At 66.7% G+C, this 54,562-nt stretch carries 53 protein-coding genes (2 of these 53 running past the window's edge); 26 read left to right on the forward strand and 27 right to left on the reverse strand.

The window, feature by feature from the left end:
* The 4 genes from G4D77_RS28685 to G4D77_RS28700 form a co-directional block, all read right to left on the reverse strand.
* Positions 1–470 carry the 5' portion of an ABC transporter ATP-binding protein gene (locus G4D77_RS28685; RefSeq protein ID WP_016446316.1) on the reverse strand. The gene continues 325 nt to the left of window position 1, outside the view, so 470 of the gene's 795 nt are visible here — the first part of the coding sequence; its start codon is at positions 468–470; its stop codon lies off the left edge, out of view.
* A gap of 169 nt (positions 471–639) precedes the next feature.
* A complete protein-coding gene (locus tag G4D77_RS28690) occupies positions 640–1,524 on the reverse strand; it encodes an ABC transporter permease (RefSeq protein WP_016446315.1) in 885 nt (294 codons plus the stop codon).
* Positions 1,525–1,648: 124 nt separating this feature from the next.
* On the reverse strand, positions 1,649–2,620 hold the full coding sequence (locus G4D77_RS28695) for an ABC transporter substrate-binding protein (RefSeq protein WP_016446314.1): 972 nt from the start codon (positions 2,618–2,620) through the stop codon (positions 1,649–1,651).
* Positions 2,621–3,024: 404 nt separating this feature from the next.
* Positions 3,025–4,725, reverse strand: a complete 1,701-nt coding sequence (locus G4D77_RS28700; protein WP_034394846.1) for an electron transfer flavoprotein-ubiquinone oxidoreductase — start codon at positions 4,723–4,725, stop codon at positions 3,025–3,027.
* Between the two features lie 217 nt (positions 4,726–4,942).
* On the opposite strand from G4D77_RS28700, the gene G4D77_RS28705 reads away from it, so the two are divergent.
* A complete protein-coding gene (locus G4D77_RS28705; RefSeq protein WP_016446312.1) occupies positions 4,943–5,380 on the forward strand; it encodes an acyl-CoA thioesterase in 438 nt (145 codons plus the stop codon).
* Positions 5,381–5,548: 168 nt separating this feature from the next.
* Here G4D77_RS28705 and G4D77_RS28710 read toward each other — a convergent pair whose 3' ends face one another.
* The 3 genes from G4D77_RS28710 to G4D77_RS28720 all read right to left on the reverse strand — a co-directional run bounded on the left by G4D77_RS28710 (position 5,549) and on the right by G4D77_RS28720 (position 8,887).
* Entirely contained in the window at positions 5,549–6,574 is a 1,026-nt protein-coding gene (locus G4D77_RS28710; RefSeq protein WP_016446311.1) for a methionine synthase, read from the reverse strand.
* A 104-nt stretch (positions 6,575–6,678) separates the two neighbouring features.
* Positions 6,679–7,662, reverse strand: a complete 984-nt coding sequence (locus tag G4D77_RS28715; RefSeq protein ID WP_034366714.1) for a DUF1852 domain-containing protein — start codon at positions 7,660–7,662, stop codon at positions 6,679–6,681.
* A 208-nt stretch (positions 7,663–7,870) separates the two neighbouring features.
* Positions 7,871–8,887: a LacI family DNA-binding transcriptional regulator gene (locus tag G4D77_RS28720; protein ID WP_016446309.1), complete on the reverse strand. Its 1,017-nt coding sequence runs from the start codon at positions 8,885–8,887 to the stop codon at positions 7,871–7,873.
* 110 nt (positions 8,888–8,997) lie between these two features.
* Between G4D77_RS28720 and G4D77_RS28725 the strand changes: the two genes are divergently transcribed.
* The 12 genes from G4D77_RS28725 (at position 8,998) to G4D77_RS28780 (ending at position 23,323) form a co-directional block, all read left to right on the forward strand.
* On the forward strand, positions 8,998–10,029 hold the full coding sequence (locus tag G4D77_RS28725) for a Gfo/Idh/MocA family protein (RefSeq protein ID WP_154834110.1): 1,032 nt from the start codon (positions 8,998–9,000) through the stop codon (positions 10,027–10,029).
* Entirely contained in the window at positions 10,026–11,621 is a 1,596-nt protein-coding gene (locus G4D77_RS28730) for an acyl CoA:acetate/3-ketoacid CoA transferase (protein ID WP_154834112.1), read from the forward strand. The genes G4D77_RS28725 and G4D77_RS28730 overlap by 4 nt, the downstream gene beginning before the upstream one ends.
* The gene (locus G4D77_RS28735) at positions 11,614–12,393 is read left to right on the forward strand and encodes an enoyl-CoA hydratase/isomerase family protein (protein ID WP_154834113.1); all 780 of its coding nucleotides are present in this window, start codon (positions 11,614–11,616) and stop codon (positions 12,391–12,393) included. The genes G4D77_RS28730 and G4D77_RS28735 overlap by 8 nt, the downstream gene beginning before the upstream one ends.
* A gap of 83 nt (positions 12,394–12,476) precedes the next feature.
* A complete protein-coding gene (locus G4D77_RS28740) occupies positions 12,477–14,036 on the forward strand; it encodes an aldehyde dehydrogenase family protein (RefSeq protein ID WP_154834115.1) in 1,560 nt (519 codons plus the stop codon).
* Entirely contained in the window at positions 14,033–15,280 is a 1,248-nt protein-coding gene (locus tag G4D77_RS28745; protein ID WP_154834117.1) for an ABC transporter substrate-binding protein, read from the forward strand. The genes G4D77_RS28740 and G4D77_RS28745 overlap by 4 nt, the downstream gene beginning before the upstream one ends.
* A 14-nt stretch (positions 15,281–15,294) precedes the next feature.
* The gene (locus G4D77_RS28750; protein ID WP_082001472.1) at positions 15,295–16,167 is read left to right on the forward strand and encodes a carbohydrate ABC transporter permease; all 873 of its coding nucleotides are present in this window, start codon (positions 15,295–15,297) and stop codon (positions 16,165–16,167) included.
* A complete protein-coding gene (locus tag G4D77_RS28755; RefSeq protein WP_047216922.1) occupies positions 16,160–17,044 on the forward strand; it encodes a carbohydrate ABC transporter permease in 885 nt (294 codons plus the stop codon). Before G4D77_RS28750 ends, G4D77_RS28755 begins: the two co-directional genes overlap by 8 nt.
* A 28-nt stretch (positions 17,045–17,072) precedes the next feature.
* The gene (locus G4D77_RS28760) at positions 17,073–18,188 is read left to right on the forward strand and encodes an ABC transporter ATP-binding protein (RefSeq protein ID WP_154834119.1); all 1,116 of its coding nucleotides are present in this window, start codon (positions 17,073–17,075) and stop codon (positions 18,186–18,188) included.
* Complete coding sequence (locus G4D77_RS28765) at positions 18,185–19,720, forward strand: GMC family oxidoreductase (RefSeq protein ID WP_154834121.1); 1,536 nt, start codon at positions 18,185–18,187, stop codon at positions 19,718–19,720. The genes G4D77_RS28760 and G4D77_RS28765 overlap by 4 nt, the downstream gene beginning before the upstream one ends.
* Positions 19,717–20,502 carry a 3-ketoacyl-ACP reductase gene (locus tag G4D77_RS28770; protein ID WP_154834123.1) on the forward strand — a complete coding sequence of 262 codons (786 nt, stop codon included), beginning with the start codon at positions 19,717–19,719 and terminating at the stop codon, positions 20,500–20,502. The genes G4D77_RS28765 and G4D77_RS28770 overlap by 4 nt, the downstream gene beginning before the upstream one ends.
* Before the next feature lie 11 nt (positions 20,503–20,513).
* The gene (locus G4D77_RS28775; RefSeq protein WP_154834125.1) at positions 20,514–22,127 is read left to right on the forward strand and encodes a GMC family oxidoreductase; all 1,614 of its coding nucleotides are present in this window, start codon (positions 20,514–20,516) and stop codon (positions 22,125–22,127) included.
* A 14-nt stretch (positions 22,128–22,141) separates the two neighbouring features.
* Positions 22,142–23,323, forward strand: a complete 1,182-nt coding sequence (locus tag G4D77_RS28780) for a dihydrodipicolinate synthase family protein (RefSeq protein ID WP_154834126.1) — start codon at positions 22,142–22,144, stop codon at positions 23,321–23,323.
* A 78-nt stretch (positions 23,324–23,401) separates the two neighbouring features.
* Here the strand turns inward: G4D77_RS28780 and argC are convergent, their stop codons facing one another.
* Positions 23,402–24,370, reverse strand: a complete 969-nt coding sequence (gene argC, locus G4D77_RS28785) for an N-acetyl-gamma-glutamyl-phosphate reductase (RefSeq protein WP_154834127.1) — start codon at positions 24,368–24,370, stop codon at positions 23,402–23,404.
* A 119-nt stretch (positions 24,371–24,489) separates the two neighbouring features.
* Between argC and G4D77_RS28790 the strand changes: the two genes are divergently transcribed.
* On the forward strand, positions 24,490–25,374 hold the full coding sequence (locus G4D77_RS28790) for a LysR family transcriptional regulator (RefSeq protein ID WP_016451532.1): 885 nt from the start codon (positions 24,490–24,492) through the stop codon (positions 25,372–25,374).
* A gap of 129 nt (positions 25,375–25,503) precedes the next feature.
* On the opposite strand, the gene G4D77_RS28795 is transcribed toward G4D77_RS28790, so the two are convergent.
* Positions 25,504–25,920: a jacalin-like lectin gene (locus G4D77_RS28795; RefSeq protein WP_074922946.1), complete on the reverse strand. Its 417-nt coding sequence runs from the start codon at positions 25,918–25,920 to the stop codon at positions 25,504–25,506.
* Positions 25,921–26,769: 849 nt separating this feature from the next.
* Here G4D77_RS28795 and G4D77_RS28800 point away from each other — a divergent pair.
* Both G4D77_RS28800 and G4D77_RS28805 read left to right on the forward strand, forming a co-directional pair.
* Positions 26,770–27,696, forward strand: coding sequence for an NAD-dependent epimerase/dehydratase family protein (locus tag G4D77_RS28800; protein ID WP_154834128.1), 927 nt, complete (start codon positions 26,770–26,772; stop codon positions 27,694–27,696).
* A complete protein-coding gene (locus tag G4D77_RS28805) occupies positions 27,693–28,388 on the forward strand; it encodes a type 1 glutamine amidotransferase domain-containing protein (protein WP_213757818.1) in 696 nt (231 codons plus the stop codon). Before G4D77_RS28800 ends, G4D77_RS28805 begins: the two co-directional genes overlap by 4 nt.
* 25 nt (positions 28,389–28,413) lie before the next feature.
* Here G4D77_RS28805 and G4D77_RS28810 read toward each other — a convergent pair whose 3' ends face one another.
* The 4 genes from G4D77_RS28810 to G4D77_RS28825 all read right to left on the reverse strand — a co-directional run bounded on the left by G4D77_RS28810 (position 28,414) and on the right by G4D77_RS28825 (position 30,195).
* Complete coding sequence (locus tag G4D77_RS28810) at positions 28,414–28,908, reverse strand: MerR family transcriptional regulator (protein WP_016451534.1); 495 nt, start codon at positions 28,906–28,908, stop codon at positions 28,414–28,416.
* A gap of 149 nt (positions 28,909–29,057) precedes the next feature.
* Positions 29,058–29,288 carry a hypothetical protein gene (locus tag G4D77_RS28815; RefSeq protein WP_154834131.1) on the reverse strand — a complete coding sequence of 77 codons (231 nt, stop codon included), beginning with the start codon at positions 29,286–29,288 and terminating at the stop codon, positions 29,058–29,060.
* 11 nt (positions 29,289–29,299) lie between these two features.
* Positions 29,300–29,707, reverse strand: coding sequence for a VOC family protein (locus tag G4D77_RS28820; protein ID WP_013801980.1), 408 nt, complete (start codon positions 29,705–29,707; stop codon positions 29,300–29,302).
* Complete coding sequence (locus tag G4D77_RS28825; protein WP_043821580.1) at positions 29,704–30,195, reverse strand: helix-turn-helix domain-containing protein; 492 nt, start codon at positions 30,193–30,195, stop codon at positions 29,704–29,706. The genes G4D77_RS28820 and G4D77_RS28825 overlap by 4 nt, the downstream gene beginning before the upstream one ends.
* A 136-nt stretch (positions 30,196–30,331) precedes the next feature.
* On the opposite strand from G4D77_RS28825, the gene G4D77_RS28830 reads away from it, so the two are divergent.
* On the forward strand, positions 30,332–30,823 hold the full coding sequence (locus G4D77_RS28830) for a hypothetical protein (RefSeq protein WP_016446290.1): 492 nt from the start codon (positions 30,332–30,334) through the stop codon (positions 30,821–30,823).
* An 87-nt stretch (positions 30,824–30,910) separates the two neighbouring features.
* Here G4D77_RS28830 and G4D77_RS28835 read toward each other — a convergent pair whose 3' ends face one another.
* From G4D77_RS28835 to G4D77_RS28855, 5 genes are all read right to left on the reverse strand, one after another.
* Positions 30,911–31,519 (reverse strand): DUF4337 domain-containing protein, encoded by a 609-nt coding sequence (locus G4D77_RS28835; protein WP_034366698.1) that lies wholly within the window; start codon positions 31,517–31,519, stop codon positions 30,911–30,913.
* Between the two features lie 100 nt (positions 31,520–31,619).
* Positions 31,620–31,799, reverse strand: a complete 180-nt coding sequence (locus G4D77_RS28840) for a DUF2256 domain-containing protein (RefSeq protein WP_013801983.1) — start codon at positions 31,797–31,799, stop codon at positions 31,620–31,622.
* 20 nt (positions 31,800–31,819) lie between these two features.
* Entirely contained in the window at positions 31,820–32,869 is a 1,050-nt protein-coding gene (locus G4D77_RS28845) for an NAD(P)/FAD-dependent oxidoreductase (RefSeq protein WP_154834133.1), read from the reverse strand.
* Complete coding sequence (locus G4D77_RS28850; RefSeq protein WP_154834135.1) at positions 32,866–33,498, reverse strand: lipocalin family protein; 633 nt, start codon at positions 33,496–33,498, stop codon at positions 32,866–32,868. The genes G4D77_RS28845 and G4D77_RS28850 overlap by 4 nt, the downstream gene beginning before the upstream one ends.
* Positions 33,459–34,442, reverse strand: a complete 984-nt coding sequence (locus G4D77_RS28855; RefSeq protein ID WP_154834137.1) for a MerR family transcriptional regulator — start codon at positions 34,440–34,442, stop codon at positions 33,459–33,461. Before G4D77_RS28855 ends, G4D77_RS28850 begins: the two co-directional genes overlap by 40 nt.
* A gap of 259 nt (positions 34,443–34,701) precedes the next feature.
* Between G4D77_RS28855 and G4D77_RS28860 the strand changes: the two genes are divergently transcribed.
* The 4 genes from G4D77_RS28860 (at position 34,702) to G4D77_RS28875 (ending at position 41,301) form a co-directional block, all read left to right on the forward strand.
* The gene (locus tag G4D77_RS28860; protein WP_154834139.1) at positions 34,702–36,276 is read left to right on the forward strand and encodes a methyl-accepting chemotaxis protein; all 1,575 of its coding nucleotides are present in this window, start codon (positions 34,702–34,704) and stop codon (positions 36,274–36,276) included.
* Between the two features lie 447 nt (positions 36,277–36,723).
* Complete coding sequence (locus G4D77_RS28865; protein ID WP_154834141.1) at positions 36,724–38,031, forward strand: dicarboxylate/amino acid:cation symporter; 1,308 nt, start codon at positions 36,724–36,726, stop codon at positions 38,029–38,031.
* 46 nt (positions 38,032–38,077) lie between these two features.
* Entirely contained in the window at positions 38,078–39,958 is a 1,881-nt protein-coding gene (locus G4D77_RS28870; protein WP_154834142.1) for a sensor histidine kinase, read from the forward strand.
* On the forward strand, positions 39,955–41,301 hold the full coding sequence (locus tag G4D77_RS28875) for a sigma-54-dependent transcriptional regulator (protein ID WP_047327455.1): 1,347 nt from the start codon (positions 39,955–39,957) through the stop codon (positions 41,299–41,301). Before G4D77_RS28870 ends, G4D77_RS28875 begins: the two co-directional genes overlap by 4 nt.
* A 47-nt stretch (positions 41,302–41,348) precedes the next feature.
* On the opposite strand, the gene G4D77_RS28880 is transcribed toward G4D77_RS28875, so the two are convergent.
* From G4D77_RS28880 to G4D77_RS28895, 4 genes are all read right to left on the reverse strand, one after another.
* Complete coding sequence (locus tag G4D77_RS28880) at positions 41,349–41,765, reverse strand: hypothetical protein (protein ID WP_016451541.1); 417 nt, start codon at positions 41,763–41,765, stop codon at positions 41,349–41,351.
* The gene (locus G4D77_RS28885; protein ID WP_080518216.1) at positions 41,765–42,223 is read right to left on the reverse strand and encodes a T6SS effector amidase Tae4 family protein; all 459 of its coding nucleotides are present in this window, start codon (positions 42,221–42,223) and stop codon (positions 41,765–41,767) included. Before G4D77_RS28885 ends, G4D77_RS28880 begins: the two co-directional genes overlap by 1 nt.
* A gap of 416 nt (positions 42,224–42,639) precedes the next feature.
* Positions 42,640–43,797, reverse strand: coding sequence for an L-talarate/galactarate dehydratase (locus G4D77_RS28890; RefSeq protein WP_154834143.1), 1,158 nt, complete (start codon positions 43,795–43,797; stop codon positions 42,640–42,642).
* Positions 43,798–43,840: 43 nt separating this feature from the next.
* Positions 43,841–44,809 carry a Bug family tripartite tricarboxylate transporter substrate binding protein gene (locus G4D77_RS28895; RefSeq protein WP_213757819.1) on the reverse strand — a complete coding sequence of 323 codons (969 nt, stop codon included), beginning with the start codon at positions 44,807–44,809 and terminating at the stop codon, positions 43,841–43,843.
* A gap of 229 nt (positions 44,810–45,038) precedes the next feature.
* Between G4D77_RS28895 and G4D77_RS28900 the strand changes: the two genes are divergently transcribed.
* Complete coding sequence (locus G4D77_RS28900; protein WP_046239660.1) at positions 45,039–46,043, forward strand: LacI family DNA-binding transcriptional regulator; 1,005 nt, start codon at positions 45,039–45,041, stop codon at positions 46,041–46,043.
* 4 nt (positions 46,044–46,047) lie between these two features.
* Here G4D77_RS28900 and G4D77_RS28905 read toward each other — a convergent pair whose 3' ends face one another.
* On the reverse strand, positions 46,048–46,842 hold the full coding sequence (locus G4D77_RS28905) for an arylamine N-acetyltransferase family protein (protein WP_154834145.1): 795 nt from the start codon (positions 46,840–46,842) through the stop codon (positions 46,048–46,050).
* Positions 46,843–46,938: 96 nt separating this feature from the next.
* On the opposite strand from G4D77_RS28905, the gene G4D77_RS28910 reads away from it, so the two are divergent.
* Positions 46,939–48,432: an aminotransferase-like domain-containing protein gene (locus tag G4D77_RS28910; protein ID WP_154834146.1), complete on the forward strand. Its 1,494-nt coding sequence runs from the start codon at positions 46,939–46,941 to the stop codon at positions 48,430–48,432.
* Here G4D77_RS28910 and G4D77_RS28915 read toward each other — a convergent pair.
* Entirely contained in the window at positions 48,401–48,982 is a 582-nt protein-coding gene (locus G4D77_RS28915; protein ID WP_154836356.1) for a peroxidase-related enzyme, read from the reverse strand. The genes G4D77_RS28910 and G4D77_RS28915 overlap by 32 nt on opposite strands.
* Positions 48,983–49,102: 120 nt before the next feature.
* The gene (locus G4D77_RS28920; RefSeq protein ID WP_154834147.1) at positions 49,103–50,029 is read right to left on the reverse strand and encodes a LysR family transcriptional regulator; all 927 of its coding nucleotides are present in this window, start codon (positions 50,027–50,029) and stop codon (positions 49,103–49,105) included.
* Between the two features lie 133 nt (positions 50,030–50,162).
* Between G4D77_RS28920 and G4D77_RS28925 the strand changes: the two genes are divergently transcribed.
* Positions 50,163–51,065, forward strand: a complete 903-nt coding sequence (locus tag G4D77_RS28925; RefSeq protein WP_016451547.1) for an alpha/beta fold hydrolase — start codon at positions 50,163–50,165, stop codon at positions 51,063–51,065.
* Positions 51,066–51,096: 31 nt separating this feature from the next.
* Here the strand turns inward: G4D77_RS28925 and G4D77_RS28930 are convergent, their stop codons facing one another.
* Positions 51,097–51,438 (reverse strand): hypothetical protein, encoded by a 342-nt coding sequence (locus G4D77_RS28930; RefSeq protein WP_126311504.1) that lies wholly within the window; start codon positions 51,436–51,438, stop codon positions 51,097–51,099.
* Between the two features lie 15 nt (positions 51,439–51,453).
* Here G4D77_RS28930 and G4D77_RS28935 point away from each other — a divergent pair, with 15 nt between their 5' ends.
* Positions 51,454–52,962 (forward strand): YdgA family protein, encoded by a 1,509-nt coding sequence (locus G4D77_RS28935; RefSeq protein ID WP_154834148.1) that lies wholly within the window; start codon positions 51,454–51,456, stop codon positions 52,960–52,962.
* Positions 52,963–53,002: 40 nt separating this feature from the next.
* On the opposite strand, the gene G4D77_RS28940 is transcribed toward G4D77_RS28935, so the two are convergent.
* Positions 53,003–53,791, reverse strand: coding sequence for an IclR family transcriptional regulator (locus tag G4D77_RS28940; RefSeq protein WP_154834149.1), 789 nt, complete (start codon positions 53,789–53,791; stop codon positions 53,003–53,005).
* A 127-nt stretch (positions 53,792–53,918) separates the two neighbouring features.
* On the opposite strand from G4D77_RS28940, the gene G4D77_RS28945 reads away from it, so the two are divergent.
* Positions 53,919–54,562, forward strand: partial view of a Bug family tripartite tricarboxylate transporter substrate binding protein gene (locus G4D77_RS28945; RefSeq protein WP_154834150.1) — the 5' portion only. It continues 358 nt past the right edge of the window; 644 of the gene's 1,002 nt are visible here — the first part of the coding sequence; it begins with the start codon at positions 53,919–53,921; its stop codon lies beyond the right edge, outside the window.

Here is a 54,562-nt window from a genome sequence, read left to right on the forward strand (position 1 = left end):
ACGGCCTGGCGCTGACCGCCAGAGAGCAGGCCGATGCGGTCGGTCAGGCGGTTTTCCAGGCCCAGGCCCAGGATGGACAGGCGTTCGCGGAAGTTGTCGCGCATCTCGGCCTTGACGGCGCGGCTCAGGCGGCGGAAGGTGCCGCGGCGCTGGGCCAGGGCCATGTTTTCCTCGATGGTCAGGTCCTCGCAGGTGCCCGCCATGGGGTCCTGGAAGACGCGGGCCACGCGTTCGGAACGTGCCCACACGGGCAGGCGCGTCATGTCCTGGCCGGCGATCTCGATGCGGCCCTTGTCCACGGACAGGTCGCCCGAGACGGCGTTCAGGAAGGTGGACTTGCCGGCGCCGTTGGAGCCGATGACGGTGACGAACTGGCCGTCGGGAATGTCCAGCGACATGCCGCGCAGCGCCCGCGTTTCGATGGGCGTGCCGGGGTTGAAGGTGATTTCGAGTTGTTGTGCGCTCAGCATGAGTGCAATCTCCGGTATTTCTTCGTTCAGTCGCTCAAGGCGTGGTGCTTGAACTGACGCGGTCCAAACTCAGGGACGCCGAGCAAGGGCCGCCCCGCAGCGATGGCGTCGTTCCCCTCCCTCGCGCAGCGAGTAGAGAGGGGGAAGCGGCATAGCCGCTCAGGGGGTGTCATTTCCTTTGCGCAAATTTGCGCTTCAGTTGGGGGATCACCAGGGCGACGGTCACCAGCAGCGCGGTGACAAGGTTCAGATCCTGGGCCTTGAGGCCGATGAAATCGCTGTTGAGGGCCGCTGCAATGAAGAAGCGGTACACGATGGCGCCCACCACCACGGCCAGCGTGGCCCAGACGATGCGGCGCGAAGGCAGGATGGACTCGCCCACGATCACGGCAGCCAGGCCGATGACGATGGTGCCGATGCCCATGGAAATGTCCGAGCCGCCCTGGGTCTGCACGAACAGCGCGCCGGCCAGGCCGACCAGGCCGTTGGAGATCGCCATGCCCAGCAGGATCATGGCGCCGGTGTTCACGCCCTGCGAGCGTGCCATGCGGGCGTTGGAGCCCGTGGCGCGGATGGCCAGGCCCCGCTCGGTGGCGAAGAACCAGTCCAGGCCCAGCTTGGCCAGCACGACGATGACGAACAGGATCAGCGGGCGCATCACATAGTCGGCCACGCTGTCGGGCTGCAGCAGGGTGAACAGCGTGGTCTCGTTGATCAGCGGCACGTTGGGGCCGCCCATGATGCGCAGGTTGACTGAGTACAGCCCGATCATCATCAGGATGGAGGCCAGCAGGTCCATGATCTTCAGGCGCACATTGAGCCAGCCCGTGATCAGGCCCGCGACGGCGCCAGCGGCCGTGCCGGCCAGCGTGGCCAGCCAGGGATTGGTGCCCGTGGAAATCAGGATGGCGCAGACGGCGCCGCCCAGCGGAAAGCTGCCGTCCACCGTGAGGTCGGGAAAGCGCAGCAGTCTGAACGAGATGAAGACGCCCAGCGCCACCAGGCTGAAGATCAGGCCGATCTCGACGGCACCGAGCAATGAAAAGAGGGACATAGGAAGAGCGACAGGCGCGTGGGAACGGAAAACGACTTAAAAAAAGGGCAGGGCCATGTTGCCATGGCGCCTGCCACCGTGGGTGCACTGCCCGGGTTGGTCCCGGGCAGGCAAACCCCGGGTATTACTTGATCACCTGGGCGGCCGACTTGACCAGTGCGTCGGACAGCTTGACGCCCTGCTTCTCGGCGGCGCCCGGATTCACGAACAGCTCCATCTTGGTGCTGACTTCGGTCTTGAGGTCGCCGGGCTTCTCGCCCTTGAGGATGCGCACCACCATGCGGCCGGTCTGCTCGCCCAGATCGCGGTAGTTGATGCCCAGGGCAGCCACGGCGCCGCGCTTGACGGAGTCGGTGTCCGAGGCCACCAGCGGGATCTTGGCGTCCTGGCCGACCTTGACCAGCGACTCGTAGGCCGAGACCACGTTGTTGTCGGTGTTGGTATAGATCACATCGACCTTGCCGACCAGGCTGCGCGCAGCGCTGCTGACGTCCACGGAGCGGGGAGCGGCGGCTTCCACCAGGGTCATGCCCAGCTTGGGCAGCAGGGTCTTGAGTTCCTTGACGACCACGGCGGAGTTGGCCTCGCCGGGGTTGTAGACCATGCCCACGCGCTTGGCGTTGGGCACGACCTGCTTGACCAGCTCCATCTGCTTGTCCAGGGCCAGCAGGTCGGACACGCCGGTCACGTTGTTCTTGGAAGGCTCCCAGCTGGGCACCAGCTTGGCGGCCACGGGGTCGGTCACGGCGGAGAACACCACGGGCACGGTCTTGGTGGCGGCGACCACGGCCTGGGCCGAGGGCGTGGCGATGGCGACGATGGCATCAGGCTTGTCGCCCACGAACTTTCGAGCGATCTGCGCGGCCGTGCCGGTGTTGCCCTGGGCACTCTGGTACTGCCACTTGAGGTTCTTGCCGGCTTCGTAGCCTGCTTCCTTGAGCGCGGCCTGCACGCCGTCGCGCACGGCGTCGAGTGCAGGATGCTCGACGATGGCGGTCACTGCGACCGACTTCTCGTCAGCGGCGTGGGCGCCGCCCGCAATGGCGGAAATTGCCAGGGCCAGCGCGCCCAGGGGCGCCCAAGACAAGTGCTTCATACGTGTATCTCCAACGTGCTTGTGGTTGTTCCTGTTTGCTCAGCAGAAGGCCGCACAGGACGGTCGCGGCGCTTCGCGGCAAAGTCTACTGCAGCCGCCCTGTACGCCTTGGCGTTTGGACGACCCGGTTTTCACCTATAGGTTTGTATCTAAAAATTGGCATGAAATCTGCGGGGAATGCCCTAGGTGCAACTTTTTCATGCGTCTTGGACAGGTTTGGCGATGCAGGTTTGCGTCTTCAAGGGCCTGTTTTTGGCTTTGCCGTGCATTTTTATTGCGTGCGATGGCATTTCGGATGGCCTTCTATGCTTTCTGCACCGATGTTGCTTTGACGAGGCTCAAAGAAAAAGCCTGCACAAGCAGGCTTGGGCAGGCTTCAGAGAAGGGCCGGTGTGGCGCGCGGATCACATGCCCGCGTAGTTCGGCCCTCCGCCGCCTTCGGGCGTGACCCAGACGATGTTCTGCGTGGGGTCCTTGATGTCGCAGGTCTTGCAGTGCACGCAGTTCTGGGCGTTGATCTGCAGGCGCTTGCCGCCCTGGGCCGTGTCGTCCACGAACTCGTAGACGCCGGCTGGGCAGTAGCGCTGCTCGGGGCCTGCGTACTTGGCCAGGTTGATGGCCACGGGCACCGAGGCGTCCTTGAGCGTCAGGTGGGCGGGCTGGTCTTCGGCGTGGTTGGTGTTGCTGATGAAGACGCTGGACAGGCGGTCGAAGGTCAGCTTGCCATCGGGCTTGGGGTAGTCGATGGGCTTGCACTCGGCCGCCGGCTTCAGGTAGGCGTGGTCGGGCTTGTCGCGGTGCAGCGTCCAGGGGATGTTGCCCTTGAGCACGAACTGCTCGATGCCGTTCATCAGCGTGGCCGTGGTCAGGCCCTTCTTGAACCAGGCCTTGAAGTTGCGCGACTTGTTCAGCTCTTCGTACAGCCAGCTGTTCTCGAAGGCCTCTACATAGGCGCCCAGCTCGTCGCCCTGGCGGCCCGCGACGATGGCGTCATAGGCGGCCTCGGCGGCCAGCATGCCGGTCTTGATGGCGGCATGGCTGCCCTTGATGCGGCTGACGTTCAGGAAACCTGCGTCGCAGCCCACGAGCGCGCCGCCCGGGAACACGAACTTGGGCAGGGACAGCAGGCCGCCGGCCGTGATGGCGCGCGCGCCGTAGCCCAGGCGCTTGGCCGGCTTGATGCCCTTGGACTCGTCGCCTTCCAGGTAGTAGCGGATGTTGGGATGGGTCTTCCAGCGCTGGAATTCCTCGAAGGGGCTCAGGTAGGGGTTGGCATAGTCCAGGCCCGTGATGAAGCCCAGCGTGACCTTGTTGTCGTCCAGGTGGTAGAGGAAGGCGCCGCCGTAGGTCTTGCTGTCCATGGGCCAGCCGGCCGTGTGCATCACGAAGCCGGGCTTGTGGCGTGCCGGGTCGATTTCCCACAGCTCCTTGATGCCCAGGCCGTAGCTTTGCGGGTCCTTGCCGGCGTCCAGCTGGTACTTGGCGATGATCTGCTTGCCCAGATGGCCGCGTGAGCCTTCGGCAAAGATCGTGTACTTGGCGTGCAGCTCCATGCCCAGCTGGAACTCGCCCGTGGGCTCGCCGTCCTTGCCGATGCCCATGTTGCCGGTGGCCACGCCCTTGACCGAACCGTCCTCGTTGTAGAGCACCTCGGCGGCAGCAAAGCCCGGGAAGATTTCAACGCCCAGTGCCTCGGCCTGCTCGCCCAGCCACTTGACCACGTAGCCCAGGCGAACGATGTAGTTGCCATGGTTCTGGAAACAGGCCGGCAGCAGGAAGTTGGGCGTGCGCAGGGCGGATTTCTCGCCCAGGAAGACCATGGCGTCATCGGTGACGGGCTGGGTCAGGGGCGCGCCCTTTTCCTTCCAGTCAGGGATCAGCTCGGTCAGCGCACGCGGGTCCATGATGGCGCCCGACAGGATGTGGGCACCGGGTTCCGACCCCTTTTCCAGCACGACGACGGAGACATCCTGGCCTTTTTCGGCCGCCAGCTGCTTGAGGCGGATGGCCGTGGCCAGCCCGCCGGGGCCGCCGCCGACCACCACCACGTCGTATTCCATGGCTTCGCGCGGCCCGTACTGGGCCAGGATTTCTTCGTTCGTCATCGGGGTGTCTCGCTTGGATATTGAAAAACAGGATGGTCGGCAGACCGAACGTTTGTTCGGTTGCAGCGCAAAAGCCGCAATGCGGTGGATTCTATGACGTGCTTGGACCCTGCCGTTGCTGATAGGTGACAGCGCGGGAATCCGCCCTGCTGCACAGTGACCGGGGGCTGCGGGGCATGGTGCCTTGCGGTGGCGCTACAACAAGGAGACTGCAGGCATGCGCATAGAGATTCCAGAATATAAAAAATGGGTTCACGAGATGCGATTCAAAGTGCGCTGGGGCGACATGGACGCCATGGGCCATGTCAACAACGCCATGTACTTCCGCTATCTGGAGACTGCACGCATCGACTGGATGGTTGAAGCGGGCATGGCGCCTACGCCGGGCGGGCAGGGGCCGGTCATCGTCAATGCTTTTTGCAACTTCCACCAGCAACTGGCCTATCCCGACGAAGTACTGCTCAAGATGTACGTCAGCGACCCCGGCCGCACCACCTTCGAGACCTGGGGAACCATGGAACGCGTCTCCGAACCCGGCGTGATCTGCGCGGCCGGTGGCGGCACCGTCATCTGGGTGGACTTTCCCAGGCAGAAGGCCGTCGAGCTGCCGGGCTGGGTGCGGGAGATGGTGGGCGGCACGGCTGGCCCAGGTTGACTCAGGCTCGCCCGCTGTACCAGCCGACGTGTAGCCAGCAATGGCTGGCGGGGCTGGCCCGGTCCGGACGAACAAGCCCTTTGATGCAGGGTGCGCTGGGGTTTTTGTTCTGCCGCATTGCAGATCCATCGCAGCCCTGGGTAGCCCGGCGTGGCGGCCGGGCGCGACTTACGCAGCGGCCAACCGCTCCTTTGCCAGCCGCGTGCCTGCTGCCAGCGCTTGCAGCTTGCGCCACGCCACGTCGCGGCCCATGGGTGCGAGGCCGCAGTTCGTGCAGGGGAACAGCCGCTCCTTCGGCACGAACTCCAGCGCCCGGCCGATGGTGTCGGCCACCTCTTCGGGGGTCTCGACCACGTCGCTGGCCACGTCGATCACGCCGACCATCACGTCCTTGCCGGCCAGCAGCCTCATCAGGTCGGGCGGCACGTGGGAGTGGATGCACTCCAGGCTCACCTGGTCGATGCGGCTCTTGGCCAGCGCGGGGAACACCGTCTCGTACTGGCGCCATTCATCGCCCAGGGTGCTTTTCCAGTCCGTATTGGCCTTGATCCCGTAGCCGTAGCAGATATGCACGGCCGTCGTGCAGGTCAGGCCCTGCGCCGCACGTTCCAGCGCCTGCACGCCCCAGTCGGCGGCGTCCTTCATGTAGACGTTGAAGGCGGGCTCGTCGAACTGGATGATGTCCACGCCGTCGGCCTGCAGCGCCAGGGCCTCCTGGTTGAGCAGCTCGGCGAAGGCGAAGGCCATCTTCACCCTGTCGCCATAGAAGCGGTCCGCCACGGTGTCGACGATGGTCATGGGGCCGGGCAGCGTGAACTTCAGCTTCTTCCTGGTGTGCGCGCGTGCCAGTTGCGCCTCGAAGGCATGCACGCGTCCCTTCAGGCGCAGGGCCGACACCACCTGCGGCACCATCGCGTCGTAGCGGTTGTCGCGTATGCCCATCTTCACCTTGTTCTCGAAGTCGATGCCCTCGACCTGCTCCAGGAAGCCGTGCACGAAGTGCTGGCGCGACTGCTCGCCGTCGCACACGATGTCCAGGCCTGCGTCTTCCTGGGCCTTGATCCACAGCAGGGTTGCATCGGCCTTGGCCTGGCGAAGCGCATCGCCTTCGGCCTTCCACTGGGGCCAGAGCTTGTTGGTTTCAGCCAGCCAGGCGGGCTTGGGCAGGCTGCCGGCGATCGAGGTTTCGAACATCTGGGAATTCCTTCAAATCAAACAGGGGTATGGCGGGCGTGCTCCGGGACGGTTTTCCCGGCCCGCCACGGATTGGGTGCCATGGCAGGCATGGCGGCGGGTGGCTACAGGGCGAAATCGGCAGCCCATTGCTCAAGCACATTCTTGTACGGCTTGATGAAGTGCTGCTCTGCAAACTTGCCCTGCTTGACAGCCAACTGGCTGCGCTCTTCCCGGTCATAGACAATCTGCGTCGACGAGTAATCGTGATTCTTCAGGCTGGGTTGATAGAGCATCCCGGCTGCAGAATTCGCGTTGTAGATTTCGGGGCGATAAATCTTCTGGAAGGTCTCCATGGTGCTGATCGTGCCGATCAGCTCGATATTCGTATAGTCGTTCAGCAGGTCGCCGTGAAAGTAGAAGGCCAGTGGCGCAACGCCATTTGGAGGCATGAAGAAGCGAACCTGCATTCCCATCTTCTCGAAATACCGGTCGGTCGAGGAGAACTCGCTCTGCCGATACTCGATGCCCAGTATGGGGTGCCGGTTTCCGGTGCGCTGGTAGGTCTTGCTGGTGGACACGCTGATACAGATGACGGGCGGCTTGTCGAAGTGCTGCCTGTAGGTGCCTGAACTGGAAAATTGCCTGAACAGCTTTCCATGCAAGTCGCCAAAATCATCGGGGGTGCCGAATTCGGAGCGGTTGGCGTTGTACTGCGCAAGCACAACGCTGAAATCGTAGTCGCGCACGTAGGAGGAGAAATTGTTCCCTGCGATGCCGTCTATGCGCTTGTGGTTCTTCTTGTCGAGGATGCTGGTCTTCAATATCTCGATCAACGGAAACGCACCAAGGCCGTTTCTGGCGCCAATTCCCATTTCGACCGAGATGATCTCGAGCTCCACCGAGTAGCGATCTCCCGTGGGATTGTCCCAGTGGGCCAGGTCGTTGAAGCGGTTGTCAATCATCCTCAGCGTGTTGCGCAGGTTCTGCTGCCGGCAATCGCCACGGGCCAGATTGGCAAAGTTGGTGGTAATTCGCGTGCTGTCCGATGGTTGATAGTCTTCATCGAAACGAATGCGCTTGAGATGGAAGCTGAGTTCTTGGTTCATTGTGATCTGCGACCTGATTCATGCCCTTGCCGAAAACTGCGGGCAAGCAATAGGTGCGGATGTTATGGACGGCAATCGATGAAGTAAAGTGGTCTTATTTCATGAAACCATGAGCTTGGTTCATCAAAAGCCGGCAGGCTGGAGCGCATCCCGCTCAGCGCGGTGGAGCCAGTCGGTATCCGGGCCAGTTCCGACCGCGCCGCGGTCTTCAGGCTGACTGGCGCAGCACCAGCTTGGGCCTGGCCAACAACTGCTGGCGGGGCTGGCCCGGATGGGCCATGCGTGCCAGCAGCAAGGTGGCAGCCTGTTCGCCAAGCTCGGCGGGGCGCACGTCCACCGTGCTCAGGGGGGGATGGGAATGCGCGGCATCGAACACGTTGTCGAAGCCCATGAGCGCGAAGTCTTTGCCTGCGCGCAGTCCGTTTTCGTCCAGGGCAGACAGTGCGCCAAAGGCCACCAGATCGTTGTAGCAGATGGCCGCCTTGATGGCTGGCTGCGCGGCCAGCAGGCTGCGCATGGCGTCATGCCCTCCCGTGCGCGTGGGGCTGGCGGAGAAAACCAGATCTTCATCGAAAGCCAGGCCCGCATCGGCAAAGGCGGCCCTGCAGCCGCTCAGGCGCTGCTCCAGCATCAGGCCGTCCAGCCCTCCCAGAAAACCGATGCGGCGATGCCCGGCCGCCAGCAGGTGGCGCGTGGCCGCCATCACGCCATGGGCGTTGTCGGCGCCCGCGAAGTCGTAGCTTCCCTCGCCCAGCGTGCGGATCATGACCACCAGGGGAATGCCCCATGACTGCAGGTCCTGCGCCAGCGAGGCCGGCGTGTCCAGCGCCGGGCACAGCGCAATGCCGGCCGCGTTGTGCTCGCGCATGGTGGTCAGCACTTTTTGCTGGCGCTCCAGGCTTTCGCTGGTGTGGGCCATGAGCGTGATGAAGCCGGCATCGGCCAGCCTGCGCTCCAGCCCCGCCAGCACCTCGGCAAAGAAGGGGTTCATCAGGTCGTTGATCACGACACCGACCATGTTGGACGACTGGCGCCGCAGCTCTCCGGCGCGGCGGTTGTAGACGTAGCCGAGCTGCGCTGCCGCTGCACGCACGCGCTCCGATGTCTCGGCCGGAATCAGGGGGCTGCCCTTGAGCACCAGCGACACCGTTGATTTGGAGACCTGGGCCGCAGCCGCCACGTCAAGGATGGTCACGGCGCGCACGGAAGGGGGCTTGTTCATCATGGTTCGGTGTTTTCCCTGGGTCGGCGCGATTGTGCTTGATCTTCTTTTGGAACGTTCCAATAATCAATTAGAACGTTCCAATAGAAATCATCAATACAGGGAGGGAGACCATGAGCGAGGTCGGTTGGGGATTGATAGGGGCCAGCACCATTGCTGCCGATCACATGATCGGTGCCATCCGCGCGCAGCGCGGGCACACGGTGGCGGCGGTCGCCAGCCGCAGTGCAAAGCGCGCGGCGCAGTTTGCTGCCGAACAGGGCATTGCCCGCGCCTACGACTCGGTGCCCGCCCTGCTGGCCGACCCGTCAGTCCAGGTGGTCTACGTCAGCTCCGACAACGAATTGCGCCACGCCCAGGTCCTTGCTGCGGCAGCGGCCGGCAGACATGTCCTGTGCGAGAAGCCATTGGCGCTGACCGTGCAGCAGGCGCTGGACATGGTGAGGGCATGCCGGGCCGCAGGCGTGGTGCTGGGCACCAACCACCACCTGCGCAACGCGGCAACGCACCGCAGGATGCGCGAGCTGGTGCGCGATGGCGCCGTGGGCCAGCCGCTGTTTGCGCGCATCTTCCACGCCATCGAACTGCCGCCCTCTGTGCAGGGCTGGCGGCTGGAGCGGCCCGAGGCCGGTGGCGTGATCCTCGACATCGGCGTGCATGACGTGGATGCGCTGCGCTTCATCCTGGGGGCTGAGCCGGTGGAGGCGGTGGCGCTGGAGCAGCAAGGACCGCTGTCCCGCAACGGCGTGGCGGACGGCGTGATGGCCGTGCTGCGGCTGGACAACGGCGTGCTGGCGCAACTGCATGCGGCATTCACCGTGGCGCATGCGGGAACCGGCATCGAGATCCATGGCACCTCGGGCTCGCTCATCGGGCGCGATGTGATGACGCAGCGGCCGGGCGGCGAGGTGCTGCTGCGCAATGGGGCCGGCGAGCAGGCCATTGCCGTGGAGCACCACGGTCTCTACGCGCATGGGGTGGCCGCGTTCTGCGCCGCGCTGCGTGGCGAAGGCCTGCCTGCCGCCACCGGCGAGGATGGCGCGCGCTCGCTGGCGGCGGCGGTGGCCATGGCCCAGGCCTGCCGCACGGGCCGGGCCGTGCCCATAGCCAATCCCCTTGCACGGGAACGGGGGGCGGCCGCATGAGCAAGCACATCACCGCCGCACAGGCTGCAGCCTTGCTGCGCGATGGCGACATCGTCAGCGTGAGCTCGTCCAGCGGGCTGGGCTGCCCCGACAAGGTGCTGGCCGCCATTGGCGAGCGCTTCGAACGCGAGGGTGCTCCGCGCAACCTGACCACGCTGCACCCGATTGCGGCCGGCGATATGTACGGCATCAAGGGAATGGACCATCTGGCCCGGCCCGGGCTGCTGTCGCGTGTCCTGGCCGGCTCGTATCCCAGCGGCCCGTCCTCGCTGCCCATGCCTGCGATCTGGCGCATGGTGGTGGACAACCAGATCCAGGCCTACAACATCCCCAGCGGCATCCTGTTCGACATGCACCGCGAGGCCGCTGCGCGGCGCCCGGGCGTGCTGACCCAGGCGGGCATGGGCACCTTTGTCGATCCCGCACAGCAGGGCTGCGCGATGAACGAGCCGGCCAGCCGCCATCCGGTAGTGCGCCTGCAGCATTTCGACGGGCGCGACTGGCTGTTCTTTCCCGCTATGGCGCCCGACGTGACCGTCCTGCGCGCCACCACGGCCGATGAGCGCGGCAACCTGGGCTATGAGCACGAAGGCGCGCTGCTGGGTGCGCTGGAGCAGGCGATGGCCGCACGCAACAACGGCGGCATCGTCATCGCCCAGGTCAAGCGCATCGTCAGGGCCGGCCACCTGAGGCCGCACGATGTCCACGTCCCCTGCCATCTGGTGGACCATGTGGTGGTCGATGCCGATCAGTGGCAGACCACGCAGACGGTGTATGACCCGGCCATCAGCGGAGAGGTTGCGCAACCGCTGTCCGGCTTCGAGCCCCAGGCCTGGGGGCCCGAGAAGGTGATTGCGCGCCGCGCCGCCATGGAACTGGCGCACGGGCATGCCGCCAACCTGGGCTTTGGCATTGCGGCCAATGTGCCGCGCATCCTGCTCGAAGAGGGCCTGCATGGCGAGGTGACCTGGGTGATAGAGCAGGGCGCCGTCGGCGGCATGCCGCTGCTGGGCTTTGCCTTTGGCTGCGCGGCCAATGCCGATGCCATCGTGGCCTCGCCCCAGCAGTTCACCTATTTCCAGGGCGGGGGCTTCGATGTGACGCTGCTGTCCTTCCTGCAGGTGGATGGCGATGGCAGCGTCAATGTCTCGCGGCTGGGGGCCAGGCCCTATCTGACGGCCGGCTGCGGCGGCTTTGTGGATATCACGGCCCATGCGCGGCGCATCGTCTTCTGCGGACTTTTCACGGCCGGCGCCAGGCTGCGCGTGGGAGACGGGCGGCTGGACATCCTCGAGAAGGGCGGCACGCGCAAGTTCGTCGGCACGGCCGAGCACATCAGCTTCAGCGGCCTGGTCGGGCGCCAGCGCGGGCAGCGGGTGCGCTATGTGACCGAGCGCTGCGTCATCGACCTCGAAGACCAGGGCCTGGTCGTGCGCGAGATCGCGCCCGGCGTGGACCTGCAGCGCGATGTGCTGGAGCAGGCCGGCATGGCGCTGCAGGTGGCGCCCGACCTGCGGCGAATGGATGAGCGCCTGTTCCACGATGCGCCCTTTGGCCTGGCCCTGCAGGCCCGGGAGGTCCGCCGTGGCTGAGACCCTGGTTCAACTGGTGCGCCAGGGCCCCGTGGCCCAGGTCACGATAGACCGGCCCGCACGGCTGAACGCGCTGACCCCCTGCATGCTCGACGCACTGGAGCACATTGCGCGCGAGATCGAGGCCGATGGCGCCATCCGTGCCGTGGTGCTGACCGGCCGTGGCGACAGGGCCTTTTGCGCGGGCGCCGACATCCATGCCTGGGCCGCGCTGCAGCCGCTGGACATGTGGCGGCAGTGGGTGCGCCGCGGCCACCAGGTGTTCGACGGGTGGGCGCGGCTGCGCCAGCCCGTGATTGCGGCGCTCAACGGCCATGCGTTCGGCGGCGGGCTGGAGCTGGCCATCACCAGCGATGTGCGCATCGCCGTCGATACGGCCCAGTTCGCGCTGCCAGAGGCATCGATCGCCACCTGTCCCGGCTGGTCCGGCTCGCAGCGGCTGGTGCGGCTGATCGGCCCCGGCCACGCGAAGTACCTGGCCCTGGGCGGCGTGCGGCTGTCCGCCGATCAGGCGCTGGCCTGCGGGCTGGTGCATGAACGTGTGCCGGCCAGCGAACTGGGCCTGCGCGCTGCTGCGTTGGCCCACGACATGGCAGGCCAGGCGCCCGTGGCACTGCAGCTGACCAAGCAACTGATCAATGCCGCCGCCGGCGAAGACGCACCCGCCGCACTGGAAGCCATGGCCGCAGCCCTGGCCGCGAGCACGGCCGATGCAGCCGAAGGCCTGCTCAGCTTCAAGGAAAAGCGCGTGCCGCGCTACCTGGGCCGCTGAATCTGCGTCGACCTGCCGACCTGCCGACCTGCCGATTCGCCGTCCCGCCCTTGCCCCCTGAACCACCGAAGGAGACCGCCACCATGACTGCCGCGAACCCGCCTCCAGCCCATGCACCTGCAGTGAATGCAGGGGCCATGGCCGGCCTCATCCACAGGCCCCCGTTCCATGGCCGGCTGCTCATCGATGGCGCCTGGGCCGATGCGGCCGACGGCGCGACGCTGGAACGCCGCTCCCCGGCCCACGGCACCGTGGCCAGCATCCATGCGCGGGCCGGGCGGGCCGATGCCGCGCGTGCCATTGCCGCAGCACGCCGCGCTGCGGACCACGGGCCCTGGCCCCGCATGAAGGGTGCGCAGCGCGCCAGCGTGCTGCGTGCCGTGGCCGAACGCCTGCTGGACCGCAGGCAGGAATTGGCGCGTATGGAGACGCTGGAGACCGGCAAGCCGCTGGCCCAGTCGCTGGACGAGGTGGGCGCGGCAGCCGACCTGTGGCACTACGCCGCCGCACTGGCGCGCAACCTGCATGGCGACAGCTATGACACGCTGGGCGAGCAGACGCTGGGTGTGGTGCTGCGCGAGCCGCTGGGCGTGGTCGGCATCGTCACGCCCTGGAACTTTCCCCTGCTCATCGTCAGCCAGAAGCTGCCCTTTGCGCTGGCCGCCGGCTGCACCGCCGTGGTCAAGCCGGCCGAGGAAACATCGGCCACCACGCTGATGCTGGGCGAGATCCTCATGAACGCCGGCCTGCCGCCCGGTGCCGTCAACATCCTGCCAGGCGGCGGTGGCGCTGTCGGCGAGGTCCTGGCCGCGCACCCGGACATCGACATGCTGTCCTTCACGGGCTCCACGGAAACAGGCCGGAAGGTGGCCGCAGCTTCGGCGCAGACGCTCAAGAAGCTGTCCCTGGAGCTGGGCGGCAAGAATCCCCAGATCGTCTTTGCCGACTGCGACTTCGAGGCGGCCGTCGATGCCACGGTGCTGGGCATGCACTTCAATGCCGGCCAGTGCTGCAACAGCGGCAGCCGCGTGCTGGTGCAGGCGGCCATCGCCGAGCGCTTCGTGGCCGCCGTGGCCGAGCGCGCTCGGCAGGTGCGCGTGGGCGATCCGCTGGACCAGGGCGTGCAGGTGGGCGCCATCACCACGCAGCGCCAGCTGGACGCCATCCTCACCCACATCGAGGCCGCGTGCCAGGCCGGCGCCCGCGTGGTGCTGGGCGGCGGCCGCATGGCGCGCCCGGGCCTGTATGTGGAGCCCACGGTGCTGGCCGGCGTGACGCCGGACATGGCCATTGCCAGGCAGGAGGTCTTCGGGCCCGTGCTCGCGGTGCTGGTCTTCGAGGACCTGGACGATGCGATCGACCTGGCCAACGCCACGCTCTACGGCCTGTCGGCCGCCGTCTGGAGCCGTGACTTCAGCACCTGCCTGGCGGCGGCGCGGCGCATCAAGGCCGGCACGGTCTGGGTCAATACCTTCCTCGAAGGCCATGCCGAGCTGCCTTTCGGCGGCTACCGCCAAAGCGGCCTGGGCCGAGAGCTGGGCCGCCGTGCCGCCGAGGACTACACCCAGGCCAAGACCCTGCACATGCACCTGGGGGCGCGCAGCCACTGGTATCTGCCCATCCACGAAGGAGACACGGCATGAAGCGGCCACTGACTGCCATGGCGCTGGCCATGGCCCTTGCCACACCGCCGGCCGCCATGGCCGGGCAGAGCGTCGAGGTCCTGCACTGGTGGACCGCTGGCGGCGAGGCCGCGGCGCTGAACCTGCTCAAGAGCGGGCTGGAAAAGCAGGGCGTGCGCTGGAACGACATGCCCGTGGCCGGTGGCGGCGGCGAGGCGGCCATGACGGCGGTGCGCGCCCGCGTGACCTCGGGCAACCCGCCCACGGCGGTGCAGATGCTGGGCTTCGACATCCTGGACTGGGGCGGCCAGGGCGTGGTCGCCGACCTGGATGCCCTGGCCGCGCGCGAGGGCTGGGACAAGAGCGTGCCGCAGGAGGTGCAGAAATTCTCGCGCTACCAGGGCCGCTGGATCGCGGCGCCGGTCAACATCCATTCGACCAACTGGCTGTGGGCCAACCGGCAGGTGCTGGCCCAGGCGGGCGTGACGGCCGAGCCAGCGAGCTTTGACGAATTCATCGCGGCGGCGCGCAAGGTGCGCCAGGCCGGCTTCATCGCCATCGCCCATGGCGGCCAGCCCTGGCAGGAGGCCATCGTGTTCGACAGCGTGGCCCTGTCCACGGGCGGCGCCGACTACTACCGCAAGGCCTTCATCGAGCGCGATCCGGCCACCATCCGGTCGGCGACCACGCGCAAGGTATTCCAGCGCATGGCGCAGATCCGCAGCCTGGTGGACAAGGATTTTTCGGGGCGCGACTGGAACGTGGCCTCGGGCATGGTCATCGCCGGCAAGGCGGGCTTCCAGATCATGGGTGACTGGGCCAAGGGCGAGTTCCTCAACGCCGGCAAGCATCCCGGAAAGGACTTTGCCTGCTACCGCTTCCCGGGCACCCAGGGCATGGTGGCCTTCAGTTCCGACCAGTTCGTGATGTTCAGGCTGTCCGACGCGGGCAAGGCGGCCGCTCAGCGCAAGCTGGCGGCCGCCATCATGGAGCCGGCCTTTCAGTCGACGTTCAATGTCGTCAAGGGTGCGGCGCCTGCGCGCCTGGACGTGGCGGATACGGCCTTCGACGAATGCGGCAAAAAGGCCATCCGCGACGTGGCCGAGGCCGATGGCCGGCGCAGCATGCTGGGCTCCATTGCGCTGGGCCATGCGACGGCCGCATCGGCCAAGAACGCCATCTATGACGTGGTCACGCGCCACTTCAACGGCCAGATCGACGATGCCAGGGCCATGGCCGAGCTGGCCTCGGCCCTGGCCGACTGATGGAGGGCCCTGCCATGAAGGCCGGCTGGCTCCCCAGGCTGCTGCTCAGCCCCAGCGTGCTGCTCACGCTGGTGTGCGTGTACGGATGCATTCTGTTCACGGTCTATCTGTCGTTCACGGCATCGACCCTGCTGCCGCGCCATGAATGGGCCGGCACCGCTGCCTACACGCGGCTGCTGGGGCTGGAGAACTGGAAGATCTCGGCGAACAACCTCGCGGTGTTCGCCAGCCTCTACATCGCCATTGCCATGGCGCTGGGCCTGGTACTGGCCATCCTGATCGACCAGAAGATCCGCGCCGAGGCCGTGCTGCGCTCCATCTTCCTGTACCCCATGGCCCTGTCCTTCATCGTCACGGGAACGGCGTGGAAATGGCTGCTCGACCCCGGCGTGGGCCTGGAAAAATCCATGCACCTGCTGGGCTGGCAGGGTTTTGCGTTCGGCTGGATCAAGGACGGCGACATGGCCATCTACTGCGTGGTCATCGCCGCCGTGTGGCAGACCAGCGGCTTTGCCATGGCCCTGTTCCTGGCGGGCCTGCGCGGGGTGGACTCCGAGCAGATCCATGCGGCGCGGCTCGATGGCGCGCGCACCTGGCAGGTCTACTGGCGCATCGTCCTGCCGCAATTGGGGCCGGTTTTCGTATCGGCCTTCGTGATCCTGGCGCACATGGCCATCAAGTCCTATGACCTGGTGATTGCGCTGACCAATGGCGGGCCCGGCCGCTCGACCTGGCTGCCCTCGGTGTTCATGTACCAGTACTCGTTCACCCGCAACGAGATGGCCGTGGGCGCGGCCAGCTCGGTGCTGATGCTGCTGGCCGTGGGCGCCATCGTCCTGCCCTATCTCTGGGGCGCCATGCGCAGCGCAGGAGGTCGCCATGACTGAGCTGCGCACACCCTGGTCCTTGACACGGCGGCTTCAGCCCTGGCGCGTGCTGCTGTATGCGGCGCTGGTCCTGCTGGCGGCGGTCTTCCTGCTGCCGGTCTATGTGATGCTGGCCAATTCGTTCAAGCCGCTCGACGAGATCCGCAGCGGCCACCTGCTGGCGCTGCCCGGACAGTGGACGCTGGCGCCCTGGCGCAGCGCCTGGAGCACGGCGCAGATCGGCGTGCAGGCCACGGGGCTGCGGCCGTTCTTCCTCAATTCCTTCCTGGTGGCCGTGCCATCCGTGCTGCTGTCCACGGCCCTGGGCGCGCTCAACGGCTGCATCCTGACCCAGTTCCGTTTCCGGGGGGCGGACCTGCTGTTCGGCGCCATCTTGCTGTCGGTCTTCATTCCATTCCAGATCGTGCTGATCCCCATGGCCAAGATGCTGGGGGCGCTGGGCCTGGCGGGCAGCCTCAAGGGCCTGGTCTTCGTCAACACGGTGTACGGCATAGGCTTCACCACGCTGTTCTTTCGCAACTACTACGCGGCCTTCCCGGCCGAGCTGGTGCGCTCGGCGCGCATGGATGGCGCGGGGTTCTTCGGGCTGCTGTGGCGCGTGCTGCTGCCCAACAGCCTGCCCATCGTCGTGGTGGCCGCGATATGGCAGTTCACCAGCATCTGGAACGAGTTCCTGTTCGGCGCCTCGTTCAGCGATTTCAGCTCCTACCCGCTGACCGTGGCGCTGAACAACCTGGTCAACAGCAGCACCGGTGTCAAGGAATACAACGTCCACTTCGCGGGGGCGTTCATCGCGGCCTTGCCGACGCTGGCCGTGTACCTGGTGTCGGGCCGATTCTTCGTGCGCGGGCTGATGGCCGGTGCCGTCAAAGGCTGATGCCCAGCATCTTGCAGTGAGGCATTCCATGGCATTCCTTGATCTCGACCGTATCCACAAGCGCTTCGGCGCGGCCAGCATCCTGCAGGACATCAGCATTGCCGTGCAGGAGGGCGAATTCCTGGTCCTCGTCGGCCCGTCGGGCTGTGGCAAGAGCACGCTGATGAACATCATCGCGGGCCTGGAGCCGCCCAGCGGCGGCCGCCTGGCGCTGGGCGGCCGCGACATCACCCACGCGGCGCCGGCCGAGCGCGACATCTCCATGGTGTTCCAGTCGTATGCGCTGTACCCCAACATGACCGTGGCGGGCAACATCGGCTTTCCGCTGGAGATGCGCAAGGTGGACAAGTCGCGGCGCCTTGCGCGGGTGCAGGAGGTGTCCAGGCTGCTGCAGATAGAGCACCTGCTGGGGCGCAAGCCGCGCCAGCTGTCGGGCGGCCAGCGCCAGCGCGTTGCCATAGGGCGGGCGCTGGCGCGCGAGCCGCAGCTCTACCTGTTCGACGAGCCGCTGTCCAACCTCGATGCCCAGCTGCGCGTGGACATGCGCGCCGAGATCAAGAAGCTGCATCAGCGCCTGGGCGCCACCATCATCTATGTCACGCACGACCAGATCGAGGCCATGACCCTGGCCACGCGCATCGCCGTCATGAAGGGCGGGGTGCTGCAGCAGCTGGGCACGCCGCAGCAGGTCTACAACCGGCCGGCCAACACCTTTGTGGCGGGCTTCATGGGGTCGCCGCGCATGAACCTGCTGCCTGCGCGCGTGGTTGAGGGGGCGGGTGAGGGGCAGGGCGGTCCCTTCCTCGATATCGGCGGCCAGTCCCTGCCCCTGCCGCAGCCGCTGGCCACAGCGCTGCAGGGCCATGCGGGCCGCGAAGTCATTGCCGGCATACGTGCCGAGGCCGTGGGCCTGGCGCCCGAAGGCGTGCCGGCCGCCCCCGGCCAGGGCCTGGCCGAGGCCCGCGTCGAACTGCTGGAGCCCACCGGATCGGACACGCTGGCCCTGCTGAAGCTCGGTGGCCATGCGTTCACCGCGCGGCTGCCGCCCGATGCGCCGTTGCGCGCCGGGGACAGGGCACGCCTGCTGATCGACCTGTCTCGGCTGGTCTGCTTCGATGCCGCCACCCGGGCGCTGATCGCATGACCGCCATGGCGCACAACGGGCTGGACTGCGATGTGCTCATCATCGGCTCGGGCGTGGGCGGCTCGGCCGTGGCCCTGCAACTGGCGGACAGCGGTGCGAGCGTATGGGTGCTGGAGCGCGGCCCGGTGCTGCCGCGCGAGGCGCAGAACTGGGACATCGAGGCCGTCTTCGCCGAAAGACGCTACCAGACCGACGAGGTCTGGTACGCCAGCGGGCGGGCGTTTCGGCCCGGCATGTTCTATTTCGTGGGCGGGCACACCAAGTTCTACGGCACGGCCATGCTGCGCTTTCGGCAGCGCGATTTCGAGGCGGTGGAGCATGAGGAGGGTATCTCGCCCGCCTGGCCGCTGCGCTATGCCGATCTCGAACCCTGGTATGCCCTGGCCGAGCAGCTGTTCGGCGTGCGCGGCCAGGGCGGCGCCGACCCCACGGAGCCGCCGCGCAGCACGGCCTATGCCCATCCCCCGGTGCCGCACGAGCCGCTGCTTTCGCGCATCGAGCAGCGCTTGCGTGCCCAGGGCCTGCGGCCGTTTCCCATGCCCTGCGCCATCGACCTGGGACCGGGCGGGCACTGCCGGCGCTGCGCCAATTGCGACGCCGTGCCCTGCATGGTGGGGGCCAAGGGCGATGCCGAAACCTGCCTGCTGCGGCCGGCGCTGGCGCACCGCAATGTGCGGCTGCACACCGGCGTGCACGTTCAGCGCCTGCTCACCGATGCGGGCGGGCGGCGCGTCGTCGCGGCGGAGGTGGTGGACCGCGGCGTGGCGCGCCGCATCACGGCGGGGCTGTTCGTGCTCAGTGCCGGCGCCATCAACTCGGCGGCCCTGCTGCTGCGCTCGGCCAATGCGCGGCATCCGCGCGGCCTGGCCAATGGCAGCGACGTGGTGGGCCGCCACTACATGACGCACAACACCACGGCCCTGATGGCATGGCACCCGTTCAGGCGCAACCGCACGCGCTTTCCCAAGACGCTGGCGCTGCACGACTTCTATTTTGGCGACGGCGCGGGCGGCCCGCCGCTGGGCAGCCTGCAACTGCTGGGAAAGATCCGCGAGCCCATGCTGCGTGCCGCCCTGCCGGGCACCCCGAGGTGGCTGCGCAGCGCGCTGGCCGAGCGCAGTGTGGACTGGTACGCGCAAAGCGAGGACCTGCCCCACCCCAGCAGCCGCGTCACGCTGCGCGCAGACGGAGCCATCGACCTGCACTGGCACCGCACCAACCTGCGCGCCCACCAGCGTTGGGTGGCGCGCTGCGCCCAGATACTGCGCGGCACCGGCTACCCGCTGGTGCTGTCGCGCGGCTTCGGCACCGAGGTGGTGTCGCACCAGTGCGGAACGGTGCGCCTTGGGAGTGATCCGGCCACCTCGGCGCTGGACCCGCAGTGCAAGGCCTGGGAGCTGGACAACCTGTATGTGGTCGATGCGGGATTCTTCCCGTCCTCGGCCGCAGTCAACCCCGCGCTGACCGTGGCGGCCCAGGCCCTGCGCGTGGGCAGTCACCTGCGTCACCACCTTCAGGAGCTGCTGCCATGAATCCGCAATCGACGGCACGGCGCCCCGTGGCCCTGGTCACCGGCGGCAGCCAGGGCATAGGCGCCGCCATTGCGCTGCAACTGGCGCACGACGGCTTTGACGTGGCCATCACCACGCTGCAGGACGACGGCGCCAGTGACGGCGCCAGCGTCGCGCAGATCCAGGCCTGCGGCGCGCGTGCGCTGCGTGTGCGCGGCGACCTGGCCGACGTGCACGACCACGCTCGTGTGCTCGATGCGGTCTGCGCCTGGGGCGGTGTGCCGTCCTGCCTGGTCAACAACGCAGGCATGGGATCGCCGCGCCGCGGCGATCTGCTGGACATCCGCGCCGAGGACTTCGACCGGGTGATGGCCACCAACCTGCGCGGCAGCTTCTTTTTCACGCAGGCCGTGGCGCAGCGCATGCTGGCTGTGCCTTCGGGCGCTGCGCGGTCCATCGTCACCGTGTCCTCGGTCAGCGGCGAGATGGCGTCGGTGGAGCGCGGCGAGTATTGCCTGTCCAAGGCCGGCCTGGGCATGCTGACGCGCCTGTTCGCGCTGCGCCTGGCGGCGCACGGCATTGGCGTGTTCGAGCTGCGCCCCGGCATCGTCCGCACGGCCATGACGGCGGGTGCTGCCGATCGGTACGACGGCCTGATCGCTGCGGGCCTTGTGCCCATGGGCCGCTGGGGCCGGCCCGAGGACGTGGCGCAGGCCGCCAGCGCGCTGGCCAGCGGCAGGCTGGCGTTTGCGACGGGGTCGGTGCTGCATGTGGATGGCGCGCTCTCCATCGCGCGGCTGTGAGGAGGATGACCATGGACAGCTATGACTACATCATCACGGGCGCGGGCTCGGCCGGCTGCGTGCTGGCCAACCGGCTGAGCGCCGACCCCTCGGTGCGCGTGCTGCTGCTGGAGGCCGGGGGCTGGGACTCGCATCTTCTGTACCACTGGCCTGCGGGCTTTGCGCGCATGACCCGGGGCCGGGGCTCCTGGGGATGGCAGACCGTGCCGCAGCGGCATCTGAACCAGCGCGTGCTGCGCTACACGCAGGCCAAGGTCATCGGTGGCGGCTCGACCATCAACGCCCAGCTGTACACGCGCGGCGCGCCGGCAGACTATGACGACTGGGAGCGCCTGGGCGGCGCCACGGGCTGGTCCTGGCGCGACGTGCTGCCGTACTTCAAGCGTTCGGAGAACAACCAGCGCTTTGCCAACGAGTACCACGGCTACGGCGGCCCGCTGGGCGTGTCCTGCCCCGTCAGCCCGCTGCCCATCTGCGAGGCCTTCTTCCAGGCCGGCCAGGAAATGGGCATGCCCTTCAACCCCGACTTCAACGGCGCCGCGCAGCAGGGCCTGGGCTACTACCAGCTCACGCAGTGGAATGCGCGCCGTGCGTCGGCGGCCACGGGCTTCATCGATCCGGTGCGCATGCGCCGCCCCAATCTGACCGTCCAGCTGCAGACCCAGGCGCTGCGCGTGCTGGTGCAGGGCAGGCGCGCGGTTGGCGTGGAGGCGGTCTCGGGCACCAGCCGTACGCCTTTCAGCGTGCACGCCAGCCGCGAAGTCATCGTCTGCTCGGGCGCCATAGGCTCGCCCAGGCTGCTGATGCACTCCGGCATAGGCCCTGCCGACCATCTGCGCAGCGTGGGGCTGGCGCCTGTGCATGACCTCCCTGGTGTCGGCTCCAACCTGCAGGACCACCTGGACCTGTTCGTGATCGCCGAATGCACGGGCGACCACACCTACGACAAATACCAGCGCCCCTGGCACGCGGCCTGGGCGGGCCTGCAGTACCTGCTGCTCAAGAAAGGGCCTGCCGCCTCCAGCCTCTTCGAGACCGGGGGCTTCTGGTATGCCGACCCCGATGCGCTCGCGCGCTCGCCCGACATCCAGTTCCATCTGGGGCTGGGCTCGGGCATAGAAGCCGGAATCACCGGGCTGGAGAACGCAGGCGTGACGCTGAACACGGCCTACCTGCGCCCCCGCTCGCGTGGCACGGTCCGGCTCGCGGATGCAGACCCGGCGTCGGCGCCCTTGATCGATCCCAACTACTGGGCAGACCCCCATGACCGGGCCATGTCCATCAAGGGCCTGCGCCTTGCGCGCAAGCTGCTGTGCCAGCCAGCGCTGCGGCGCTACGTGCACGGCGAGGTATTGCCGGGCGGACATCGGGACAGCGATGCCGAACTGTCTGACTACGCCTGCGCCCATGCCAAGACCGACCACCATCCCGTGGGCACCTGTCGCATGGGCCCCGAGCACGACCCGGACAGCGTGGTGACGCCGCAACTGCAGCTCATCGGAATGGAGGGGCTGCGCGTGGCCGATGCGTCCGTGATGCCCTTCATCCCCTCGTGCAACACCAACGCTCCCACCATCATGGTGGCCGAGAAGGCTGCCGACCACATCCTCGGCCGACTGGCTTGAGGCAGGAGAGCCCCATGCAGATCCTCCTTCCCCGAAGCGACGGCCGTCTCGTGCCACTGGCCATGAAGGCCAGTCCCATCGCTCCCGCGGGCCCGGCCCCTGCCTTCAACCGCAGCGTCTACGCAGCGGCCCATGTGGTGATCGACCCGTTGGCAACCACGCATCCCTGGGATGGCCCGCCTGCCATCGATTGGGAGGCGACGCTGGCCTTCCGCGAGCATCTGTACCGCCTGGGCTTCAAGGTCGCCGAAGCCATGGACACGGCCCAGCGCGGCATGGGCCTGGACTGGCCATCGGCACGCGAACTCATCCAGCGCAGCGCGCGCCATGCGCGGGCAGTGGGCGGCCAGCTGGCCTGCGGCGCGGGCACCGACCAGCTGGCGGCGCAACCCGGGGTCACGCTGGCACAGGTCGAGGGGGCCTACCGCGAGCAGATGGATGTGGTGCAGGCCGAAGGCTGCCCCGTGGTCCTCATGGCCAGCCGCGCCCTGGTCCAGGCCGCGCGCGGCCCGCAGGACTATCTGCAACTCTATGACCGGCTGCTGGACGCTGCCGACCAGCCCGTGGTGCTGCACTGGCTGGGCGAGATGTTCGACCCTGCGCTGCGCGGCTACTGGGGCAGTACGGACCTGGCGCAGGCCCTTGATACCGTCGCCGCGCTGATCGCAGCGAAGGCGCCCAAGGTCGAAGGCATCAAGGTATCGCTGCTCGATGCGCAATGGGAGAGGGCGCTGCGCCGCAGGCTGCCTGCGGGCGTGAAGATGTACACGGGTGACGATTTCCACTACGCCGAACTCATGGCCGGCGATGGGACGGCAGCCGGTGAGGGCGGCCACTCCCACGGCCTGCTGGGCATCTTCGACCCCATCGCCCCGGTGGCGGCCGTGGCGCTGGCCGAACTGGCCCAGGGCCGCAGCGGGCGCTTCCGGGAACTGCTGGATCCCACGGTGGCGCTGTCGCGCGAGATTTTTTGCGCGCCCACGCGGCATTACAAGGCAGGCATCGTGTTCCTGGCCTGGCTCAATGGCCACCAGAAGCACTTCTCCATGGCCGGCGCAATGCAGTCTGCACGCGGGGCCGTGCACTTTGCCAAGGTGTTCGAGCTGGCCGATGCCTGCGGTGCGCTGGCCGACCCGCAGCGGGCCAGCGCGCGCATGAAAAGCTATCTGTCGGTGGCCTGTGGCGTCGAGGCTTGAAGCAGGATTGCCCGGATCTTGCCCCGTCTTCCCCAGGCCGGCAGCTCACACCGCACTCACTCCACGCTCACACCAGGCTCACACCACGCTCAGGGATTCATCGCATCCTGGCTGCAGCATCGGCTGCAGCCCGAGCATCAGATCAAGGTTCTGCACCGCCGCGCCGGCGGCGCCCTTGCCCAGGTTGTCGAACACGGCGGTCAGCAGCACCTGCTGCTCCTGCGGCTGTCCGAACACCGCCAGCCGCATCCGGTTGCTGCCATTGAGCGCACGCGGATCGAGCCGCTGCGCATCGGTGTCCTCCTCCAGGGGTTGCAGCTCGATGCACGGCTGGTCCTGGTACCGCGCATGCAGCGCAGCGTGCAGGCTGCGGGCGGTCACACCGGTGGGCAGCAGCCGCAGATGCAGGGCGATGGTCAGCACGATGCCTTGCCGGTAGTGGCCATAGGCCGGCACGAACACCGGCGCATGGGCCAGGCCGGCATGCTGCTGTATCTCGGGCACGTGCTTGTGGTGCAGCCCCAGGCCATAGACCTGCAGGGGCACGGCAGTGGCGGCGGCAGCGCCCTCATGGTCCAGCAGCCCTGCGCGGCCCCGTCCCGAATAGCCCGATACCGCGTGAATGGCCAGCGGGTAGTCGGGGGGCAGCAGGCCCGCGTCGATCAAGGGCCTGAGCAGTGCCAGCGCACCTGTCGGATAGCAGCCGGGATTGCTGACGCGCCGGGCATGGGCGATGCGTTCAGCCTGGCCTGCCTCCAATTCCGGCAGGCCATAGACCCAGCCCGGCGCGGTGCGATGCGCAGAACTCGCATCGATCACGCGCACGCCGGGCCGGCGCACCAGCGCCACGGCCTCGCGCGCAGCCTCGTCCGGCAGGCACAGCAAGGCGATGTCGCAGTCGTTGAGCGCCTCGGCGCGGTGCGCCGTGCTTTTGCGCTGGTCGGCCGGCAGTTGCAGCAGGCGCAGGTCGGTCCGATCCGCCAGCCATTCGCGCACCTGCAGGCCGGTGGTGCCTTGGTCGCCATCGATGAAAACAAGAGAGGTCATGGGTTGCTCCGATTGGGTGTGGAGCGCATGTTGCAGCGCCTGCCGCATGCAGGCCAGTTGAATCTGACAAACTACGGATTCATGATTCCTGAATTGCTGGCAACCTGGGACACCGCACCATGCGCGAAATCAATCTGGACCGTCTGCGCACCCTGCTGACGGTGGCCGACCTGGGCTCATTCGCTGCCGCCGCCAAGGTGCTGCACCTGGCGCCGCCCACGGTGACGCTGCATGTGGCGCAGCTCGAAGAGCGTCTGGGAACACGTCTTTTGCACCGCGCACCGGCCGGCGTCACCGCCACATCGGCCGGCAGCCTGCTGATAGACAAGGCGCGCCAGCTCCTGGCCGAGGCCGATGATCTCCTGCAGACCGTGCAGCGCCAGATCGCCACGCGCGGGGGCCGCGTGCGCCTGGGCGCCTCCACCGGCGCGCTCGCACACCTGCTGCCCCAGGCACTGGAAACCCTGGCCGCCCGGCATCCCGAGATCGATGTGCAAGTGGCGGTGATGACCAGCGAGGAAGCCCTGGCGCGCCTGGCCGCCGGCAGCCTGGACATCGGCATCGTTGCCCTGCCACAGCCCGTGCTGCGCGGGCTGCAGGTGCAGGCCTGGCGCCAGGACCCCGTGCTGGCCTTCATCCCGGCCGCCTGGAAGCCGCCGCGGCACGTCACGCCCGCGTGGCTTGCGGCCCGCCCCCTGATCGCCAACGACCGTGGCACCCGGCTGTCGCGCCAGACCGCCGAATGGTTTGCCGCAGGCGGCGCCCGGCCGCAGGCACGCATCGAGCTGAACTACAACGACGCAATGAAGAGCCTGGTGGCAGCGGGCTACGGCGCCGCGCTGCTGCCCCACGAGGCCGGCGCACCGCAGCCTGACCCCCGCATCACCACGCGACCCCTGCGGCCGGCACTGTCAAGGGCGTTGGGCATCGCGCATCGCAAAAGGCCGGATGACGACGCGACGACGGTGACGATTGAGGTTTTGATGGGGATGCGGGGGCGTTGACTTTGCTGATTGATGCCTGATTGACAGCAGGAATCAATAGAGCCGATGAGCGGACTGGAATAAACCTCGGCTTCATCCCAGTCCGTTTCGGTGCCTTGTTGATGCGATGACACCATCACCGGCTTGACACTACGCTGGAATGAAAACGCCTATCGCGTCAACATTTGTGCCGGAACGACCAAAGAATCCACCCGCTGCTTCAGCAGGAATGGGGCCGAAGGGTTTCCCTCCGTCGCCTCCGTAGGGGCCGTAGGACTTCTTGTTGGTGGTAATGGTCAGGGAATCAATTCGACTTCCGCTTCGCCCTTGTATCGTAACGATGTGCTCGTTGCTGCCAAACTCGATCACAGTTTCTTCGCCGCCACCGCCACCATGGCGTGCACCAGTGAGTTGTGTTCCGTCTGTCAGAAGCCATGTGGTTTGGATGGCATCGACCCTGGCTCCATGCCTGATCGAAATCCTCACAATTCGAACCACTTGGGTCAGATCATCGGAAAATTCGTCTCCACCCTGACCGCCGACTTGTTGACTTTTCTTGTAAGGCATATAAATCTCCGTTGTCAATCGCCCTTGGTTTTTTGGCTTCTACGGGGCGATGTTCATAGAAGCATAAGGCTCGAAAGCCAGAAGCTGGATTCAATGATTGGCCGAATGGCGACAATGGCCGTAGTGCGCTTCCAGTGCAGATGAGGTGCGGTCGAAAAGAGTACGCTCTGACGTTCATTGACCAAACGATCCCTCCGAAATGCGCGAAGTCAACACGATTTGATTTCTGGATCTCAATAGCGGTACATCCAGTTTTTCGTCCTGTCATTGCGATCGCCATGGCAATATTTGCCACTGCCATCATCAGAGGTCTTCAGGCCATTCATTGCTGGCGTTTCATTCTGTCACATTGAATAAGCGGCGTCCATCGGAAGTTGGCAATTCAATCATTGGATTGAGAATGGCTTCTTCTTTTCAATGGTGGTGGTGCATTCTGATTGCATCAAATAGCTGCTGTACACACATTGCTGCCATTGCTCTCATTGCTCTCATTGCACCCATTGCAGCAATTGATGGCGGTGTGCGGTGGCAGTCTTGATAAAGCCGACAAGTTCGGACCACAGATGAGCAACCGCAAAGAGGCAAGTCCGCCATCGCGGCTCATGCACAGGCGCTGCCGACCCGAACCGGGCCTTCACCAGGTGCACCAAAGCAGGCCGCAGTGTCCAGGCTCCAGGCTCCAGGCTCCCCGACATGATGGAAGTGCCGGGTTTCTTCAGACAGCCAGCGAGTCGGCAGGGGGCTTCTACCTGATATCAGGGGACCTGCAGTTTTGCCGCTTGACCTTCAACTCAAGTTGAAGCTTAAGCTCCATATCCTCTCATCACACAAGATGCTGCAAGGATCGATATGCAAACCATTTTGGGCGCCAATGGCCAGATCGCTGTGGAGCTGGCGCGCGAGCTCCATCGCAACTACACGCAGAACCTGCGCCTGGTCAGCCGCAAGCCGCGCAAGGTGAACGATACGGACGAGCTGGTGTCCGCCGACCTGATGAATTCCGCGCAAACCCTGGAGGCCGTGCGTGGCAGCGAGGTCGTGTACTTCACCGCCGGCCTGCCACCAGACACCGAGTTATGGGAGGGGCAATTTCCTGCCATGCTGCGCAACGCGCTCGATGCCACGCGGGCAGCGGGGGCCAAGTTTGTCTACTTTGACAACACCTACATGTACCCGCAAAGCGCGCAGCGGCAGACCGAGGAAACCGCCTTTGCCCCGGTGGGCCGCAAGGGGCGCGTGCGCGCCTTGATGGCCGAGATGGTGCTGGCCGAGATGCAGCGCGGCGATATCCCCGTCGCCATTGCCCGCGCGCCAGAGTTCTACGGCCCCGGCAAAACCCAAAGCATCACCAACACCCTGGTGATCGGCCCGCTCAAGGCGGGCCAGAAGGCCAAAGTGCCGGTGCGTGACGACAAGCTGCGCACCCTGATCTGGACGCCCGATGCAAGCCGCGCCATGGCAGCCATTGGCAATGCGCAAGATGCGTATGGCCAGACCTGGCATCTGCCTTGCTGGGACGAGCGGCTGACCTATCAGGCCTTTGTGAACCTGGCGGCTGCAACCTTTGGGGTTGAGCCGCGCTACAAGGTACTGAGCCACCTGGCCATGGTGGTTGCTGGCTGGGTCTCCAAGCCCGTGCGCGAACTGCGCGAACTGCTGCCACGCTACGCGCACGACAATGTGTTTGATTCGTCCAAGTTCAAGCGCCGCTTTCCCGACTTTGCTGTCACCAGCTACGCACAGGGCCTCAAGCACATCGCGCAGGAGTCATCATGAGTACGCCACGCATCTTGCATGTCGTCACCAATGTCGCTCATTACGACGACCCTGCGCACGCCACAGGGCTGTGGCTGTCGGAGCTGACCCATGCCTGGGATGTGTTTGCTGCGCAAGGGTATCTGCAGCAACTGGTGAGCCCGCTGGGTGGCGCCGTACCGCTGGAGCCGCGCGCACTCCAATGGCCGCACTTCGATGCTTCGGCCAAAGCCTGGCTCGATGATCCCGCGCGCATGGCCCTGCTGGCGAACACTGCGGCACCTGCCGATATCGATGCGAACGATTTCGATGCCATCTACTTCACCGGAGGGCATGCGGTGATGTGGGATTTTCCCGATAGTGCGGGGCTGCAGCGCATCACACGCGGCATCTGGGAGCGAAGTGGCATCGTTGCATCGGTTTGCCACGGCTACTGCGGCCTGCTCAATACGCAGCTCAGCGACGGCTCTTTGCTGGTCGCGGGCAAACGGGTCACGGGTTTTTCATGGACGGAAGAAATCCTGGCCGGAGTGGCCCGGTCCATGCCCTACAACGCCGAGCAGGAGATGAAGATGCGCGGTGCGCGCTATCAAAAAGCCTTGCTGCCTTTTATGTCGTATGTGGTGGCCGATGGCCGCCTCATCACCGGGCAAAACCCGGGGTCGGCCAAAGCGACTGCAAAGCAGGTGGTGCAGGCTTTGGCAAGGCGCTAGGGCCACGTTCCAAACTGGCGCAGGCCTATGCCGCGCTTGCCCGCTTCTTGTGTCCGGTGCGCATGAGCTTGCCCATTTTTTCTTCGGCCGCTGCTTCAGAGGCCAGGGATTCGGATTGCTGGGCCAGTACATGGGAGAGCACGCGGCGTGCGTTGTCATGGCAATCCATGTTGTCTGGCCGCGCTTCAATATCGGACAACAAAGCCTGCAACTGCTTTTTGCTGGTCTGCAGCTTTTTCTCCATGGCCTTGATATCGGCAATTTTTTGGCGCAGCGCGCCCACGACGGCCTCATGGTCCCAGCCTTGCAGGCCGGGCGGCAAGAGTGCACGAATTTCATCCAGGCTGAAGCCCACCCCTTGCGCAATCGCAATCAGCTCCAGCATCTGCACCATCTCAGGCGGATAGCTGCGGTAGCCATTCGCGCCACGCTCAGCCGCTTGCAGCAGGCCGCTTTGCTCATAAAAACGAATGCGTGATGTGGACAGGCCTGTGCGTTTGCTCAGTTCACCAATGTTCATGCGCAACCTTCGGCAAGGGGTCCTTGACCTTCAACAAGACTTGAAGCTTATCGCATTCGCAAGCCCTTCGTTGCGGCGGCAATTTGCGGCGAGTGCAACGTGCCCTTGTCGAAGAATGCGTGCTGGCGGCCATTCAAGGGCCAAGACACCTACCTCGCATCGCCTGGCTTCCTTGTTCCACTGCGTCGCATGCAGGCGTACGGCAGCACGAAGAGGTACAGACCGCTCAACAGCAAGAGAAAGAGCGGGGGCAGCGGCGAGTAGCTGACCCAGGAGGGAGGCTCCCCCTGCGCCCGGACAATGAAGTTGGCGATGACGGTGACCATGAAGGCGACGGACAGCCAGCGGTGGATCTGCCGGATCCGGTGGTTCCAGTTCAAGGCGGCCTCCCTTAGCGGCGCGCCTGGATCATCTTCCACCCGTTCCCCGACGGATCGCGGAAGCCTGCGTCCACGGTGCCGTACCGTGCCACGGGTTCCTGCGTGAATTCCACTCCGCTTGCGAGCATTCGGTCGTAGGCCGCGCGGCAGTCATCCACGGTCAGTACGAGGGGCGGCATGGCGCCTTTGGCCACAATCGCGCGCACTGCCTGCGCCGTTGCTGCGTCGAGCACGGGCGGGCCGGGTGTGAACAGGCCGAGCTGGAACGACGGCTGTTCCGGGTGCTGCACCGTGAGCCAGCGATAGTCGCCGTTTGCCACGTCCGTGTGGACGCGGAACCCGAGTTTGTCGACATAGAACGCGAGTGCTTCGTCTTGATCGCGCACATACAAACCAACCACTTCAACGCCTTGAATCATGGGATCTCCTGTTGTTCGGGTTCGTTTGTATCGCTTGTTGCCCGGCGTCGCTTCTCCGAAACTGCGGTCGTGAGGTCGGGGCGGTGCGCGGCGCTGACGATGCAGGCGGGCACGCGGCCCAGCTCGTGCATCGTCGCCCGGGCGCGCACCCGGACTGCGCTGGGACTGTCGCCTGTGATATCGCGGAAGGTGCGTCCGAAGGTGCCCAGGCTTGCCCAGCCTGTATCAAAGGCGATGTCGGTAATGGCCAGATCGGTTTCGCGCAGCAGCGTCATTGCCCGCTCGATGCGCCGCGTGAGCAAGTACCGGTGCGGCGGACTGCCGAAGGCCTGCTTGAACGACCGGGCGAAGTGCGCTTCGGACACGCCACTGACCTGCGCCAGTCGGCCGACAGGCCAGGCCTCGTGCGATGCGGCGTCAATGCTGTCCTTCGCGCGCAGCAGCCGGCGCAACAGTTCAGGATCCTGGTGTGCAAGGTCGTTGTTCATGCCGTCTCCGGTGCCATCGGGAAGCATTTTCGTCTCTTGGGAGTCCACGGTTTGGGAATAGACCCCTGCGCGCGAACTGTATGGATGGACAGTAGAATTTCGGGCTCGATAGTTTCCACAAGGGAAGGGTCTGGACATGTCCGCAGAACTCGAACAAGAAGTCGTCTCAATCTTCGAAGACCGCCTTTGGCATCACAACGGCTGGGAGGCCCGCGTCATCAAGAATGAAGACGACGATGGCTGGGCCGTTGCCATGACCCAGGACGGCCAGGCGGAGCCAAGCCTGGTCGGCCCGTGGACCATGGGCCGCGACAAGAAAAATCCCAAGCCGCTGGACGTTTCCGCCTTCAACACGCTCGTGAAGACGGCGCACGAGGTGATGCGCCGGCATGAGCAGCATCTGGCAGCGCAGTTGCACAAGGATGTGCAGATCGTGGTGGGCGGGTCACGCGTGACCGTCTCTCTGGATATCGAGCCCGATGAGGACAATCCCAGCGCCACGCTCACCGCCACTGCCGCCGACGGCAGCGAGCTGGCCAAGGTGGGAGTCAGGCCGGACCATCAGCTCACCCGGACGTCTGCGCAAGCGTGGGCAGAGGCAGGCTACCCCCGTCCCAGCGAGGACTGAGCCGCGGGCAAGGCCGGGGAATCGGGGGGGCTGTTTCACAGCTGCCTTCCAAGGCGGATATGCGGCTTTGCGGCTTTGCCACACGCTCTAGATGTGCAGCATGGCCAGCCCGCCCACGCCAAGGCCCAGCGCTGCCACGCCGAGCATGGCGTATTCCAGCCATTTCTTCTTGGTCAGCAGCGCGATGGCTGCAAGGGCAATGGCGACCTGCAGCGCGGTGGTGGCCTGCGCCCAGCGGTGATGCAGGTGCATCTGCATCTCTGACTTCTCGTCCCATTGCCGGGCCTCTGCTTCCAGGCGGTCGGCATCGCGCTTGATGTCGTCCTTTTCCTTTTCGTAGCGCTCCACCTTGGCCTGGTAGGCCGCCCGCCTGTCCTCCGTGGTCGCCAGATCACGCGCGAACTCGGACAGCGATTGCTTGGTGCTCTTGGCCTGGAAGAAGGCCCACTGGTTGGCCGCTTCGGTCTTCTTGATGGCTGCGTCGTTCTTGTACAGTCCGGCATTGGCCTGGGTGGCGCCGCCCATGTACGCGAAGATGGCGCCCACCGTGGCGATGACTGCCGTGCACATGGCGATCTGGTTGGTCAGGCTGCCGCCGCCGATGCCGTGGTGGGCGGTGTGGCCATGCTCGCCCTGGGCAGCATGTTCGAGTTCGTGATCGTGTGGGCCGTGGACGTGAAAGCCGCCGGAAGACATAGGTGCCAATTCCTTGATGCAATGGGGTGGCGCATTATGGGGCCGGCCTGGCGGCAATCCAGGGCTCCAGAATGTGCGGGGCGCATGGCCCGCTTGGAGGTCAGCGCCTTGGCTGACGGCCTGCAGATGGGGGAGTGGGATCAGGCGGCAGTCGCGCGGTGCGGCAGCGCTGCGAGCAGTATTTGACCTCGTCCCAATCACGTGCCCATTTTTTGCGCCATGTGAACGCAAGACCGCAGCACGCACACAGCTTGGAGGGAAGGTGGGGCTTCTTGTGCATGGCGCGGGCGTTCCTGTGGTTCAGCGCGTCAGCGTGGCCAGGGCGCGCCGGGCCAGCGCCCGTCCGCTGAGCCAGGCGCCTTCGACGCCTGCGCCGCACATCCAGTCGCCGCACAGGCCCAGGCCCGCAGGCGCATCCCACCAGTAGCGGTTGACCAGGTGCGGCGCCGGCAGCGCATAGCGCCAGCGGTGGGCAGTGACGCGCAGGCCGCCTGGCAGAGAGTCGGACAGAGAGCCGGCCAGGGCCTCGAATGCCTGCAGCAGTTGCCGGGCCACGGATTCAGCGTCCGATTCGATGTGATCCTGGCTCCACCGTGCACTGGCATGCAGTACCCAGGTCTGCTGCCCTTGTTGCCCTTGCCGTCCTGGCTTGGCGCTGTCGCGTGCCACCCAGCACAGCGGTCCATCCGTGATTTCTGCCGCATCCCAGTCCAGCGGCAGGGGGGCGTCGGTGCGCAGCATGGCCACCCAGCAAGGCTGCATGCGTGCGCTGGCGGCCAGTGCCGCAGCATAGGGCGAGACCGGCTCCAGCAAGGCTGCCGCCTGCGGTGCAGGCACTGCCAGCACCAGGGCGCAGTATTCCGGCCCCATCTGCCCTTGTTCGGCACAGTGCACTGTCCAGCGGGCAGGCCCGTGCTGCAAATGCTGCACCGTGGCCTGCAGGTGCAGCCGTACGCCATGCCCCTGCTGTCCAAGCCGCTGGACAAGAAACGCTGCGGGAGAGGTCATGCGCGGCACGCCCACCCAGCGGTCGGGGCCTGCCTCTGCGGGCACCACGTCTGTGCCCTGCAGGCGCACTGCGCGCGGACGCCAGGCGGCGACAACGCCGTGCTGCTCCCACTGGCGCACCTCCTGCACGAACTCCGGGTCCTGGGCCGCAAACGATGGAGCGCCGTGATCGCACTGCCACGCACCCTGCGGATCCTGCGCGCGCCGCGTGCTCATGCGCCCGGATGGGCCTCGGCTTTTCTCGAAGATATCCACGCGGCAGCCAGCCTCGGCCAGCAACTGTGCGCAGGCCAAACCCGCCATTCCTGCGCCGATCACCGCGACGGGGGGCAGGCTGTTCACAAGGCCTCCTGGCTGCGCGCTTCCTGGTGCCGATCATGGCTGACCCAGATCAGCGCGCTGGTATCGACGCCCAGTTCCCCGGCCTTGGCGACGATGGATTGCAGCGTCTGCGGGGGCAGTTTCGGCTCCCTGGCCAGTATCCAGCAGTACTGCGTGTCCGGCCCGAGGACCAGCGCCCAGCGGTAGTCAGGGTCCAGGGCGGCCACATGGTAGCCGCCGTAGAACGGACCGAAGAAGGAGACCTTGAGCGAAGCCGTGTCCTGCTTGCCCGTGAACAGGGCCTTGCCGACGGCACGCTGCCACTGGCCCCGGGGCACGGAAAAACCCCGGTTCACCACCTTCACGCTGCCGTCTGCCTGCGGCGTGTACTCGGCGGTCACATCGGTCATGCCCCGCTCGAAACCATGGTCCAGCCGCGCCAGTTCGTACCACAGGCCCTGGTAGCGCTGCAGATCGAACGGTGAGACGGGCGTGACCGAGCCTGGCGGGCGCATGCTGGCGCAACCGCTGGCCAGCAGGCCTGCGCCAAGGGCCGTTGCCAGCAGGGTGCGCCGCCTGGCGGTGAAGACAGGGCGGGGGGCGGGAAAGTTCATGCGTATGTCCTTGATGTTCTTGTCGTCTGCCGCCATCGGGCGACCAGCGGTGGCAGATCCGTGAGATGGCGCACCGGCGTGATGCCCGCGACCGGGCTGGAATAAAGCGCCGGGCATGCTCCACCGGCCCACAACTCGATGGCCGGCGGCAGGTGGCTGCGCAGCTCGCCCAGGCAAGCCTGCGCCATCGCTCCGTTGTGCGAGCTGCTGAAGCTCAGCCCCACGATGTCGGCGCGATGCGCCCGCGCGGCCTGTGCCACGTCGCCGATGGGCGTCTGGGTGCCCAGCGATACGCAGTTGCAGCCTTCCAGGGCCAGCAGGGCTTCGACCATGAGCAGGCCCAGTCCATGCATCTCCTGCGGCAGCGTGGTCAGCACCACCTTGGGCGCGGGCGGCGGGGAAGGCGGGACGAGCGAGGCGATCGCCTGCCTCAAGACGCCGGTGAGCACCTCGGTGTACAGGTGCTCTTCGAACACTTCAAAACGCCCCTGTGCCCAGAATTCGCCGACCGCTGCGGTCAGCGGGGCCACGAGCGTGGTCACGAAACCGGCCAGGCCCATGCGCGACTGGGCCAGGCTCAGGCAATGCCTGAGCTGGGCGGGATCATGTGCGGCAATGGCGTTGAGCATGGGGGCGAAGCGGTCAGAGTCTGCTGCGTTCTCTGAATTTGTCCTGGACAAATCCTTGCCCGGCGAGGTGTCGGCGCGGGCCAGCAGCGTCTGCAGGCCGTCCAGATCCACGCCCATCAGCTTGCTGGGGCGCAGCCCCGTATCCATGAGCCGCCGGATCAGGGTCAGTTGTCGAACCTGGTCTGCCGGGTAGCGGCGATCGCCTGCCGAATCCCGTTCAGGCCTTGGAAAGCCGTAGCGTCTTTCCCAGACACGCAGGGTGTCCTTGGCAAGTCCGGTCTCGCGTTCGACGGCCGAGATGGGCAGCCCGGGGCCAGGCGCCAAAGGCAGGGGGTCAGAAAGTGGCGTCATTGATCTGAAGGGGACAAAACGTCCGGCCATGGCCGGGATGTTTTGAGGGATTTTGCTAATTGTCTAGGACAAAAATATGTTTTGTCCAATATATTACATAGAGAAACAAAGCGCAGGCCCGCTGGCCGCCACCCGGCAGCCGCTGGCGCGAGTGCTTTGTAGATCCCGGCCAGGAGATGACTGCCCCAGGCGCAGGCGAGGCTTCACACCATGATCGCCGCGCCCTTGTGCAGTCTTTCCGGCCACGCAGTCCGTACCGATGATCATCATGAATTTGTCCAACTGGCCACTGGCCCGCCGTCTCGCAGCTGCCTTCGCATGCGTCATCGCCATTTTTCTTCTTGTCATCGCGCTGGCCGTGAGCAGCCAGTCCCGGCTCAAGGAGGCCCAGCAATGGAACGAGCACACCTTCAAGGTGATGTCCCAAGGACAGCGCATGCTCACGGGCATGGTCAACATGGAGACGGCCTCGCGGGGCTATCTCCTGTCGGGTGACTCCCGTTTTCTTGCCCCGTGGGATGAAGGACTCAAGGAGTTCGAGGCCTCCTGGCAGGAGGCCGTACGCCTGACCGAGGACAACCCCGCCCAGCAACGCCGGCTCGACGGTATCCGGCTGCGCCACCGTGAGTTCGTGCAGGCTGTGCAGCCGCTGCAGGCGCTGCGGCGGCAAGTTCAGGACGGCATGGCGACCGTCGAGGATCTGGTCCGCGAATTCTCCCTGGGGCGCGAGAAGGCGGCCATGGATGGGCTGCGCGCACTGCAGGCGGACCTGGTGCGAGAGGAGGAGCAGCTCATGGCCGAGCGCCTGACGCGCACCGAGTCGCTGGCGGCAATGACGCTGGCGTTCGAGCTGGGCGGCGCGCTGGTGGCCGTCGTGCTGGCCGCCTTGCTGGGTACCTGGGTCACGCGCTCCATCACGGGCCCCATCGGCCGGGCCATCCAGGTGGCACGTGCGGTGGCATGCGGGGATCTGACGCAGCGGGTGGAGGCCACCACCCACGATGAAGTGGGGACCCTGCTGCGCAGCCTCGGCGAGATGAGTGATGCGCTATCGCAGGTCGTGGCTGTCGTGCGCAGCGGCAGCGAATCCGTGGCAAGTGCAAGCACGCAGATTGCCCAGGGCAACACCGACCTGTCCTCGCGGACCGAAAGCCAGGCCAGCGCGCTTGAACAGACGGCGGCCTCCATGGAACAGCTCGGAGCCACCGTGACCCAGAACGCGGATGGCGCCGGCAAGGCCAACGCGCTCGCGCAGCGGGCCAGCGGCGTGGCCGGGCAGGCGGGCGAGGTGGTCACCCAGGTCGTGGACACGATGAAGGGCATCAGTGAAAGTTCGCGCCGCATCGCCGACATCATCAACGTCATCGACGGCATCGCGTTCCAGACCAACATCCTGGCGCTGAACGCTGCGGTGGAGGCTGCGCGTGCCGGTGAACAGGGCCGCGGCTTCGCTGTGGTGGCCTCCGAGGTCCGCAGCCTGGCCGGCCGCAGCGCGGCGGCGGCCAAGGAGATCAAGGCCCTGATCTCCGACAGCGTCGAGCGGGTCGAACAGGGCTCTGTGCTGGCCGACCGCGCGGGGGGCACCATGGCTGAAGTGGTGATGAGCATACGCAGCGTCACCGACCTCATGGGAGAGATCAGCGCGGCTTCCGCCGAACAACGCAGCGGCGTTGCGCAGGTGGGCGAGGCGGTCATGCAGATGGACCAGGCGACGCAGCAAAACGCGGCCCTGGTGGAGGAAATGGCGGCGGCAGCCACGAGCCTGCGCCAGCAGGCGCATGACCTTGTGCAGTCCGTGAGCGTTTTCCGCCTGGGGCCTCAAGCGCAGGGTTGAGGCAGGGTTGATGCACCGGGTGAAGACACGGTGCGGGACCCTGGGAGAGCGGGCCCCTCTACAGGCGCCGGAGCATCAGCCGCTGCTGCCGTCCTGCCCGGGCACCGGCCGGCGTTCAAACAGTTGCGCCATGGCCCGGGAGGGCCGGAGCCCGCAGGTCGCGCCATCCGGTTTTCCGAACGGCGCCTGCATTTCATTGTTCGGATTTCCGTTCCACCTTATGCGTAAAAGTAAGGTCGATATAGGCGAATCAAGCAGTTAGCGCGTGGCGCAGATGCCGGATGCGGCTGGCACGGTCTGTGCACTGTCAGGCGCAGGCCACGTGCGTCGTGGTTGTGTGTGCAGGGAGACAAGCCCGTCTTCGCAATGGCATCCGGCAGAGGCCCGGGGGCTGCGGCGGACCGGGCTCGCTTGCAAGACCGAAATACGTCCAACGAAAAAATCCGCATGAAATTCAATCGCTTGACCACCATGGTGCTCGTGGCCATGGTCCTCGGCGTGCTGGTGGGCTATGCCTGCAACAGCTACGCGCCCACGCCCGAGGCCACCAAGGAAATCGCCAGCTACTTCGGCATCCTCACCGATGTCTTCCTGCGCATGATCAAGATGATCATCGCGCCCCTGGTGTTCGCCACCCTGGTGTCGGGCCTGGCCAACATGGGCGACGCCAAGGCCGTGGGCCGCATCGGCGGCCGCGCGCTGGGCTGGTTCATCGTGGCCTCGTTCTGCTCGCTGGCCATCGGCCTGATCTATGCGAACGTGCTGCAGCCCGGCCATGGCCTGAGCGTGGCCCTGCCGTCGTCGGCCGAAGGGCTGAACCTCAAGACCTCGGCGCTGAACCTCAAGGACTTCATCGCCCACGTGTTCCCCAAGAACATCTTCGAGGCCATGGCGACCAACGAGGTGCTGCAGATCCTGGTGTTCGCGCTGTTCTTCGGCATTGCGCTGGGCAACCTGCACAACCAGGCCGCGCGTTCCATGGTGGGCCTGATGGACGAAGTGGTCCACATCATGCTCAAGGTCACCGACTACGTGATGCGCTTCGCCCCCGTGGGCGTGTTCGGCGCCGTGGCCGGCACCATCACCATCCATGGCCTGGGCATGCTGTCGGTGTTCGGCAAGTTCATGCTGTGCTTCTACCTGGCCCTGGCCACGCTGTGGGTGCTGCTGATCGTGGCCGGCTACGTCGTGCTGGGCCGTGACATCTTCCGCCTGCTGAACCTGATCCGCGGCCCGCTGCTGGTGGGCTTTTCCACGGCCAGCAGCGAATCGACCTATCCCAAGCTGATGGAGCAGCTGGAGAAGTTCGGCATCAAGCCGCGCATCATCGGCTTCGTGCTGCCGCTGGGCTACTCGTTCAATCTCGATGGCTCCATGGTCTACACCACCTTCCTGGCCATCTTCATCGCCCAGGCCTACGGCATCGACATGACGCTGACGGCCCAGATCACCATGCTGCTGGTGCTGATGGTCTCCAGCAAGGGCATTGCAGGCGTGCCGCGCGCCTCGCTGGTGGTGGTGGCCGCCGTGCTGCCCATGTTCGGCCTGCCCGAGGCCGGCATCCTGCTGATCCTGGGCATCGACCACTTCCTGGACATGGGCCGCACGCTGACCAATGTGCTGGGCAATGCCATTGCCACGGCCGTGGTGGCCAAGTGGGAAGGCGCGGTCGATCCGAATGCCACCACGGACGACGACGAGTCGCTGCTGCCCATGGAGCACTCCCAGGAAGGGCGGGCCGCTGTCTCGGCCTGAGGCCCAGGCGGCGCTGGGGGGGACTGATAACATTGGTGCCTTCACCATGCCCGCCCGCCGCCCCCTGCGCCAGCTCATCCTGCTTTTGCTGTGGCTTGCCCTGAGCGGGCTGAGCGGCTGGGGTGCGTACCTGATGGCGCAGCGGCTGGGCATCGCCGATCTGCGTGCCACGGGCATGCACCGGCTGGAGCTGTACGGCGCCAGCCTGCAGCGCGAGATCGGCAAGTACGCCTTCCTGCCCGACGTGCTGGCACTGGAAGGCAATGTGCAAAGGCTGCTGGCCGAGCCCGGCGACGAGCAGCTCACCAACCGCGTCAACGCCTACCTGGAGCAGCTCAACGACCGCGCGGGCACGCTGACCGCCTACCTGGTCGATGCGCGCGGCCACGTCGTGGCCTCCAGCAACTGGCGGCGCTCCGACAGCTACCTGGGCGAGGACCTGAGCTTTCGCCCCTACTACCGCACGGCCATGGCCACGGGCAGCGCGCGCTTCTTCGGCATTGGCACCACGCGCGGCGAGCCCGGCTACTACCTGGCCTCCACCCTGGGCGACGACACCCACACGCTGGGCGTGGCCGTGGTCAAGGTCAGCCTGGACCAGCTGGAGCAGTCGTGGTCCACGGTGGAGGCGCCCGTGCTGGTGGGCGACGAGAACGGTGTCGTCATCCTGGGCACGGTCTCCGACTGGAAATTCACCACCTTGCGCACGCTGGACGAGGGCACGCGCGCCGCCTTCGACCACACGCGCCAGTACAACCGCCGCGCGCTGGAGCCGCTGGGCCTGCAGGTGCTGCGCGAACTGGGCCAGGGCGCGCGCCTGGTGCGCATTGCCCGCCATGGCGAGGAATCGCCAGGCTCGGTCTACCCGGTCAGCGGCCGCTTCCTGGCCCAGTCGCGCCAACTGCCTGGCACGCCCTGGACGATCACCGTGCTCTCGCACCTGGAGCAGGTCGACCAGCTGGCCCAGAGCCGCGCGCTGGCCGCGGCCGTGGGCGCGGCCTTTGTGCTGCTGCTGGCCATGATGGTCAACGAGCGCCGCCGCCACCTGCGCGACCGGCTGGCCGCGCGCGAGGCGCTGCAGGCCGCGCACGACGAGCTCGAGCGCAAGGTGGAGCAGCGCACGGCCGACCTGTCGGCCGCCAACGAGGCGCTGCAGGCCGAGGTGGCCGAGCGCACCCACGCCGAGGCCACGCTGCGCGCCGCCCAGGACGAACTGGTGCAGGCCGGCAAGCTGGCCGTGATAGGCCAGCTGTCCACGGGCGTGGCCCATGAACTCAATCAGCCGCTGACGGCGCTGCGCACCCTGGCCGGCAACAGCCAGCGCTTTCTGGAGCGCGGCGATACCGAAACCACGCGCGTGAACCTGGAGCGCATGGCGCAGCTGGCCGACCGCATGGGCCGCATCACCGGCCAGCTGCGCAACTTTGCGCGCAAGTCCAGCGGCGCCAGCCAGGCCGTGCCGCTGGCGCATGCGCTGGACAATGCGCTGGCCGTGCTGGAGTCGCGCGTGGCCGAGACCGGCGCCCGCATCCTGCGCGATGACGGCGTGCCCGAGGCCGTGGCCTGGTGCGACCGCAACCGCATCGAGCAGGTGCTGATCAACCTGATCAACAATTCCCTGGACGCCATGCGCGGCCAGCCCGCGCCCTGCCTGGAGCTGGCCTGCGCCGTGGCCGATGGCCGCGCCCAGGTCACCGTGCGCGACCACGGGCCGGGCCTGAGCGAAGCGGCGCAGGCCCATCTGTTCCAGCCGTTTTTCACCACCAAGGAAGAGGGCGTGGGCCTGGGCCTGGGGCTGGCGCTGTCGGCCGGCATCGTGCGTGAATGCGGCGGCACGCTGACGGGCAGCAACCATCCGGGCGGCGGCGCCGTCTTCACGCTGAGCCTGGCCCTGGCTCCCTCCACACCCTCTGCCGACACACCATGACCGACGCCCTCAAAGTCCTGATCATCGAGGATGACCCCGACATCGTGCTCGGCTGCGAGCAGGCGCTGCAGCTCGAAGGCATCGCCTGTGAAAGCGTGGGCAGCGCCGAGCAGGCGCGCCGGCGCCTGTCGCGCGACTTCGCGGGCATCGTGGTCAGCGATATCCGGCTGCCGCGCATGGACGGCATGGCCTTCCTGCGCGAGCTGGTGGCCATGGATGCCGAGCTGCCCGTAGTGCTGATCACCGGCCACGGCGACATCTCCATGGCCGTGCAGGCCATGAAGGACGGCGCCCAGGACTTCATCCAGAAACCCTTCGCCCCCGAAACCCTGGTCGGCGCCGTGCGCCGCGCCCTGGAGCGCCGCCGCCTGGTGCTGGAAGTGCGGGCGCTGCGCCAGCAGCTGGACCAGCGCGACAGCCTGGAGCACCGGCTGATAGGCCGCGCGCCCAACATGCGCCAGCTGCGCCAGATGCTCACGGGGCTGGCGCAAAGCGCGGCCGATGTGCTGATCCAGGGCGAGACCGGCACGGGCAAGGAACTGGTGGCGCGCTGCCTGCACGAGGCCAGCGCGCGGCGCGATGGCAACTTCGTGGCCGTCAACTGCGGCGGCCTGCCCGACACGCTGTTCGACAGCGAAATGTTCGGCAGCGAGGCCGGCGCCTATACCGGCGCGGGCAAGAAGCGCATCGGCAAGCTGGAGCACGCCAGCGGCGGCACGCTGTTCCTGGACGAGATCGAGAGCATGCCCGTGCCCATGCAGATCAAGCTGCTGCGCGTGCTGCAGGAACGCGTGCTGGAGCGTCTGGGCTCCAACACCCTCATTCCTATCGACTGCCGCGTGATCGCGGCTACCAAGGTGGATTTGCTCGAACTCAGCAGGCAGGGCCTGTTCCGCGCCGACCTCTACTACCGCCTGAACGTGGCCACCGTCTCGCTGCCGCCGCTGCGCGAGCGGCGCGAGGACGTGCCGCTGCTGTTCGAGCACTTCGCGCTGCAGGGCGCCGCGCGCCACCAGCGGCCCGTGCCCGAGCTGACCACCGCGCGCGTGCAGCAGTTGCTGGGCTATGACTGGCCCGGCAACGTGCGCGAGCTGCGCAACGTGGCCGAGCGCACGGTGCTGGGCATCGAGGCCGGCTCGCCCCCCTTCGGCCAGCCGGCCGGCACCACCGGGCAGGACGCCGCGCCCCGTCCGTTGTCCGCCGCTGTCGAGGCCTTCGAGCGCGCCCTCATCGCCGACGCCCTGCGCCGCCACGCCGGCAGCCTGGCGCGCACGGCCGAAGCCCTGTCCATGCCCAAGACCACGCTGCACGACAAGATCCGCAAGTACGGGCTGGATGGGTAGGGGCTGGTTGCCCGCCTCCAACCCGGATTTTCGGGAAACGGCTTGGCCTACCTGGATTCGTAGGACGGGCGCAGTGCCGCAATCGCCTTTTGAATCGCAGCGCGCACGGCGGGCCGGTCGATCACCTCGCCACAGTGCAGCACGGGCAATGGCTTGCCCTGCCTGGGACGGGTTTCGTCGCGCATGACGGCCATATCGCCGTTGGCGCCCTTGGTGTTCTCCCTCTGCACCTGTTCGGCAATGCCCGCCAGCACTTCGATATCCCCGTGCATGCGCTGCACGACAACGGATGCCCAGGCATCTCCTTGGTCCTTGAGATAGGGCTCAGTCTGTTGGGTCAGGCAGCTTGCGATGGCATAGCTTTCAACGTCGCGCTGCACTTGCGTGCGAGCGCCACCTGCGGGATTCGTGTCTGGGGTGCATCCGGCGATGACCAGACCACATGCCAGCAAAGCCATGCGCATCAAGTGAGCTCCCAAAATTCACCAAGTGAAGTTTTGATGGATGGGTTGTCCGGATTTGTGTAAGTGGAGTAGTTGTCATAGCCCGGTTCACGATAATGGACTCCATTCCATAAGGCGATATGACCTGTGGCGCCACTCCAGTTCACGCTGAAGGCAATGATGCCTTTCAGGCCGCGAAATTTGTCATCATATGGGCTGACGGCATCAGTGGATGGTTTGCCAAGTGATTTCAAAAGATAGGATCGAAAATCTGCTACGCCATAAATGATGCGAGAACCGTCTTTTGTTCCCAATGTCCGTGCACCAGCCGTACCCGCCAAGGCTGCGTTGATCGGCGCACCGGCCTTGTTGAAGGCAACGCTCAACCGGCTGGCACATGTGTTTCCATTGGGACCGAAGCCTGGTAAGTAGATATTTTTCTCGGCAGCACCACCCAGTTCTGTGTATAGATCTTTCATGGTCTTGAATCTGACGTGGTCAGGAAACTCCTGCCATAGCCGATGAAAATTTGGTTTGATCAAAATTAGCCTTTCGTTGCTATACGCCAATCTTCATGTCGATCCCGCAAAGTGATGGAGAGTGTCCGGGCTGGCTGCAATCGGGACGGGGGCTTACCACTCGCATTTTTCCCTTGATCGGCAGGCTGGCGTGCAGGTTTGCAATCCCCAATGGGGCGGATCGTTGTCTGGCGGCAAGCATCGTAACAATCTTCTGTCCGACCTTTTCTTTTTTGTTTCAGGTAATTACATCTATCTCGAATGGCCGCTGGAATGAAATTAGGTCCCATTGAGTCTGGGCCTACTCCAGTGACTGATGGCGCGATTTCTCTGCAGTACGGGGCGTAAGCCTTTGAGGCCTGACGCCCCCAATTCCCTCAACCCCGCTCCCCGAACTCCACGCTTTCGCGCGTCCAGCGCCGCGCCTGCTCGCTCAGGCTCAGTCCCAGGCCGGGGCGCGTGGGCACGAGCATGCGGCCATTGGCGATTTCCAGGCGTTCGTTGAACAGCGGCTCCAGCCAGTCGAAGTGTTCCACCCAGGGCTCGTTGGCGCAGGTGGCGGCCAGGTGCACGTGCAGCTCCATGGCGAAGTGGGGCGCCAGGCTCAGGTGGGCCAGTTCGGCCTGGGCGGCGATCTGCAGGAAGGGCGTGATGCCGCCCACGCGCGGCGCGTCGGGCATGAGGAAGTCGGCACTGCGGTGGCGTATGAGATCGCCATGCTCGGCGGCGCTGGTCAGCATCTCGCCGGTGGCAATCGGCGTGTCGAAGCGCGCGGCCAGCGCGGCATGGCCTTCGTGGTCGTAGGCGTCCAGCGGCTCCTCGATCCAGACCAGGTTGAATTCCTCGAAGACACGGCACATGCGCTGGGCCGTGGGGCGGTCCCATTGCTGGTTGGCATCGACCATGATGGGCGCGGCATCGCCCAGGTGGGCGCGCATGGCCTCCACGCGCCGTATGTCCAGCGCGCAGTCGGGCTGGCCCACCTTGAGCTTGATGCCGCCCATGCCGCGCTCCAGCGAGGCGCTGGCGTTGCGCTTGAGTTCATCGAGCGGCGTGTGCAAAAAGCCTCCCGAGGTGTTGTAGCAGCGCACGGATTCGCGCTGCGAGCCCAGCAGCTTGGACAGCGACAGGCCCGCGCGGCGCGCCTTGATGTCGTAGAGCGCCACATCAAAGGCCGCGATGGCCTGCACGGCCAGCCCGCTGCGGCCCACGGAGGCGCCGGCCCAGCACATGCGCGTCCACAGCCGCGCAATGTCGCTGGGGTCCTCGCCCAGCAGGGAGGGCGCGATTTCGCTGGCATGGGCGAACTGGCCGGGGCCGCCGGCGCGCTTGGCGTAGCTCAGGCCCAGGCCCCGGTGGCCGTCGCGGGTCTGGATCTCGGCGAACAGCATGGCTACCTCGGTCATGGGCTTTTGGCGGCCCGTGAGCACCTTGGCATCGCTGATGGGCCGGGCCAGGGGGAGGTCGCAGGACGACAGGCGTATCCACTGGATGCGGTCCTGGCTGGTGGTTTCGGAGAGCGCGGAAGAGGTCATGGCTGCGGGAGTGCGGGGGTTGGGAAAAGGACAGGGGCAGGCATCAGTCGATGCTGATCTTTCCGGCCTCGATGACCGACTTCCAGCGCGCGTATTCCTGGCGCTGGAACTCGGCGAACTGCTGGGGCGTGCCGGCCACCATCTCGTAGCCGATGGAGACGAACTGCTCGCGCACCCGGGGATCGTTGAGCGCCTCGACAAAGGCCGCATGCGCCTTGTCGCGCAGCGCAGGCGGCAGGCCCTTGGGCGCGACGATGGCCTGCCAGGAGGCGACCTCCACGTTCTTCACCCCGGCCTCGGCCAGCGTGGGCAGGTCCGGCAGCACGGGCGAGCGGCGCGGGCTGGTCACGGCCAGGGCGCGCATCTTGCCGGCCCGGATGTGCTGGATCACGGCATTGATGTTCTGGAACGAGGCATCGACCTGGCCGCCGATCAGGTCGGCATGGGCGGGCGCGCCACCCTTGTAGGGGATATGCACGCCCTGGGTGCCCGTTTGCTGCCAGAACAGTTCGGCCGTCAGGTGGTCGCTGGAGCCGTGGCCGGCCGAGGCAAAGCTCATCTTGCCCGGGTGGGCCTTGAGGTGGGCGACCACGTCGGCCACGCTTTTGTGCGGCGAGCTTGCAGGCACGACCAGCACGTTGGGCGACTGCACGGCCACGGTGATCAGGTCGAAGTCCTTGAGCGCGTCGTAGGGCAGGTTCTTGATCAGGTGGGGCACGATGACCAGCGGGCCCAGCGAGGTGACGAGAAAGGTCTGCCCGTCCGCCGCCGCGCGCTGCACGAAGGCCGCGCCGATGGTGCCCGTGGCGCCGGCCTTGTTCTCCACCACGAAGGACTGCCTGAGCTTGTCGCCCAGCCTGGGCGCCACGGCGCGCGCGACCTGGTCGGTGGAGCCGCCGGCGGGGAAGGACACGACCAGGGTGACCGGCCTGTCTGGCCAGGCCTGGGCCGATGCAGAAAAGGCAGCGAGCGCGGCCAGGGCCAGCGCCATGGCACGAAGAATGTGATTCATCTTGTCTCCTGATTTGTGAATGACATCGTTGTCATTTCCGGGGAAATGAAAAAGCGCCGATGCCGTTTTGTAGATGCAAGGATTTGCGCTTTCAGCAAAATGATATCGTTGTCATTTTGGCTGTCAATCACGATTTCTGCGATGCAGGGCAGGCCTGGCGCCCGTGCGTTGAGGGCGGTCTGCTATCTTCAGGCCCGTCCCCGATACCAGCCCGCGATCGCGCTTGCCCATGAACACACCCACACCCCCCAGGCCCGCCACGCTGCACGACGTGGCCGAGGCGGCCGGCGTCTCGCTGATCACGGCCTCGCGCGCACTGGGCAATCCTTCCATCGTTTCGGAGAAGACGCGCGAGCGCGTGCGCCAGGCCGTGGAGGCCACGGGCTACATCCCCAACCTGCTGGCCGGCGGGCTCAAGTCCCGCCGCAGCCGCATGGTGGCCGGCGTGGTGCCCGCGCTGTCGGTGTCGCAGTTCCTGCCCACGGTGCAGTCATTGACGGCCACGCTGGCGCAGGAGGGCTATCAGCTGCTGCTGGGCCAGACCTTCTACGACGAGCAGCGCGAGGAGGAGGTGCTCAACGCCATGATCGGGCGCCAGCCCGACGGCATTGTGATGATGGGCCTGGTGCAGTCCGGCAAGGCGCGCGAGCGGCTGCGCAGGACCGGCATTCCCGTGGTGGAAACCTGGGACTTCAGCGACCGGCCGCTGGACATGGTGGTGGGCTTTTCCCACCTCAAGGTGGGTAGCGCGCTGGCCGGCTATTTCCTCTCGCGCGGCCTGCAGCGCGTGGGCATGGCCACGGGCAGCGACCACCGGGCCCAGCAGCGGCGCGAGGGCTTTCTTGCAGCCTGGGGCCGCGAGGTGCCCACGGTCACCGTGTCCGCGCCCGGCAGCCTGGAGCTGGGCCGGCAGGCGCTGGGCCAGTTGCTGGCGCAGCAGCCTGATCTGCAGGCCGTGGTCTGCAGCTCGGACATGCTGGCCCACGGCATTTTGGTGGAAGCCCAGGCGCGCGGCCTGCGCGTGCCCGTGGATCTGGCCGTCTCGGGCTTCGGCAATGCCGATTTCGCGGCCCATCTGCTGCCGTCGCTGACCACCGTGCATGTGGACGGACCGGGCATAGGCCGCCTGGCCGCCGAACTCGTGCTGGCACGCTGCAAGGGCCACAGTGCCGGGCGCTCGGCGTTCGACCTGGGGTTCGAGCTGATCGAGCGGGATTCGACCCGCCGAGCTTAGAGAGTCAGCACACGGCAGCCGCCTGGCGCTCGGTCGCCAGCCCGAACAGGCTGCCCAGCACGTGCTGGATTTCATCAGGGGCCAGCTGCCTGGTCTCGGTGCCGCTGGCCGTGATGGTCTTGAGCGCGTCGCCCACCAGGATCATGCGGCCGGCCGGCTGGTGCAGCACCACCACCCGCTTTTGCACGAAGATGGCGTCCGGGTGCGTGGAGTTCAGGTAGTTGGCGGGGGCGAAATCCACCCACTCCTGGGGCGACAGGTTGAAGGCGTACTGGTTGGCCCATTCACCGTCCACGCGGGCCTGCAGCAGGTACTCGCCCTGGTCGTCCAGGCTCAGGCGGAAGGTGTCGCCGTCCTGGCGGACCTCGGTGTCCAGCACGTCCAGGGCCATGGGGGCGCGTATGCCGTAGCTGCCAAAGCCCAGGTCGCACAGCCAGCGCCGTCCCTCGACCTCGGCCACCAGGGCCATGTGGGTGCGGGGCCGGCGGGCCGGATAGAACATGGGCCGCGCCGCCACAAAGCGGTAGGAAATGCCCAGGGCCTGCAGCGCCATGGCGAACAGGCCGTTCACCTCGTAGCAGTAGCCGCCCCGGGCGCCGCCGAGGATCTTGCCCGCAATGTCTTCGGGCACCAGAGAGACGATCTTGCCGGCCTGCACGTCGAGATTCTCGAAAGGCACCGCGAACAACTGGTGGCGCATCAGCGCATGCAAGGTGGCGGTATCGGCCTTGGCGGAGTCACCGGCACTGAAGCCGATGCGGCGGAAATAGGCCTGGAGATCGAAATTGCTGGCTTGCATGGGTTTCCTCGGGTTGCTTGATGGCTGCAACGATAAATCCGGGCAGCCAATGCCTGTATAAGCAGAATCCAAGAAAACTGACCTGTACAGATTGGCATGCCCTCCAACAACGAACCCTTGCCCCAGTACCGCCGCATTGCCCAGGCCCTGCGCCAGACGCTGGCCTGCGGCGCACTGCGCCCCGGCGACAGGCTGATCTCCGCCCGCAGCCTGGCCGAGCGCGAACAGGTCAGCCTGCCCACCGCATTGGAGGCACTGCGCTGCCTGGAGGCCGAGGGCCTGATCGTCGCGCGTCCGCGCTCGGGCTACTTTGTGCGGCAGGCAACCGGCGGCGCGGCGCTGCAGGCATCCCGCCCGTCGTCGCGCCCCGTGCCCGTGACCCTGTCGGCCCTGGCCCGCTCGCTGTTCAGCAGTCCCGATACGCGCCTGATCCCGCTGGGTGCGGCATTGCCCGATCCGGCCTGGCTGCCCACGGCCCGGCTGCAGCGCGCGCTGCAGACCGCCGGGCGCCGCCTGGACGCGCACGGGCAGACCTACAGCATGCCGCCGGGCCGCGCCGACCTGCGCGGCCAGATCGCGGCCCGGGCCGCGCAATGGGGTGCGCGCTTCGGCCCCGACGACCTGGTCCTGACGGCAGGCGCCACCCAGGCCGTGCGGCTGGCCCTGCGCGCCGTGTGCAAGCCCGGCGATGTCGTGGCCGTGGAGCGGCCCGCCTATTTCGGCAGCCTGCTGCTGCTGGAGGACCTGGGCCTGAAGGCGCTGGAGATTGCCACCGATCCCCGCGAAGGCCTGCTGCTGGAGCCGCTGGCCGAGGCCATTGCCCGCCACCGGCCGGCTGCCGTGCTGGCATCGCCCACCGTGCAGAACCCGCTGGGCGCCAGCATGCCGGTGGAGTGCAAGCAGGCCCTGGTGGCGCTGCTGGAGCGGGCAGGCATTCCCTTGATCGAAGACGATGTCTATGGCGACCTTGCAGGCGACGGACAGCGCCCGCCGGCCTGCAAGGCCTTCGACGCCAGCGGCAACGTGCTGTATTGCGGCTCGGTGTCCAAGACCCTGGCGCCGGGCTGGCGCGTGGGCTGGATTGCGGCGGGCCGCTTCCATGCCCAGGTGCTGCAGGTGCGCCTGGCGGGCGACTGGGCCGGTGCGCCGCTGCTGGAGGCCGCCGTGAGCGAGGTGCTGGCCAGCGGCGACTACGACCGGCACCTGCGCCGTCTCAAGTCCCGCGTGCAGGCCGGGGTGCAGGCCGTCACGGCCAGGGTCGAGGCCAGCTTTCCCGCAGGCACCCGTGTCTCGGCCCCGCGCGCGGGCTTTCTGCTGTGGGTGGAGTTGCCGCGCCAGGTCAATGCACTGGAGGTGCACCGCCGTGCGCTGGAGCTGGGCATTGGCGTCAGCCCCGGCCCGCTGTTCTCATCGCGCTCGGACCTGCCCAACCACCTGCGCCTGAACTGCGCCAACGAGCCCACGCCGCGCCTGCTGGGGGCTGTGGGGCAGGTGGGGGAGATATGCCGGGGTTTGGTCGAGGGTGCTGCTGCGCGCCAGGGGGCACAGGTCGGTCAGCCTACTTCTTCTCGCGCGGCACGCGCCCCATGAGGAAGAACTCGGGATTGGGCTGCATGCCGGCAAAGCTGGCCATGCGGTTGGACAGGCCGAAGAAGGCGGTGATGGCGGCGATGTCCCAGATGTCCTCGTCGTCGAAGCCATGGGCGTACAGCGTCTCGAAGTCGGCCTCGCAGATTTCATGGCTGCGCTCGCAGACCTTCATGGCGAAGTCCAGCATGGCGCGCTGGCGGGCGCTGATGTCGGCCTTGCGGTAGTTGACGGCCACCTGGTCGGCCACATAGGGCTGCTTTTCGTAGATGCGCAGGATGGCGCCGTGGGCCACTACGCAGTACAGGCACTGGTTGGCCGCGCTGGTGGTGGTGACGATCATCTCGCGTTCGCCCTTGGTCAGGCTGCCTTCTTCCTTGAGCATGAGGGCATCGTGGTAGGCGAAGAAGGCACGCCACTCGGCAGGGCGGCGCGCAAAGGCCAGGAAGACGTTGGGGATGAAGCCCGCCTTTTCCTGCACTTCAAGGATGCGGGTGCGGATGTCCTCGGGCAGGCTGGACAGTTCGGGCTGGGGGTAGCGGGCGGTGGCCATGTGTCTTGTCTCCTGGGGGTGGTGGTTGTCGTTGCGGGCCATGTTCGCATGGCCTGCGCTGCGCGGGGTGAACGCGCATGACAGCCTGCCTGCCGCCGAGGTTGCAGATTGCGCCCGGGCTCAGGCGGGCGCCATCTCCGGCTCAGGTCGTTGTGCAAACCAGTCGCCCAGAAAGCCGGTGAGCGCGCGGATCCGGGCCGACATCTCGCTGCGCGTGGCGTGCACCAGGTAGATGTCGGCCGCAGGCAGCTGCCATTGGGGCAGGACCTCGCGCAGGGCGCCTGCGGCCAGCGGCGCGGCCACGTCCCACAGCGAGCGCTGCAGGATGCCGTGGCCGTCCAGTGCCCAGGTCAGGGCTGCAGCGCCATCGTTGGTGCTCATCACGCCGTTGACCTTGATGTTGTGCTCGCTCAGGCCCTGGCGCGTGCGGCGGCTCAGGCGCCAGCTGCCATAGGTTTCGTCGCTCTCGCGGATCACGATGCAGCGGTGGGCCTGCAGGTCCGCAGGCTGGCGTGGCTCGCCATGGGCGTTGAGGTAGGAGGGCGCGGCGCACAGCACGCGGCGGTTGGGCAGCAGCAGGCGGGCGGTGAGGCCGGAGTCGGGCAGGGCGCCAAAGCGCACCACGGCGTCAAAGCCCTGCTCGACCAGGTTGACGGGCCTGTCCGTCAGGTGCAGCTGCACTTGCACCTCGGGATAGGCGCGCGCAAAGGCCGACAGCGCGGGCGCCAGCCGCTGGCGGCCAAAGCCCAGCGTGCAGGCGATGGACAGCGGGCCGCGCGCCGTGGAGCGCGTGCCCGAGATGCTGCGCTCCAGCGTCTCCAGGTCGGCCAGGATGCGCGCGCCGTCCAGCAGGTAGGCTTCGCCCTCGGGCGTCAGGTGGATGCGCCGTGTCGTGCGCTGCAGCAGGCGCACGCCCAGGCGCCGCTCCAGCAAGGACAGGCGGCGGCTGACGGCGGGCGGCGTCACGCCCATCTGCTGGGCCGCAGCGGCCAGGCTGCCTTCGCGGATCAGCAGCGAGAAGAAACGCAGGTCGGAAAAGCCGTCCATGGTGGATGCGGTGGATGGTTGATTCGTAAATTGAACTGATGGATCAATGCAATATTTTGCTATTTATGCAGCCTGGTTTACTGATTAGCATGGCAGGCTGACAGTCATGAACAACGTAGAAGGAATCTCCGGGATGCACACAGATCCATGGATGCCGGGCCTGCGCCAGCAGCGCATCACGGTCGATGACGGGGTGGAGATCAACGCCTGGGTGGGCGGCCAGGGGCCGGCCCTGCTGCTGGTGCACGGCCACCCGCAGACCAGCGCCATCTGGCACCGCGTCGCGCCCCGGCTGGCGCAGCAGTTCACCGTGGTGCTGGCCGACCTGCGCGGCTATGGCGACTCCTCGCGCCCCGCCGGCGATCCCGAGCATGTGAACTACAGCAAGCGCACCATGGCCCGCGACCTGCTGCGGCTGATGGCGCGGCTGGGCCATGAGCATTTCAGCGTGCTGGCGCATGACCGGGGCGCGCGCGTGGCGCACCGGCTGGCCATGGACTATCCCGCCAGCGTGCAGCGTCTGGTGCTGCTGGACATTGCGCCCACGCTGGCCATGTACGAGCAGACCGGCGAGGCCTTTGCGCGCGCCTACTGGCACTGGTTCTTCCTGATCCAGCCCGCGCCGCTGCCCGAGCGCCTGATCGAGGCCGACCCCGCCGCCTATGTGCGCGAGATCATGGGCCGGCGCAGCGCCGGCCTGGCGCCCTTCGATCCCCGGGCGCTGGCCGAGTACCAGCGCTGCCTGGCGCTGCCGGGCAGCGCGCACGGCATGTGCGAGGACTACCGCGCCTCGGCCGGCATCGACCTGGACCATGACCGCGAGGACCGCCGGCTGGGGCGCAGGCTGTCCATGCCGCTGCTGGTGCTCTGGGGCGAGGAGGGCGTGGTGCACCGCTGCTTCGATCCGCTGCGCGAGTGGCAGCTCGTGGCCGACGATGTGCGCGGTCGGCCACTGGCCTGCGGGCACTACATTGCCGAGGAGGCGCCCGACGCACTGCTGGACGCGGCTCTGCCATTTCTGTTGCAGGCCGGGTGAGTGCGGTCATTGCTGGCTTTCGGGACTGCATTCAGGCAAGCCGGCAAAAAAGGGCAAAGAGGGCAAAGGTGCATTCGCACCATATCTGCGGAGACATAGCGTTCTCCATGGATTCAATTGGTATGCCAATCGTGTCCGGAAAAGGTAAGCAATTGAAAAAACCGCATGCCTGCTGCCAGCATGCAATGCCCAGGTCCCAATCCTTGAAAGCCGCTGGAGACAAGGCCTGGCAAGGGCTGGGCAACGCCTTGCGCCCATAGGGGACCACCGCACAAGGTGCAGGCGGGCCAATGCGCGGCCCATTGCCGATGCATGGTGAAACGCCGAACTGATACAGTCGCGCGGCCCGCCCGAGGGGGAGGGTCTTATTCATCACGGGATATTCACAATGAGCAACAAGAAAACCGCAGTGGCTGCTGCCGTGGCATTGGCCGTCGTGGCCTATGGAGGAACCACCTGGTATACGGGCCAAAGGGCCGAGTCCGGCTACAAGGATGCCGTGGCCGAATTGCGCAAGGTGCTGGGCGAGAAGGCCGTCGTGACCGACGAATACCACAAGGGATTCCTGTCGTCCCAGGCCAAGCTGGTGCTGCAGTGGCCTGCGGCTGGCGAGGCCGATGCGCCCGCCGCTGCAGACGCCGGCGCAGAAGCCGCCCCCAAGCCCGTGCGCCTGGTGGTGGACACCACGGTGCGCCACGGCCCGCTGGCCGGTGGCCGCCTGGCGGCAGCGGTGTCGGAGACGCGCTTTGCGCTCGACGGCCTGGACGAAAAGAGCCGCCAGACCCTGGCCAAGGCTGTCGCTCCCACGCTGACCAGCGTGCACCACTTCACGGGCGGCCAGGATGTGCGCCTGCTGCTGCCTGCAGGCGAGATGGGCGACAACGAAGTCACCATGCGCTGGCAGGAAATGGTGCTGGACACGGCCCTGGGCGGTGGCAGCGTCAAGGGCACCTGGCGCTGGCCCGAGGTGGCCCTGCTGGGCCTGCCCAGCCGCGACAAGTCCATGGGCGTGGAAGAGGAAGAGGGCGAGGAGGAGGAATCCGACAACGACGAGGCCATCGCCGCCCAGCCGGCCGCAGCGCCGGTGGAGCGCACCAGCATCGTGCTCACGGGCCTGGAAAGCAGCTTCGAGAACAAGGTCATCGACGGCCTGTGGGGCCTGGGCCCCGGCAAGGCCAGCGTGCGCATCGCCCGCTTCGGCATGAGCAGCACGCCCGCCGAAGGCGGCGAGGCCAAGACGCTGCTGGACCTCAAGAACGTGGACGGCAGCTCGGTCATCGAGTCCGACAAGACCACGCTGGGCATGACCACCCAGGTCAAGGGCACGGGCCGTATCGGCCCCATCGATTTCGAGTCCGTGGGCTACGAGGAAAAGATCCAGCGCCTGGACATCGAGGCGCTGCGCGGCTTCCAGCGCGTCATGGTCGAGGGCTACCGCAAGGAGGGCCTGGCCAAGGCGCTGGAATCGCTGGAAGAGCAGGGCATGGGCGTGCTGATGCAGAACGCTCCGCGCCTGGTGGCGGCCCTGCCGGCCTACTCCATGAAGCTGCAGGCCACCTACCAGGGCCAGACCGGCCACCTGGAGTACGGCGCCGAAGTGCAAAGCGCGCCCACGCAGGAGCAGGTCGCCCAGGCCGGCTGGATGCCGGCGCTGCTCAAGACCTCGGCACTGCAGGCCAATGCCAGCCTGCCCAAGGCCTGGCTGGAGCCGCTGCTCAAGGCATCGGGCAAGCCCGATGTCTCGGCAGAGGATGTGGAAGGCATGCTGGGCATGGCCCAGGCCACGGGCTATGCCCGCCTGGAAGGCGACAAGCTGGTCAGCGCGCTCAAGATGCAGGCCGGCCAGGTCACGCTCAACGGCAAGCCCATCGCCCTGCCCATGGGCGCGCTGCAGTAAGCGGCCATCCACCTTCCGGGCGTCGCCCCGGAAGGGGTTCTCAGGGGTGCCACTGGCTGGCGCGCACCACAGGGGCCTGTGTGCTGGCGCTGCCCGCCAGCGCATAGGACAGCTGGTTGGCCGCCGCCACCACCGTCTGCGCCATGGCTTCCAGCCGGGCCTCGGGCAGGCGCGATGCCGGCCCGGAGATGCACACCGACCCCATCAGCCGCCAGTGCATGCCGAACACCGGCGCCGACACCGTGGCCACGCCCTGTTCGCGCTCGCCGATGGACCAGTGGTAGCCGCGCTGGCGGATCTGCTCGTACACCGGCCCCGGCTCGCCTGAAAACGCCAGGATCACGCGCCCCGGCGAGCCCTGGTCCAGCGGCAGCCCCTCACCCATGCGCGCATGGTGGCGCAGCGCCTGCGGCCCTTCCACGCGCACGAGGCAGGTGCGCACATTGCCTTCGCGCACATAGAAGGCCGCGCTCTCGCCGCTGGCCTGCGTGAGCGCGCGCAGCGCGGGCTCCAGCACGTTCTGCACATCGAAGCCCGCCTGGTAGCGCGCACCCAGCCAGCCAGCGGCCGGGCCCAGGCGCCAGTCCCCATCGTCCCTTTGCACCATGAAGCCCGACTGCGCCAGCGTGCGCGCCAGCCGCAGCACCGTGGTCTTGTGCAGCGCGCAGCGCCGGCTCAGTTCCGCCAGGGACAGGTGCGACTCCCCGAGGGCGAAGGCGCCAAGCAGCTGCAAGGCACGCGTGACGGCGATGACGCCGCCGTCCTTGGTCGGGCTGGCCTTGTCATCGGGTGGCTGCGCCGGGGAAGGGGTGCTGGGGGGCTTGTTCATGGTGCAAGGCATGCAATTGGTTGCGCTGTATGAAACGGCATTGTATGGGTTGAAACGTTTTCATAAAGTTCGTCCCACGCACCGCAGCCATGCGGGCGTTGGACACAACAAACGGAGACAAACCGCCATGCCGATTCCCTCGCTTTCGCGTTGCCTCAACGCACGCCTTCTTGCCGTCCTGGTCGGCGTTGCCGCCATCGTGCCCATGGGCGCTGCCCAGGCCCAGGACGCCTATCCCCGCAAGCCCATCCGCCTGGTCGTGCCGTTTCCGCCCGGTGGCGGCACGGACATGATCGCGCGCACCGTGGCCCAGCGGCTGGCGGACCACAACAAGTGGACCGTGGTGGTGGACAACCGGCCCGGGGCCGGCGGCAACCTGGGCGTGGACGCCGTGGCCAAGGCCGCGCCGGACGGCCATACCCTGGTCATGGGCCAGACCAGCAACCTGGCCATCAACCCCTCGCTGTACGCCAAGCTGCCCTATGACCCGCTGAAGGATCTGGTGCCCGTGGCGCTGGTGGCTTCCGCGCCCATCGTCATGGCCGCGCCGGCCAACTCGCCCTACAAGACCTTTGCCGACCTGGTCAAGGCCGCCAAGGCCAAGCCCGACGGCCTCACGCTGGGCTACCCGGGCAACGGCACGGTGGCGCACCTGGCCGGCGAACTGGCCGAGAACGCGGCCGGCATCAAGCTGCGCCATGTGCCCTACAAGGGCGCAGCACAGGCCATGACCGACCTGGTGGGCGGGCAGATCGATTTCTACATGTCCGC

Source organism: Delftia sp. WY8 (assembly GCF_018437695.1).
GTDB lineage: Bacteria > Pseudomonadota > Gammaproteobacteria > Burkholderiales > Burkholderiaceae_C > Comamonas > Comamonas tsuruhatensis.

What these genes read in the sequence shown, in the direction of transcription:
- G4D77_RS28800 (WP_154834128.1), top strand. Translation starts at nt 26,770, where the DNA reads ATGCAAACCATTTTGGGCGCCAATGGCCAGATCGCTGTGGAGCTGGCG.
- G4D77_RS28935 (WP_154834148.1), top strand. Translation starts at nt 51,454, where the DNA reads ATGAGCAACAAGAAAACCGCAGTGGCTGCTGCCGTGGCATTGGCCGTC.
- G4D77_RS28705 (WP_016446312.1), top strand. Translation starts at nt 4,943, where the DNA reads ATGCGCATAGAGATTCCAGAATATAAAAAATGGGTTCACGAGATGCGA.
- G4D77_RS28920 (WP_154834147.1), bottom strand. Translation starts at nt 50,029, where the DNA reads ATGGACGGCTTTTCCGACCTGCGTTTCTTCTCGCTGCTGATCCGCGAA.
- G4D77_RS28695 (WP_016446314.1), bottom strand. Translation starts at nt 2,620, where the DNA reads ATGAAGCACTTGTCTTGGGCGCCCCTGGGCGCGCTGGCCCTGGCAATT.
- G4D77_RS28715 (WP_034366714.1), bottom strand. Translation starts at nt 7,662, where the DNA reads ATGAACCAAGAACTCAGCTTCCATCTCAAGCGCATTCGTTTCGATGAA.
- G4D77_RS28725 (WP_154834110.1), top strand. Translation starts at nt 8,998, where the DNA reads ATGAGCGAGGTCGGTTGGGGATTGATAGGGGCCAGCACCATTGCTGCC.
- G4D77_RS28750 (WP_082001472.1), top strand. Translation starts at nt 15,295, where the DNA reads ATGAAGGCCGGCTGGCTCCCCAGGCTGCTGCTCAGCCCCAGCGTGCTG.
- G4D77_RS28720 (WP_016446309.1), bottom strand. Translation starts at nt 8,887, where the DNA reads ATGATGAACAAGCCCCCTTCCGTGCGCGCCGTGACCATCCTTGACGTG.
- G4D77_RS28885 (WP_080518216.1), bottom strand. Translation starts at nt 42,223, where the DNA reads ATGAAAGATCTATACACAGAACTGGGTGGTGCTGCCGAGAAAAATATC.
- G4D77_RS28740 (WP_154834115.1), top strand. Translation starts at nt 12,477, where the DNA reads ATGACTGCCGCGAACCCGCCTCCAGCCCATGCACCTGCAGTGAATGCA.
- G4D77_RS28925 (WP_016451547.1), top strand. Translation starts at nt 50,163, where the DNA reads ATGCACACAGATCCATGGATGCCGGGCCTGCGCCAGCAGCGCATCACG.
- G4D77_RS28730 (WP_154834112.1), top strand. Translation starts at nt 10,026, where the DNA reads ATGAGCAAGCACATCACCGCCGCACAGGCTGCAGCCTTGCTGCGCGAT.
- G4D77_RS28820 (WP_013801980.1), bottom strand. Translation starts at nt 29,707, where the DNA reads ATGATTCAAGGCGTTGAAGTGGTTGGTTTGTATGTGCGCGATCAAGAC.
- G4D77_RS28765 (WP_154834121.1), top strand. Translation starts at nt 18,185, where the DNA reads ATGACCGCCATGGCGCACAACGGGCTGGACTGCGATGTGCTCATCATC.
- G4D77_RS28865 (WP_154834141.1), top strand. Translation starts at nt 36,724, where the DNA reads ATGAAATTCAATCGCTTGACCACCATGGTGCTCGTGGCCATGGTCCTC.
- G4D77_RS28805 (WP_213757818.1), top strand. Translation starts at nt 27,693, where the DNA reads ATGAGTACGCCACGCATCTTGCATGTCGTCACCAATGTCGCTCATTAC.
- G4D77_RS28790 (WP_016451532.1), top strand. Translation starts at nt 24,490, where the DNA reads ATGCGCGAAATCAATCTGGACCGTCTGCGCACCCTGCTGACGGTGGCC.
- G4D77_RS28795 (WP_074922946.1), bottom strand. Translation starts at nt 25,920, where the DNA reads ATGCCTTACAAGAAAAGTCAACAAGTCGGCGGTCAGGGTGGAGACGAA.
- G4D77_RS28840 (WP_013801983.1), bottom strand. Translation starts at nt 31,799, where the DNA reads ATGCACAAGAAGCCCCACCTTCCCTCCAAGCTGTGTGCGTGCTGCGGT.
- G4D77_RS28855 (WP_154834137.1), bottom strand. Translation starts at nt 34,442, where the DNA reads ATGACGCCACTTTCTGACCCCCTGCCTTTGGCGCCTGGCCCCGGGCTG.
- G4D77_RS28940 (WP_154834149.1), bottom strand. Translation starts at nt 53,791, where the DNA reads ATGAACAAGCCCCCCAGCACCCCTTCCCCGGCGCAGCCACCCGATGAC.
- G4D77_RS28760 (WP_154834119.1), top strand. Translation starts at nt 17,073, where the DNA reads ATGGCATTCCTTGATCTCGACCGTATCCACAAGCGCTTCGGCGCGGCC.
- G4D77_RS28690 (WP_016446315.1), bottom strand. Translation starts at nt 1,524, where the DNA reads ATGTCCCTCTTTTCATTGCTCGGTGCCGTCGAGATCGGCCTGATCTTC.
- G4D77_RS28880 (WP_016451541.1), bottom strand. Translation starts at nt 41,765, where the DNA reads ATGCGCATGGCTTTGCTGGCATGTGGTCTGGTCATCGCCGGATGCACC.
- G4D77_RS28775 (WP_154834125.1), top strand. Translation starts at nt 20,514, where the DNA reads ATGGACAGCTATGACTACATCATCACGGGCGCGGGCTCGGCCGGCTGC.
- G4D77_RS28875 (WP_047327455.1), top strand. Translation starts at nt 39,955, where the DNA reads ATGACCGACGCCCTCAAAGTCCTGATCATCGAGGATGACCCCGACATC.
- G4D77_RS28755 (WP_047216922.1), top strand. Translation starts at nt 16,160, where the DNA reads ATGACTGAGCTGCGCACACCCTGGTCCTTGACACGGCGGCTTCAGCCC.
- G4D77_RS28915 (WP_154836356.1), bottom strand. Translation starts at nt 48,982, where the DNA reads ATGGCCACCGCCCGCTACCCCCAGCCCGAACTGTCCAGCCTGCCCGAG.
- G4D77_RS28835 (WP_034366698.1), bottom strand. Translation starts at nt 31,519, where the DNA reads ATGTCTTCCGGCGGCTTTCACGTCCACGGCCCACACGATCACGAACTC.
- G4D77_RS28905 (WP_154834145.1), bottom strand. Translation starts at nt 46,842, where the DNA reads ATGCAAGCCAGCAATTTCGATCTCCAGGCCTATTTCCGCCGCATCGGC.
- G4D77_RS28900 (WP_046239660.1), top strand. Translation starts at nt 45,039, where the DNA reads ATGAACACACCCACACCCCCCAGGCCCGCCACGCTGCACGACGTGGCC.
- G4D77_RS28700 (WP_034394846.1), bottom strand. Translation starts at nt 4,725, where the DNA reads ATGACGAACGAAGAAATCCTGGCCCAGTACGGGCCGCGCGAAGCCATG.
- G4D77_RS28930 (WP_126311504.1), bottom strand. Translation starts at nt 51,438, where the DNA reads ATGAATAAGACCCTCCCCCTCGGGCGGGCCGCGCGACTGTATCAGTTC.
- G4D77_RS28860 (WP_154834139.1), top strand. Translation starts at nt 34,702, where the DNA reads ATGATCATCATGAATTTGTCCAACTGGCCACTGGCCCGCCGTCTCGCA.
- G4D77_RS28870 (WP_154834142.1), top strand. Translation starts at nt 38,078, where the DNA reads ATGCCCGCCCGCCGCCCCCTGCGCCAGCTCATCCTGCTTTTGCTGTGG.
- argC (WP_154834127.1), bottom strand. Translation starts at nt 24,370, where the DNA reads ATGACCTCTCTTGTTTTCATCGATGGCGACCAAGGCACCACCGGCCTG.
- G4D77_RS28850 (WP_154834135.1), bottom strand. Translation starts at nt 33,498, where the DNA reads ATGGCGGCAGACGACAAGAACATCAAGGACATACGCATGAACTTTCCC.
- G4D77_RS28895 (WP_213757819.1), bottom strand. Translation starts at nt 44,809, where the DNA reads ATGAATCACATTCTTCGTGCCATGGCGCTGGCCCTGGCCGCGCTCGCT.
- G4D77_RS28745 (WP_154834117.1), top strand. Translation starts at nt 14,033, where the DNA reads ATGAAGCGGCCACTGACTGCCATGGCGCTGGCCATGGCCCTTGCCACA.
- G4D77_RS28825 (WP_043821580.1), bottom strand. Translation starts at nt 30,195, where the DNA reads ATGAACAACGACCTTGCACACCAGGATCCTGAACTGTTGCGCCGGCTG.
- G4D77_RS28710 (WP_016446311.1), bottom strand. Translation starts at nt 6,574, where the DNA reads ATGTTCGAAACCTCGATCGCCGGCAGCCTGCCCAAGCCCGCCTGGCTG.
- G4D77_RS28780 (WP_154834126.1), top strand. Translation starts at nt 22,142, where the DNA reads ATGCAGATCCTCCTTCCCCGAAGCGACGGCCGTCTCGTGCCACTGGCC.
- G4D77_RS28910 (WP_154834146.1), top strand. Translation starts at nt 46,939, where the DNA reads ATGCCCTCCAACAACGAACCCTTGCCCCAGTACCGCCGCATTGCCCAG.
- G4D77_RS28770 (WP_154834123.1), top strand. Translation starts at nt 19,717, where the DNA reads ATGAATCCGCAATCGACGGCACGGCGCCCCGTGGCCCTGGTCACCGGC.
- G4D77_RS28890 (WP_154834143.1), bottom strand. Translation starts at nt 43,797, where the DNA reads ATGACCTCTTCCGCGCTCTCCGAAACCACCAGCCAGGACCGCATCCAG.
- G4D77_RS28810 (WP_016451534.1), bottom strand. Translation starts at nt 28,908, where the DNA reads ATGAACATTGGTGAACTGAGCAAACGCACAGGCCTGTCCACATCACGC.
- G4D77_RS28830 (WP_016446290.1), top strand. Translation starts at nt 30,332, where the DNA reads ATGTCCGCAGAACTCGAACAAGAAGTCGTCTCAATCTTCGAAGACCGC.